This window comes from Streptomyces sp. AK08-02, assembly GCF_033795085.1.
GTDB classification, from domain to species: domain Bacteria; phylum Actinomycetota; class Actinomycetes; order Streptomycetales; family Streptomycetaceae; genus Streptomyces; species Streptomyces echiniscabiei.
The window spans coordinates 337,517-395,187 of the sequence record NZ_JARAZV010000006.1; the positions used below are offsets into that span (position 1 = coordinate 337,517).

Here is a 57,671-nt window from a genome sequence, read left to right on the forward strand (position 1 = left end):
CCCCACAGCACCTGGCCCTCGCGCAGCTCGCCGATGTCCTCGTGCATCGGCTTGGGCAGCAGCAGGACGTCGCACTCGGCGATGAGCTCCTCGCGCGAGCGCAGGCCCGCCACGAGTGGGCGGAGCGCGTCGTCGGCGATGCCGAAGCGGCTGCCGTAGCCCTGTTCGAGGAAGATCTTCTGGCGCAGGTCCGGGGCGATGCGGTCGAGGTGGCTGGGGTGCAGCGGCAGACGAAACTCGTTCTCCTTGTGCGAGGAGGCGAGTACTCCGAGAGTCAACAGGCTCATGGTGGGGCGGCTCATTTCCGACCGGACGCGAGGCGATCCGGCATTGCCGTTCCCCGAGGGCGACGCCGAAACGGATGACGGCGTGCGAAGTGCGCTCGGTACTCTCACCGTACTCCGATCCAGGCCAGCAGGGCGCCCGCCCGCTCGTTTGAGCTCGAACGAGCGGGATCCACCAGGATCCCGTTTCAGCGGCCCAGCGTCGCCTCCACGTCCTCCCATGCCCGCCCGCTCAGCAGTGGCCGGAAGCCGGTGAACAGGGCGAGCAGATCCGGGCCCCACTGGTCTCGGAACACCGGGCTCACGCGGGCCAGGTCGAGTTCGTTCGCGGCCGTCAGTTCGGCGAGGTCCTCGCGCCGGCTCCGGTTCACGGGCCGGGCGCCGCCGGTGAAACGGTCGTAGAACGGTGTGTTCGGGGCGGCCAGGCCCGGATAGGTGGCCCTGCGGTCCATGGCGGCGTAGACGTGGACGATCTCCTCCGCCTCCGGGCCGATCACCCTCGCCAGCTCGACGCGGCGGTCGAGGGAGAGCAGGGCGGTGGGGAAGCCGTCGGTGCCGTAGGCGGCGTGGCAGAGGCCCGCCAGGCGGAGGGCCGGCCGGGCCTCCCAGGCGGCGAGCAGTCGGTAGACCCGACAGAGGTGGGCGAGCAGGGTGCCGCCGGGGTGCCCGATCTGTTCCGCGCCCAACTGCCTTAGAAAGCCCACGGTTTGGGCTGCTGTCGACGAGACGAGAGCAGGAGCGGACGGTGCGGGAGAGGGTGCGGGAGGGGGAGAAGGGTGGGGAGAGGGAAGGGAAGCGGACATGGGGGTGGCGTCCTCTCGGTGCGCGAAAGGTCGGCACCCGTCCGCTCCCCACCCCTTGGTCCGGACCCCGGCGGGGGCGCGGGACGGGTTGCCGCCTGGGCCCTGTCCTGAGCGTGACGTACTCGCCCGCAACCAGTCAATCCTAAGGTTCTGTCACCAACTCCAAGTGTTAGCTTGGGTGTTGTGACCCTGGATGACCTACGTGTGTTCGTCGCCGTGTGCCGGGCCGGGAGCCTGAGCGCGGTCGCCCGTGACCTCGCGTGTACGCAGTCGGCGGTGAGTCAGCATGTGAAGCGGCTGGAGCGGGAGACGGGCGTCGCCCTGCTGGAGCGGCATGCCCGGGGAGTCCTGCCGACCGAGGCCGGACGGGTGTTGCAGACCGCCGCCTCGCAGGGCATAGCCGGGCTGGACCTCGCTCTGCGCCAGCTCAAGGAGCTCGTCGACGGCGAGAGCGGCTCCGTACGGGTCGCCACCGGTGCCACCACCGTGCGGCACTTCATGGCGGACGCGGTGGTGGCCTTTCGGCGCCAACACCCCAAGGTGAGCCTGGAGTTCCGTACGGAGAACTCCAGCCGGGGGTGTTTCGCCGCGCTGGCCGACAGCGAGTTGGACCTCGCGTGGATCACCGTCGGGGCGCCCGTGCGGGGTATCGAGCAGCGGATGGTGATGGAGTTGCCGTGGGTGCTCGCCGTGGGTGCCGGTGACGCTCTCGCGCGGCGGCCGTATGCCGAGCCAGACGATCTGCGCGACCTTCGGTTGATCCGGCTGCCGCCCAACTCCACTTCCGCCGCCCAACTGGACGCGGCGTTCGCGGAGGTGGGGGTGCGGCCGGTGTTCGACACGAGTGTCGCCGACTGGGATACGGCTTTGTTGTTGGCGGAGTTGGGGCTCGGTGCCGCCATCGTCCCTGCTGTGCCTGATCTGGCGGTGCCGCGTTCCGACGGGCCGGTGCGGCTTGTTCCGTTGCCCTCGCTTCGGCCGTTGGCGGTGGGGTGGGCTGTGCGGAGGTGGGATGCGCTCAGTCCGACTGCGCGGGCTTTTGCGGATACCGTCACTGAGAGTTGCGGTGGTCAGGTTGTCGGTCGAGGGCCGGCCCGTGGGGGCTTGTCGCGCAGTTCCCCGCGCCCCTGAGGGGGGCGCCGGCGCCTGTCACTGGTCGTACAACCCCTCCACCTCCGCCGCGAAGTCCCGCATGACCTCGAAGCGGCGGAGTTTCATCGACGGTGTGAGGTGGCCGGCCTCCTCCGTGAAGTCGACGGGGAGGATGGTGAAGCGGCGGATCGACTCCGGGCGGGAGACGAGTTTGTTGGCCTCCTCCACCGCCCGTTGGATGACGGCCCTCAAGTCGGCGTCGTCCATGAGGAGTTCAGCCGGAACCGGGTGCTTGCCCTGCATCAGGCGCCAGTGGGTGAGGCCGGGGGAATCGAGGGTGATCAGGGCCGAGATGTAGGGGCGGCCGTCACCCAGGACCATCGCCTGGGAGATCAGGGGGTGGGCGCGCAGCCAGTTCTCCATGGGCGCCGGGGCCACGCTCTTGCCGCCGGCCGTGATCAGGATCTCCTTCTTGCGGCCGGTGATCGTCAGATAGCCCTCTTCGTCGAGGGAGCCGATGTCGCCCGTCGCGAGCCAGCCCTCCGGTGCCGCCGGGACGACGCCGCCCGCGCTCGGGTCCCAGTAGCCGCGCAGGATCTGCTCACCGGCCAGCTCCACCTCGCCGTCGGCGGCGATCCGGACGCGGGTGCCGGGGAGGGGCCAGCCCACGGTGCCCACCCGGGGTTTGAGCGGTGGCGTGACCGTGGCCGCGCCCGTGGACTCGGTCAGGCCGTATCCCTCGTAGATCTCGATGCCCGACCCGGCGAAGAAGCCGGCCAGGGGGCGGCCGAGCGGGGAGCCGCCGCAGATCATGTAACGGACCCTGCCGCCCATGGCGTTGCGGATGCGGCGGTAGACGAGCGGGTCGTAGAAGGCGCGCGCGGTGCGCAGTGAGCGGCTCGGGCCGTTGCCGATGCCGTGCCGCTGCTCCTCCACCGCCTCGCTGTAGCGGCGGGCCACGCTCACCGCGCGGTCGAAGGACGAGACCCGTTTGCCCGTCTCGGCCTTCGCGCGGGCCGTGTTGAAGACCTTCTCCAGCATGTACGGGATGGCGAGCAGACAGGTGGGCTGGAAGGCCGCCAGGTCCCCGAGCAGGTCTTCCGACCTGAGGCTCGGGGCGTGACCGAGGCGCACCCCGGCCCGGATGCAGGCGATGGCCACCATCCGGCCGAAGACGTGCGACATCGGCAGGAACAGCAGCACCGACGCCTCGTCCTTCGTCCGTTCCCGGAAGACGGGATAGAGGAGTTCGATGGCGTTGTCGACCTCGGCGAAGAAGTTGCCGTGGGTGAGCGCGCAGCCCTTCGGGCGGCCGGTCGTGCCCGAGGTGTAGATGAGTGTGGCGAGGGTGTCCGGCCCCAACACCCCACGGCGTACGGCGACTTCCTGGTCCGGTACGTCCTTGCCGAGCTCCGAGAGCCGCTCCACATGACCCTTCTCGAAGACCCACATGTGCTTGAGGTCGGGGATGCGGTCGCGTTCCGGGCCGAGCGCGGCGGCCTGCGTCATCGTCTCCGTCGCGAGGGCCACCGCGCCGGAGTCCTGGAGGATCCAGCGGGTCTGGAAGGCGGACGACGTCGGGTAGATGGGTACGGTCACCAGTCCCGCCGCCCACGCGGCGAAGTCCATGAGCGTCCACTCGTATGTCGTGCGCGCCATGATGGCCAGCCGGTCGCCCGGCAGCAGGCCCTCGGCGATCAGCCCCTTGGCCAGCGCGAGGACCTGCTCGGCGAACTCGGCCGCCGTGACATCCTCCCAGCTGCCGTCCGCCGTACGACGGCTGAGGGCCTTCGCCTCGGGTTCCTCGTTCGCGTTGTCGAAGGGAAGGTCCGCGAGCGAGCCGTACGTCACGGGCGCGACGAACGCCGGTACGGACACCTCCCGCACGGATCCGTCCAGTCGCCGGATCTCGGGCTCCACCAGCAGGGGCTCGCCGTCGTAGCCGACGGCGGTCACGATCTGCGGCGAGGTCGGGGAGGACGGGAACGACGAGGACACGAGCGGCTCCTGTGACGTGCGGCGGCCTTCCGGCGTGTACACCTCTGACGGTGTTCACCACAGATGTACGACTTCGGCGGTGCCGCTGTTCAGAAACCGGATCGTACGGCTCGCACGTGTGGGGGTCGTGCGGGTTCCGGGGCGGTGGAGCGGCGGGGATGTGGAAGCTCAGGTGTCACACAGGTTACCGATGGGTCGTCTTGCCCTGTCCTGAGCGTTTTTCACGTTAGCACCGGCCCCATACGCCTTCCCAGCCCTTCTTCACACTTTCATCCAGGGGCGATCCGGGACTTACCTCCGGTAACCTGACTCTGGAGTAAGTATGGTATCGAGGTGGGAGTTGACCATGACCGACCGCTCGCTTCGCACCCTCGACCGGTCCCCGGCCCTGACACCCCTGCTCGCCCGGGGCGCCTTCGCGTCCCCTTTCAAGAAGGCCGCGCTCAACCGGCCCCGCCCAGTCCCCACCGCCCCGGACCCCACCGCCCCTGACGCCGCCCTCCTGGGCACCCGCCTCGTCCTGCCCGGCGTACGCATCGATCTCGCCCGCCTCGCCGCCTACGAACGGGTCTGCGGCTTCCCCGTCGGCGACGACGCCCTCCCCCTCACCTATCCGCACGTCCTCGGCTTCCCGCTGGCCATGCTCCTGATGACCGAGCGCGACTTCCCGCTCCCGCTGCTCGGGCTGGTCCACACCTCGGTGGAGATCGTCCGCCGACGCCCGCTCGCCGCCACCGGCACCTACGAACTCACCGTGTACGTCGATGAGTTGACGCCCCACCGACGCGGCACCGAAGCCTCCGTGCGGACGGAGGTACGGGAGGGCGAGAGTACGGGTGAGGTGGAGGGCAGGGGTGAGGTGGAGGGCGAGGGTGCGGGCGCGGAGCCGGTGTGGGAGTCGCGGAGCACCTATCTGGCCCGGCATCCGGTACCGCACCGGGCTGAGGCGCCCACCGCCGGTACGCGGGGCGCGCGGGGTCCCGGCGACGAACCCGAGGCGCTGCCTCTGGTCACCCGGTGGCGGCTCGGCGAGGACATCGGCCGGCGGTACGCCGCCACCTCCGGCGACCGCAACCCCATCCACCTGCACGCCCTCACCGCCCGCCTCTTCGGCTTCCGGCGCGCGATAGCCCACGGCATGTGGACCGCCGCCCGCTGCCTCGCCGCCCACGGCACCCCCGAATCGGCCCTGGTCCGCACCGACTTCAGGGCGCCGGTACTGCTGCCGGGCACGGTGGAGTACGGGGCCGACGGCTACGGGAACTTCGAACTGCGGGGCGGGGGACGCGTACACCTACGGGGCGAGGTGCGGAGCGCTCCGCGCAGGGGGCCGTGAAGGGGGTGGGGTGTTGGGGTTGTCGGGTCGCTGCTGCGCCGTTGTGGCTGGTCGCGCAGTTCCCCGCGCCCCTGAAGGGGGCCTGCGGCCGCCTTCAGGCTTCGGGGTCCGGTGGGGGTGACCAAGGGTGGCCTGCCATCAGGTTGTCCAGGCCTGCCCAGGCGAAGTTCATCAGGGTTGTCGCCGCCTGTTTGGCGGTGACTCCTGGGGTGGTGTTCGCCCAGGCCGCCAGGGACTCGGCGGCGCCGACCAGGGCCACGGCCAGGCCGGCGACCTCCCGCTCGGGCAGCGAGGGGTCACGGTGGGCCTCTCGGGCGGCGACCACGATCAGCTGTGTGACGAACGCGACGAGTTCCTCGCGCATCGCCGCGACCTCGGTCGCGAACGGCTCGCCGTGCGTACGGGCCTGGAGATGCAGCACCGACCAGCCGTCCGGGTTCTGGGCGGTGTGCGTGAAGAACGCGCGCAGGCCGTCCCAGAGCTGGCGGTCGGCGGGCAGAGCCGGTTCGACACCGGCGCGGACCGCCGCGGTGAGCGTCCTGGCCTCGCGCCGGATACAGGCGGTGAAGAGGTCTTCCTTCGAGTTCAGGTACAGATAGACCAACGGCTTGGAGACACCGGCGAGTTCGGCGATCTCGTCCATCGACGCGGCCATGTAGCCACGCTGGCCGAAGGTCCGTACGGCGGCGTCCAGCATCTGCTGCTCACGGACGGCGCGCGGCATCCGCTTGTTCTTCACAGCACCCATGGAGGCAAGGGTAGTTGCGCGGGCCGGTGTGCGAGCCCGCGTGTCGTCAGGTCAGGAGGGCTGGCTCTGGGCCTGGACCTGCGCCTGGGTCTGTGCCTGCGCGCGGGCCGCCTCGTCGACGGCCTCGTCCTCCTGGCTGCGGTTCGCCTCCAGGTTGGCCTTGGCGCGGTCCACCCGCTCGACGATCTGGATCGACGCCCGGTCCCGCTCCTTGCGGAGCACCACGAAACTGATCGGGGCGGAGATCACCAGGGAGAGCAGGATGACCCACATGCCGTTGGAGCCGCCCAGGCCGCGCGGGGCGATACCGGAGTAGACGGCGCCCCAGACGACCAGCAGGCAGGCCACCAAGATCCCGAGGCGCATCAGCGTGTAGCGGAGCATCTCAATCCACTCTTCCGGTTCCAAAAAGGGGCGCCGTCCAGTGAAGCACGGCGAGGTCCCGATCTTGCACGGGGGTCCACGGGCCGACGGACGGGGTCCACAGGCTCACGGACGGGGTCCACGGGCTCACAGCAGGGGCAGCAGCATGATGACGTCGTCGCGGTCGTCGCCGGGCGCGACCCGTATCGCGCCGGGTATGCGGCCGACCTCCTTGTAGCCGCAGGAGCCGTAGAAACGCTCCAGACCGAGGCCACCGCGGCAGGTGAGGCGGATCGCCTCCATGCCCTCGAAGGTGCGGGCCGCGTCGGCCGCCGCCGACAGCAGACCGCGGCCGTAGCCCCTGCCCTGGTGGCGGGGGTGGACCATCACCGTGTACAGCCACACCCAGTGGGTCATGAGGCGGTGGGTGTTGAAGGCGAGGAAGGCGCTCGCGGCGACCCGCCCGTCCTCGTCGTGCCCGACCAGCAGCCGGGTACGCCCGCCCGCCATCGCCGCGAAGTGCTTCACCAACTCGGGCCGGACCGTCTCCCGCTCCACCGGGGCGACGAACCCGACGGCACCGCCCGCGTTGGAGACGTCCGTCCACAGGTCGAGGAGCCCGTCGCGGAGATCGGGCGTGACTGCGGGATCAAGGGTGAAGGTAAGGGTCACCCGAGCATCGTAAGTCTTACGTTCGAGTGCAGGGGTCGGACCTTCACACCCGCATCGGCTGCGGCGACTCGCGACGCGCCGGGTCCGGGCCGTCGTACTCGCGGATGATCTCGTACCGCGTGTTGCGCTCCACCGGGCGGAAGCCTGCGTCCCGGATCAGGTCGAGGAGGTCCTCGCGGGTGAGCTTGTTGGGGGTGCCGTAGTTGTCGGCGTCGTGGGTGATCTTGTACTCGACGACCGAGCCGTCCATGTCGTCGGCGCCGTGCTGGAGGGCCAGCTGGGCGGTCTGGACGCCGTGCATGACCCAGAAGACCTTGACGTGCGGGACGTTGTCGAAGAGCAGCCGGGAGACCGCGAAGGTCTTCAGGGCCTCGGCGCCGGTCGCCATCTGCGTGCGCGCCTGGAGGCGGTTCCTGACCTTGCCGTCCTTCATGTCGACGAAGTCGTGCTGGTAGCGCAGCGGGATGAAGACCTGGAAGCCGTTCGTCTCGTCCTGGAGTTCACGCAGGCGCAGCACGTGGTCCACCCGGTGCCGCGGCTCCTCGATGTGGCCGTACAGCATCGTGCACGGGGTCTTGAGACCCTTCTCGTGCGCGAGACGGTGGATGCGCGACCAGTCCTCCCAGTGCGTCCGGTGGTCGACGATGTGCTCGCGGACCTCCCAGTCGAAGATCTCCGCGCCACCGCCGGTCAGGGACTCGAGACCCGCGTCGATCAGCTCGTCGAGGATCTCGGACGCCGACAGACCGCTGATCGTCTCGAAGTGGTGGATCTCCGTCGCCGTGAACGCCTTGAGGGAGACGTCCGGGAGGGCGGCCTTCAACTCCCGCAGGGAGCGCGGGTAGTAGCGCCACGGGAGGCTCGGGTGCAGACCGTTGACGATGTGCAGCTCGGTGAGGTTCTCGCCCTCCATCGCCTTGGCGAGCTTCACCGCCTCCTCGATGCGCATCGTGTACGCGTCCTTCTCGCCCGGCTTGCGCTGGAACGAGCAGTAGGCACAGGAGGCCGTGCAGACGTTCGTCATGTTGAGGTGCCGGTTGACGTTGAAGTGCACGACGTCACCGTTCTTACGGGTCCGCACCTCGTGCGCCAGCCCGCCCAGCCACGCCAGGTCGTCCGACTCGTACAGCGCGATGCCGTCCTCACGGGTCAGCCGCTCACCGGCCCTGACCTTCTCCTCCAGCTCGCGCTTGAGCCCGACGTCCATGCCCACACCTTTCTCCGACAACTCGACCCACCGTACGCCCATGCCCCTACTGCTCCTCCGGCAGCTCACCCACCCTGTTCTCCCACTTCGTGGAGAGCACGATGGTCGTACGGGTCCTGGAGACGCCCTGGGTTCCGCTGAGCCGCCGGATGGTCTTCTCCAGCCCGTCGACGTCGCTCGCCCGCACCTTGAGCATGAACGAGTCGTCGCCGGCGATGAACCAGCAGTCCTCGATCTCGCTGAGGTCCCGCATCCGGCGTGCCACGTCCTCGTGGTCGGCCGCGTCGGAGAGTGAGATGCCGATCAGCGCGATGACCCCCAGGCCGAGCGAGGCGGAGTCGACGGTGGCGCGGTAACCGGTGATGACACCGGCCGCCTCCAGCCGGTTGATGCGGTCGGTGACACTGGGTCCCGACAGACCGACGAGGCGCCCCAGCTCGGCGTAGGAGGCCCGGCCGTTCTCCCTCAGGGCCTGGATGAGCTGCCTGTCCACGGCGTCCATGCGATCGAGCCTTCCGATGAAGAGTCCTGAAAACTGCTGAAGATGAAGACTGCAGCGGGTGACGGTTGCTGCGCGTACTGGAGGTTCCTGGAAGTCATGAGTGGTACTGCCACTTGCTGATACGTACGCCAGGTCAGTCGTTATCAGTACGGGACGTACGGGATGCCCCGGCCCCGCCGCCGAGTTCACCCTCCCAGCGGCGGTACAGCCCGTGCGGGACGCCCGCCGCGTCGAGCACGCGCCCGGCGACGAAGTCCACGAGATCCTGGATGTGGGTGGCGCCGGCGTAGAAGGCGGGCGACGCCGGTACGACGCTCGCGCCTGCGTCGTCCAGGGTCACCAGGTGGCGGAGGGTCTGCCCGTTCAGCGGGGACTCCCGTACGGCGACGACGAGTGCGCGCCGTTCCTTGAGGGTCACACTGGCCGCCCGCTGCAGCAGGTCCTTCGACAGGCCGAGCGCGACCCCGGCCACACAGGCCGTGGAGGCGGGCACGATCAGCATCCCCTTGGTGGCGTACGACCCGGAGGAGGGCCCGGCCGCCAGATCCCCGGCACTCCAGTGCCGTACGCCGCTGATGTCCACGTCGAAGGTGCCGGGCTTGCCGTCGGCGCCCCGGGCCAGCCATTCCCGCAGGTCGTCCTGCCAGTGGGCGTCCCTGAAGGAGATCCCCGTCTCGTCGAGCAGCGTGAGCCGGGAGGCCCGGCTGACGATCAGATCGACGGCCTGACCCGCCCCGAGCAGCGCGCGCAGCACAGCAGCCGCATACGGCGTCCCCGATGCTCCGGACACCCCCACGATCCAAGGCGTGCGCTGCGTTTCTCCTGCGTTCACACCCTGAGCCTACCGGCGGGCGGGGCCGTATTCAGGACTGGGCACTCGCCTTGGGGTCGACGGGGAGACCAGCGGTAGCCACCGTGAACTTGCCGAGCGGGGAGTCGAGGGCCAGATCGCCTCCGTACGGGACGGTGTCGCGGCCCCGGTATCCGTCGGGTCCGGGATTCCACATCGTGACGGCGTGGCCCTTCAGGGGGTCCAGGATCAGGTAGTTGGCGATGCCCCTGGAGGCGTACCAGCGAGGTTTGACCTCGTAGTCGCGGCGGATGCTCTCGGGTGACACCACTTCGGCGACGAACTCGATCAGGTCGTGCGGGTACGCGCTGCGGTTCTCCGCCTCGGCCTCGGCCGGGATGACCGCGAGGTCCGGGCAGAACTCGTTGGCGTCGTCGAACGGGAACGCCACGTCGGTGACCAGGGCCCACCCGGGAGGCAGTTGGTGTTCAAGCTCGGTCCACAGACGCGTGATCGTCTTCCCGTGGAACGGCCTGACCGGATTCATCACGATGCTGCCCTCGACAATCTCCGTCAGATAGCCGGGGAACATGTCCTCCAGCTTGCTGAGCTGCGAGTGCAGGCGATCGATGCCCGAGACGGTCACGGCGGCCTCCCTGGGGTCCTGCCCTCGATAGTAAGCCGCACCGTACTTACAGGGTCAGGCCCCGAACCAGAAGATCCAGCAGCGCACACCCGAACAGGGCAATACCGATGAACCCGTTGACCGAGAAGAACGCCCGGTTCAGCCGCGACAGGTCATCGGGCCGCACGATCGTGTGCTCGTACAGGAAGGCCCCCGCGACGACCAGCAGCCCCAGCCAGAAGAACGCTCCCGCGTCCGTGGCCAGCGCGTACCAGACCAGCAGTGCCGTCGTCAGGGCGTGGCAGACGCGGGCGCTCCACACCGCCGCCGGGACACCGAAGCGGGCCGGTACCGACAGCACGCCGGTCTCACGGTCCGTCTCGATGTCCTGGCAGGCGTAGATCAGGTCGAAGCCGCCGATCCAGATGCCGACCGCCAGCCCCAGGATCACCGCGTCCCAGGACCACTCCCCCGTGATCGCCAGCCAGCCGCCGACCGGGCCCATGGCCTGGGCGAGACCCAGGATGGCCTGGGGGAAGTTCGTGAACCGCTTGCCGTACGGATAGACCACCATCGGGATCACCGCGACGGGGGCGAGGGCCAGGCACAGGGGGTTCAGAAGGGCCGCCGAGCCGAGGAAGACGACGACGGCGATCAGGGCGCCGGTCCAGGCGTGCTTCACCGACATCGCGCCGGTGACCAGTTCGCGGTGGGACGTGCGCGGGTTACGGGCGTCGATCTCGCGGTCGATGATCCGGTTGACGGCCATCGCGAAGGTCCGCAGACCGACCATGCAGACGGTGACCAGGAGCAGGCGGCTCCAGTGGATGTTCCTGTCCAGCTGGAACATCGCCGTCAGCGCGGCGATGTAGGCGAAGGGCAGCGCGAAGATCGAGTGCTCGATCATGACCAGGCGCAGGAACGCCTTGGTGCGGCCCGGCTGGGGCAGCGCGGCGGACGCGGATGCTGAACTCACAGGCCGTACTCCTTCCAGCGTCTGTCGACCTTCGCCGCCGTGTCCGGGTCGGACACCACCATCTCCGGCCACCCCCCGTCCCGCGTGTACCCCTCCTCGGGCCACTTCTTCGTCGCGTCGATGCCCGCCTTGCCGCCCCAGAACTGCTGGTAGGAGGCGTGGTCCAGGTGGTCGACGGGGCCTTCGACGATGCTGAGGTCGCGGGAGTAGTCCGTGTTGCCGAGGGCCCGCCAGGCGACCTCGTGCAGGTCGTGGACGTCGCAGTCCGAGTCGACGACGATGATCAGCTTGGTCAGGGACATCATGTGGGCGCCCCAGACGGCGTGCATGACCTTCTGCGCGTGCTTGGGGTACTTCTTGTCGATCGAGACGATCGCGCAGTTGTGGAAGCCGCCGGCCTCGGGGAGGTGGTAGTCCACGATGTCCGGGACGATGATCTTGAGGAGCGGCAGGAAGAACCTCTCCGTCGCGCGGCCCAGCGGGCCGTCCTCCGTGGGTGGCCTCCCCACGACGATCGACTGGAGCAGCGGGCGCCGCCGCATCGTCACACAGTCGATCGTGAGCGCCGGGAACGGCTCCTGCGGGGTGTAGAAGCCCGTGTGGTCGCCGAAGGGCCCCTCGGGGAGCATCTCGCCGGGCTCCAGCCAGCCCTCCAGCACCACTTCCGCCTGCGCGGGCACCTGCAACGGCACCGTCTCGCAGTCGACCATCTCGATCCGCTTGCCCGCGATGAACCCGGCGAACAGGTATTCGTCGATGTCACCGGGGAGCGGTGCCGTCGAGGCGTAGGTGACCGCGGGCGGGCACCCGAAGGCGATGGCGACCGGGAGGCGTTCGCCCTTCCTGGCCGCCACCTGGTAGTGGTTCCGGCTGTCCTTGTGGATCTGCCAGTGCATCCCGATCGTGCGCTTGTCGTGCCGCTGGAGCCGGTAGAGACCAAGGTTGCGTACGCCGGACTCCGGGTCCTTGGTGTGGGTCAGCCCCAGATTGAAGAAGGAGCCGCCGTCCTCCGGCCAGGTGAAGAGCGCCGGGAGAGCGTCGAGGTCCACCTCGTCACCCTTGAGGACGACCTCCTGGACCGGCGCGTTGTCCGACTTCACCTTCTTCGGCGGTACGTGGACCATCGATCCGAGCTTGCCGAAGGCCTCGCGCACGCCCACGAACCCCTGGGGCAGCTCGGGCTTCAGCAGCCCGCCGATCCGGTCGCTGATGTCCGCGTACGACTTCAGCCCGAGCGACTTGAGCAGCCGCCGGTCGGTGCCGAACACGTTCATGGCCAGCGGCATCGCCGACCCGCGCACGTTCTCGAAGAGCAGCGCGGGCCCGCCTGCCTTCTGTACACGGTCGACGATCTCCCCGACCTCCAGGTACGGGTCCACCTCGGCCTTGATGCGCTTGAGGTCACCCTCGCGCTCCAGCGCCCTGAGCAGGGAGCGAAGATCGTCGTAAGCCATGCGTTCCAGTATCCGTCACGCACTACCCTGGACAGGTCAGCGGGGGCCGGACGCGACCGTCAGTGCGCCCGGACAGCGACTCAAGGGGACCGAATACATGCTCCGGGTGCTGATGATCCTGGTGCCTCTCGCACTGAGCATCTACGCGTTCATCGACTGCGTCACCACGCGGGAGACGGATGTCCGCTTCATGCCCAAGCCCGTGTGGGCCATCCTCATTCTTCTGTTCCCGCTGGTCGGCTCCGTCTCCTGGCTGATCATCGGCCGTGACCGTGCCACCTCCCAGCGCCTGGGCACCGCAGGCGGCCAGTGGATCGCCCCGGACGACAACCCGGAGTTCCTCAAGTCCCTCAAGGACGAGAAGAAGGGCGGGGAGCAGGGCGAGGACTCCGAGGACGAGGTCAAGGACGACGACGCCCATCTGCGGGACTGGGAGGCCGACCTGCGTCGCCGCGAGGAGGAGCTGAAGCGCCGGGAGGCCGGCGAGGACCCCAAGGACTAGGACTGGAAGACCCCGGAAGCACCCGGAAGGCCCAGAAGCACCAGTGTGCGTAGGGGGTCGCGGCCGCCCCGTACAAGGTGCGGGTCCCCTACAAGGTGTACGTCGGCGAGCCCCCGGAAGCGGACATCGCGCCCCTGGGCGGAATCCGTCGCGGACCGGACACTTCCTCGCATGACGACTGCTCCGGCGAACGCCACCGTGACCCCGGCCCCCGCGTACGGCGACAAGGTCATCGCCGTGGAGACCGCGGGCTCGGAACCCATTCCGGATGCCGAACGGCACGGCGGCCCGCTCCAGTTGCTGTGGACCTGGGCCTCCCCGAACATCGAGTTCGCGACCGTCTACATCGGCGTGATCTCGGTCCTCTTCTTCGGCCTCGACTTCTGGCAGGCGTCCGCCGCCCTGTTGCTGGGCACCGCGCTCGGTTCGCTGACGCACGGGATCCTCTCCCTGGACGGTCCCCGGTTCGGCGTACCGCAGATGGCGATCGGGCGGTTCGCCTTCGGGTTCCGGGGAAATCTGCTGCCCGCCGGTGTGAACGCCCTTGTCTGCGGCGTCGGCTGGTTCGCGGTCAACAGTGTGAGCGCCGCCTTCGCGCTGAACACACTGACCGGTCTGCGTCCGCTCCCGTCCCTGTTGCTCGTGGTGGCGGCGGAGATCGTGATCGGCTTCGTCGGACACAACTTCGTGCACGCCTTCGAGAAGTACGCGTTCCCGGCGCTGGCCGTCGTCTTCCTGCTGGCCGGCGTCTGGACGTTCAAGGAGGCGCACCTGGGCGCGCCCGGCGGCGACGGCGGTATCGGCGGCTTCCTGCTCGCCTTCAGCGCGGCCTGGGGATACACGGCCGGCTGGAACCCCGGCGCCTCGGACTACTCCCGCTACCTTCCCCGTACGGCGAACCGCTTCCGCACCGTGCTCTACCCGGCCGTCGGCCTGTTCGTGTCCGTGTCCGTCGTGGCGCTGATCGGCGCGGCCTCGGCGACGATCGTCGCTCCCGAGGGCGCCACTCCGACGGCGGCCTTCACGGGTCATCTCCCGGGCCGGCTGGGCGACCTGGTGCTGCTGGCGATCATCCTGGGCGCGGTCTCGGCGAACGCCCTGAACGTCTACTCGTCCGCGATGTCGGTCACGTCCCTGGGCCTCCGGTTGCCCGTGTGGCTGGGGCGCGGCGCGATCGTGGTGCTGTGCGGGCTCGCGGGTACGGCGGCGGCCTGGTCGTCGCTGGCGGACGCGGGGCAGGCGTACGAGGCGTTTCTGCTGGTGATCGCGTACTGGGTGGGACCGTGGCTGGGGGTGGTGCTGGTGGAGCGGTGGCTTCGGGCACGGACGCCGGTCGAGGCGCTGAGCGCGCGGCTGTCCGACCGGGCTTTCACCAACTGGCCCGGAGTGGCTGCCCTGTTGGCGGGCATCGCGGTGTCGGTGCCGCTCTTCTCGAACCAGGAGAAGTACGTGGGGTGGGTACCGCAGCAGTGGCCGGCCTTCGGCGACATCACATGCCTGGTGGGGTTCGCGGTGAGCGCGGGGCTGTACCGGGTGTTGCGGCGGGCCGACTGACCGGATCCCGGACCGGCTGGGGGACCGGTTCGCAGATCGGCTCAAGTGACCGGCACGGGTACCGGTTCGCGGATCGGCCGGGCGTACATCCCCTACACGCCCGGCACTTGTCGCTTGTGCCGCTTACCGGTTACGCCAGTCGGGGCACACCAGCTGCACGTCATGTGCACGTCACTTTTAGGCCAAGAATTGCCTCTCCCGACTCACCGGACACATCGGTCAGACGCCGGAGAGCATCGGCAGCGACGACAGAAGCTCCTCCGGGAGGTCGAAAGCCTGCGTCAGGGTGCCGAGGTGCGGGGCGAGCCGGGTGGTGAGGGTGTGCAGGGTCTCCGGCAGGGCGCGTACCTGGTCGGCGGTGAGGGCCTGTTCGGCGAGCAGCAGACCACTGCGGGCACTGACCTGACGGAGGAGGAAGAGCGCGGCCAGATCCTCCAGGACAGCGCGCGTGATCGGGTCGGAGACCTGGGCGCAGGCAGTGAGTAAAGCGTCGGCCGCCTGACCCACCGTGTACACCTCTACGAGGGCGAGGGCGGCGTCGGAGGCGTTGTTCCAGCGGCCGAGGGCGTCGCCGCTGTCACCGCGCCGCAGGTCGCGACGGGCGGCGGTGTGCCAGTAGCGCTCGGCGGTGGTGAGGGCGCGGCGCGGCAGTCCCGGGTCGGTCAACGGCTCGTCGCCGGTGGGCCGGAGGGGTTCCGGCGCCAGATCGTGCCCGAAGATCATCTCGGCGCCGGCCTTGCACCAGATCGCCAGGTTGTCGCCCTCGGCGGTGATCGCGCCGTCGATGTCGCCGGCCAGGGCGGCGAGTCCGTTCACGGCGAACAGTCCCCGGGCTCCGCACCGTTCCCGGCACTCGGTCGCGATCTCGCGGGCCCGCCAGGTGACCCATCCCTTGGTGACGGCGACCAGCCGCTCGGCGTCGGCGCGTTCCTCGGGCGTGTGGGTGACCCAGCGCTCGGTGGCCGCGCGATGCAGGAAGGTCATGGCGTAGGCGGTGGCGGTGTGGTCGAGGAGGCGGCTGTGGTGGCTGCGGTGCGCGGCGAGCGGGACACGCTGCCCGGCCACGGGTCCTGAGATGTGCCGGGTGTACGAGTACCGGACGGCGATGGCGAGCGCCGTACGGGCCACCCCGAGCCCGCTCGCGCTCATGCACAGCTTGCCTGCCGTGACCCGGCTGATCGCGTGCAGGAACCGCTTGCGCGGACTGCCGACCGAGCTCACGAGGCTTCCGTCGGGCAGGAGTTGACCGTGGGCGCCCTGGAGGAGGGCGGTGCGGGGCAGCCGTACGTTGTCGAAGTTCGTGGCGCAGTGGTCCACCGAGGCGCCGACGCGTTCCGGCAGCAGGGTGACGGTGATGCCGGGCAGGGTGCCGTAGTCGTCGCTCAGCGGGGTGAGGAAGAGGAAGGCGCCCAGATCCTTGTCGTCGACGATCAGCCGGGCGCCGACGACCGCGGTCTTGGGCCCACCGGCGGAGCTGGTGTTGGGCATGTACTTCTGCGCGCCGGGGTGGGGAGTGTGCAGGACGAACTCGTCGCGCTCCCTGTCGTACCGGGCGACGGTCTCCAGCGCCGCCACGTCGTTTCCGTGCGCGCGCTCGGTGCACAGGAAGGTACCCATACGGGACATGGTGGCGAATTCCGTCAACTCGCGCGGCTGGGAGACCTGGTCGTCGACGACGCTGCCGAGAAAGAGGTTGTAGTGGATCCCCGCCACGGTGACCGTGGCGCCGTCCACCGGGCAGGTCCACTCGTGCAACGCCGCGAGTCCGCGCGGGTCGTTGGCGAAGAGTTCGGGCGACGGGACTTCCTTGTTCAGCGCTCGGAGTCTCTCGTAGGCGAGCCGCCATCGTTGTGGGGCGCTCAGTCCGGGTCGATACCGGAACAGATCATTCGAGACCGCCTTCCGCCACCGGCCGTGGAGCTCGATTCCCTCCTTGCCGTCCTGAAAGAGGAGGCCCGTGACGGCTGCTTGATCAAGGACTGGATGGGGCGTGCGCGTCTCCGTGGTCATGGGGTTCGAGATGCCCACTGTTATTCGGGGATCAACCAATAGTGACCAGGAGCACTTAAGAAATTGGCCAATATGCGGCATTAATAGACAGGAATCAGCCGAAGTGCGACAGCGAGGATTTGGGCGACTTCGAACACTCAATCGACACCGGCGGTGTGGGCGGAGACCGCCAACCGGAATCCGGAGAGAGCGAATCGGAACGCGGGATTCCAGAGTTGCGGGTGAGGTCGTCCACAGGGTTGATCGAGGGGCCGAACGCGCCGCGCCGAGGGGGAGCCCGTAACGCTTTTCGTGTCTCCGTCCAAGAACAGGTGACAGCGGGCAACTGAAGGGACAAGTGTGTCCTGCGCGCGGCCCGGAGGGTAGGACGAGTTGGCCTTGAGCCTCGTGAACTAACCTCGTCCGAACGTCAGTTGACCGACAGGAGTGCAGGGTGACGCAGGACCAGGTCCGTATCGAAGGTATCGACACCAGTAGGCCGCACCCTGCCCGGATCTACGACTACCTGCTGGGCGGCAAGGACAACTACGAGGTCGACCAGCGGGCCGGCGACGCGCTCGCCGTCGCGGCGCCCGAGGTGCGAATAGGCCTGCGGGCCAACCGCGCCTTCATGCGCCGGGCTGTGCGGCACGTGATCGACAGCGGCGTACGACAGATCCTCGACATCGGCACCGGGCTGCCCACCTCGCCCAATGTGCACGAGGTCGCCCAGGAGCTGGTGCCGGAGACGCGGGTCGCGTACGTCGACAACGACCCGATCGTGAAGGCGCACGCCGACGCACTGCTGAGCCGGACCGGGGGCGGGACCAGCACCGTGCTCGCCGATCTGCGTGACCCGCGGGCCGTCCTGGATCACCCGGACGTCCGTCGGGTCATCGACTTCGACGAGCCGGTCGCCCTGCTCCTGGTCGCCGTCGTCCACTTCCTGGCCGAGTCGGAGAAGCCCGGGGAGACCGTCGCCACCCTGCGCGACGCACTGCCCGCCGGAAGTTTCCTGGTCCTCTCGCACGCCACGGGCGACTTCGCGGACCGCACCGACGCCCAGGCCGAGTACAGCAGGAAGGCGACCGCCAGTCTGAACCTGCGCCCCCGCGCCGAGGTGGAGCGGTTCTTCGACGGCTTCGAGCTGCTCGAACCGGGCCTGATCCAGGTCCCGTTCTGGCGCCCGGACGCCCCGCCGCCGGAGCGGTCCGAGCAGATCGGTATCTACGGGGGTGTGGCCCGCAAGGCGGGTTGAACATCCGCCCCGCGTGGACGGAGACATCCGTGAGGCCGCTACGGCCGTCCGGTGAACGGGTTGCCGTGGCCGGGGAGTCGGCCGTCCGGCGGAACGTAGCGCAGCCGCCCGTTCGGGTCGGTCACCGGGGTGAACCCGGCGGCCCGCAGCTGGGCCGTGTACCTGGCTGTGTACCGCCGGTTGTAGGCGAGCAGTACCGGCAGCAGAGCCATGAGCGCGGCCCATACGATGCCGACGATGACGATGCCGTTGGTGTACGCGCGGAACCTGAAGCAGGCCGCCGCCGCGGTCGCGGTGAGCAGGACCATCGCGATCGCCACCCGCTGCTTGTCCGTGAACTGACTGCCGAGGTCGACCACCATGCGGGCCTTGAGGAGATCGACCGCCTCGGGTTCGACCGGCGGCAGCGAGACCCCGTCGGCCGCATCGGGATACCGCGCCCGGTTCAGCGCGGCGAGCTCCCCGGCCTGCGGGCGGGGATCAGGCACGATGAGCAGCTCCAGCCTCTGGCCGCCGTTCTGCCGCAGATCCGCGTACTCGTACCCGAACTGCTGCGCGACGAGGGCGAGTTGGGCGACTCCCTTCATCGTCGTCATGGAGATGGGGATCCGAGCGGGCTCCCCGCTCCCCATCTTCCGCAGCATTTTCCGCACGTCCTTCTTACGCACTGGCCCCCCCGCCATCGACAGTCCAGGCAGTCTAGGGGCCGCCCTCGGTGATCCCTGAGAAGCGGCGGGGAAACGGCCCCCGGGAGGGCGCCCGTACCCCCTCTCGCAGGAACCCGGCCGTCAGGGAACCGGACGTTCCCGCCGCCCGCGCGACCATCTCCGGCGTCCCCTCCGCCACCACGCGTCCTCCTCCCGCGCCGCCCTCCGGGCCGAGGTCGATGAGCCGGTCGGAGGCGCGCATGACGTCGAGGTTGTGCTCGATCGTCACGACCGAGTGGCCCGCGTCGACGAGGCGTTGGAGTACGTCGAGCAGGCGCGCGGTGTCGGCGGCGTGCAGGCCGGTGGTCGGCTCGTCGAGGAGGTAGAGGGTGCGGCCGGTCACCCGGCGCCCCAACTCCTTGGCCAGCTTGAGGCGTTGGGCCTCGCCTCCGGAGATGGTGGTGGCCGGCTGCCCCAGGGGGAGGTAACCGAGCCCCACGTCCGAGAGCCGTCGCAGACGCGCGGCGATCTGCCGTACGCCCCGGAAGACGGTGAGCGCCTCGTCCACCGTGGCGGCCAGCACCTCGGCGATGTCGTGGCCGTCGTAGCGCACCGCCAGCACCTCGCTCCGGAACCGGCGGCCACGGCAGCCCGGGCACCGCACCTCCACCGCGGGCAGGAAGTGCATGTGCACGGCGAGCACACCGGCGCCCTCGCACCGCTCGCAGCGCCCGCCGGGCACGTTGAAGGAGAAGGCGGCGGGAGTCAGCCCTCTGGACCGCGCCGACTCCTGCGCGGCGAAGAGCTCCCTGACCGGGGTGAAGACATCCGCGTACGTCGCCGCGTTGGAACGCGGGAGGCGGCTGATCGGTTCCTGGTCGATCGTCACGACCCTGTCGAGGTGCTCCCAGCCGTCGATGCCGTCGTGCTCCCCCGGCGACACCGAGGACGCCGACAACGCCCGTGCCGGGTCCAGGCGTTGATGTGCCGCCCGGCCCAGCACATCCAGTATCAGCGTCGACTTGCCGGAGCCGGAGGGCCCGGTGACCGTGACCAGCCGCCCGAGCGGAATCCGTACGGTGACGTCCCGGAGGTTGTGGGCGCGGGCCCCGCGAATCACCAACTCCGCGCCCGGCTCGGGGCGTTCCTTCCGTACGGGATGCTGGAGGCGGCCCGACAGACAGGCGCCGGTGACGGACCCCTCCGTCGCCGCCACCTCGTCCGGTGTGCCCTCGGCGACGACCCGGCCGCCGTCCCGGCCCGCGCCCGGACCGATGTCGACCACATGGTCGGCGGCCCACAGCACGTCCAGGTCGTGCTCGATGACGAGGACCGTGTTGCCCAGGTCCCGCAGGCGGCGCAGTACGTCGACGAGACGGGCCGTGTCGGCGGGGTGCAGTCCGATGGTCGGCTCGTCGAGGACGTACAGCATGCCGGTGAGGCCGGAGCCGAGCAGCGCGGCCAGGCGCAGCCGCTGGGACTCGCCCGCGGAGAGGCTGGTGCTCGACTGGGCGAGGGTCAGATAGCCCACGCCGGTGTCGACGAGCCGCCGTAGCCGCTCCTCCAGGTCGGCGACGACCGGTTCGGCGAACCGCCACTCGTCCCCGGTGGAGAAGGCTCTCAACTCCGCTGTCCAGTCGGCGAGTTCGCTGAGCGGCAGCCGGGAGGCGTCCGTGATGCCGAGCCCGTGCACGGTGACGGCCCGGCTCTCGGCGCGCAGCCGGGTCCCCGCGCACGCTCCGCAGACCTCCTTCAGCATCGAGCGTTCGGCCTTCTGCCGGTAGTCGGTGTCGTCGATACGGTCGGCGTAGCGCCGCATGAAGGCGGTGACGACGCCCTCGAAACGGCCCGCGGAGACGGTGGCCGGGGGCGCGAGGGTCGCACCGGCGGGCAAGTGGCTCCGGAACTCGGGCGACTCGACTCCGTGGAGAAGCAGGTCCCTTGTCTCTGCCGCGAGTTCGGACACCGGCTTGTCGGTGTCGAAGGTGAGGTCGTAGTGGTGGGCGGCGGCTCGCAGCAGGGGCAGGTTGCGGTCGACGAGCTGCTTGGGCCAGCCGCGCACCGCACCGGCGGCGACGCTCAACTCCTCGTCCACCAGGGTCCGTACGTCCACCCGGATCACCTCGCCGAGTCCGGTGCAGGACGGGCAGGCACCCGCGGGCTTGTTGAAGGAGAAGGAGCCCATGACGAGTTCGGGCACGGGGGCGGAGCAGTGCGGGCAGGCGGTGTACTCGCCGTCCACCGCCCCCTCCCCTCCCGCCGGCTCCCCTCCCACGGGATCCTCGTCTCCTCCCTGGGCGCCTTCCGGGGTGCCGGCGTACGACGGGGGGATCTCCTGGCCGCAGGCGGGGCATGGGCGTACGCCGATCCGGGACCACAGCAGCCGCAGGTAGGTGAAGACCTCGGTCGCCGTGCCGACCGTCGAACGCGGGCCTCGCCCCGCCGGACGCTGGTCGACGCTGACGGACGGGGACAGACCGGTGATCGAGTCGACGGAAGGCCGGCTGACACCGGCGGTCGCCGCGCCCCACGCCTCCATGTACTGGCGATGGCTCTCCCGGTGGAGGGTGTCGAGAGCGAGCGTGGACTTGCCCGAGCCGGAGAGACCGGTCACGACGACCAGTTTCTGTTTCGGGATCGTGAGCGAGATGTTCTTCAGGTTGTGGAGACGGGCGCCTTTGATGTGCATCACGGGTGTTCGGTCATCCATACCTTCAATTTTTTCATTGAAGTTCCTGTTGAGGCTTTGGGCCGCAGCCCTCGACGTCCACTGCCCCTAAGCTTCAAATCCGTGACGAACCACGAGGTACGGCTGCGGCCCGTCGATCTGGCCCGGCTGTCGGGCCTGTCGACGCAGCAGATCCGCAACTACGAGGACGCGGGTGTCCTGCCCCCGGCGGCCCGGACGGAGTCGGGGTACCGCGTCTTCGGGGACGTGCACCGGCGCGCGCTGCTCACCTACCGGGCCCTGCAGCCCGGGTACGGGCCACTGGCGGCGACCGCCGTCATGCGCACCCTGCACGACGGCGACGTCCCGGGGGCCCTCGCGCTCGTCGACGCGGCGCACGCCGGTCTGCACGAGCAGCGGACGGCGCTACGGGCGACACGTGAGGCCCTGGAGGCGCTGGCCGGCCGACGGGCCCCGGCGGCGACGCCCCCCGCGACCGACCTCCGTATCGGCGAGGTGGCCGCGCTGCTCGGCGTACGGACGTCCGCGCTACGGGTGTGGGAGGCGGCGGGGCTGCTCACTCCGGCCCGCGAACGCGGTACGCGCTACCGGCGGTTCGGGCCGGACGACGTCCGCGACGCCCGCCTGATCCAGACCCTCCGGCGCAGCCACTACCCGCTGGACCAGATCCGCCCGGTGCTGGAGGAACTGCGCCGGGAGGGTGGCACGGAGGCCCTGCGAGCGGCGGTCGCGGCACGCGGGGAGGCGTTGGCGGGGCGTACGCGGGCGATGCTGGCGGGGGCGGGGCGGCTGGCGGAGTACATCACGTACAGCGAGGGTCACGGGCGCGACGGTCGTCCGTCTGGACAATGTGCGGGGAATTTTGACACGGTGGTGCCCGCCGGCCGGCATTCGAACGTATGACCGATCCCCTGTCCGGGTCATGAGCCCTACCCCCGAGCCCCGAGCCCCTAGGGAGCCCCGCCGTGCCGTCCGCCCACCCCAGCCTCACCCCCGAAGCCGCCGCCTTCTACCGCGCCCAGAGCACGTTCTCCGACCCCGGCGACCTTGCCCGTCTGTACGCCGGCCTCCCCGCCGACCCCGCCCGACTCGCCCGTACAGCACGTGACCTGATGATCCACCGGGTCGAGGGAGACCTGTTCCGGCACACCCATCCCGCCGACCGGCTCCACCACGACGCCGACACCCGGTACGTCGACGACATCCTCCGGATCGTCATCGCGCGCGACGGCTCACCGCTGACCCGGCGGCGCGCGGCCGGGGACCGGTTCGTCGGCGTGTGCCGGGACTTCGCGCTGCTGCACTGCTCGTTGCTGCGGCACAGCGGCGTTCCCGCCCGGGTGCGGTCCGGGTTCGCCGACTACTTCGAGGCGGACAGCTTCCACTACGACCACGTCGTCACCGAGTACTGGGACGAGACGCGCGGCTGGCTCCTCGCCGACGCGCAGCTCGCCGATCCCGAGGTCACCGCCGCCTGGTACGTCGACTTCGACCCGATGGACGTACCGCGTGACCGCTTCCTGGTCGCGGGCCGGGCCTGGCGGGACATCCGGGCCGGGGACGCCGACCCCGACACGTTCGGGCTGTACCCGCCGGAGGACGGGCCGCTGAACGGCGAGTGGTTCGTGGCCGGCAACGTGCGGCTCGACCTCGCCGCGCTGAACAAGGTCGAGACCCTGCTGTGGGACATCTGGGGGACGGAGGGCGAGGACGACGGCCGGAGCATGACCGAGCCCGTCCGAGAGCTGTACGACCGGGTGGCGGCTCTCGTCGCCCCGGACTCCCCCGGTGACGTCTCCTTCGACGCTGTCCGGCGGATCTTCGCCGAGGAGGACGGGGTGCGGACGCCGGAGACGGTGCTGCGGCTGTCCGAGTACAACCCGCCGCGTCACGTCACCCTCCGGCCCTTCTGACGCCTACGCGACCGTCCGCAGCGCCGCCATTCCCACCCTCGCGCCCGCCGTCCCCCGCACCACCCGCCACGCGCAGGTCGCCGTGAGCAGTTCGCCCAGCAGGTCCGGGTCGTCGATCTCCAGGCCCAGGAGGGACTCGATGCGTTCGAGGCGCTGGTAGAGGGACTGGCGGCCGATGTGCAGGAGGCTCGCTGTGCGCGTGGGTGAGCAGCCGTTGCGCAGGTGGACCTCCAGGGTGCGGACCAGGTCACTGGGGTGGGCCGCCTCCCAGGCCAGGAGGGGGCCCAGGGCGTGCTGGACCAGGCGGGTCAGGCGGTCGTGGTTGGCGTCGACGCCGCCTCGGGTCAGTTCCCGTTCGAGGGCGAGGGCCCGGGAGGACGTGACCAGGGGGCCCTGCGGGGCGTCGGGCTCCGCCGGCGGCACTGTCAGTGCCAGTTCCAGGGTCGTACGGGCCGCGCGCAGCGTCTCGCTCCAGCGCAGCCAGCCGCTGCCGACGTCGACGGCGTGGCCCACGGCCACGGTGAGGCCCGGGGCGGCGGCTGCCGCGCGGAAGGCGTCCTGCACCGCCCGTACCGGGTCCCGCAGCGGCTTCGCCCCCGGCCCCGGCAGGACCGCGACCAGGGCGAGTACGTCCCCCGGGAAGGCGGCCCGCAGCACCGCCCCGCCGAGGGTGCGTGCCGCCCGGTCCACCGCGCCGACGTCGCGCGTGCCGTGCACGGAGACGCCGATCAGCCGGGCGCCGGGGCCGGGGTGGAAGCCGGACAGGGCGGCGCGGGCCTCGACCTCGGGCTGGTTGAGGGCCTGGCCGTCGGCGAGGTCGGCGAGCAGGGCGGCGGTGTGGTCGTCACCCCAGGGGCGGACCACCGTACGGCCGGACAGGCTCCGGGCGACGATCGCACGGTTGGCGGCCTCCGTGATGCGTACGAAGGGGACGACCCGGCGCAGGGCGAGCAGGGGCAGGCCCAGGCGGCGGGCCTCGTCCGTCACCTCGGGCGGCATCGCGGGGAGCGAGCGGCCGATCTCCACGGCCAGGCCCGCCGCGCCCCGGGCGGTCAGTTCGCGGACGTACCGGCGCCGTACCTCCTCGTCGGCGTCGACGAGACCGAAGCCGTTGGTCAGCAGCAGCTCGCCGCCGTCGAGGAAGTTCGCGCCCTCGTAGACCTCGCTGGAGTGCACCCAGCGCACCGGGCGGTCCAGCGCGGCCTCGCCGGTGAGGAGTTCGGGCTCGGCGGCTCGGACCGGGTCAAGGGCCATGACTTCACGGAGGGTGAGTGCGGACACGGGTGCCTCCCAGGGCGCTGACACTTCGTCCTGCTGCGGGATGCCCGGAGAGTACTTTCCGCACGTTGCCCCGGTGTTTCCGTCGAAGGAGAGTGAACCCATGGATCAGGCAGACCAGACACTCGCGCAGGCAGGCTCGTGGCTCGCCGTCGCCGTCGAGGAGGCCCGCGCCGGGCTCGCCGAGGGCGGTATCCCGATCGGTGCCGCGCTCTACGGGGCCGACGGCACGCTGCTCGGGCGGGGGCACAACCGGCGCGTCCAGGACGGTGACCCCTCGGCGCACGGCGAGACGGCCGCGTTCCGGGACGCGGGACGGCAGCGCTCGTACCGTGGGACGACCATGGTCACCACGCTCTCGCCCTGCTGGTACTGCTCCGGTCTGGTGCGGCAGTTCGGTATCTCCCGGGTGATCGTGGGAGAGGCCGTCACCTTTCACGGCGGCCACGACTGGCTCGCCGAGCACGGCGTCGAGATCGTGCTGCTCGACGATCCCGAGTGCGTCGGTCTGATGCGCGACTTCATCAACAACAATCCCGAACTGTGGAACGAGGACATCGGTGAGTGAACCCCGAATTCCGACGGTCGACCTGCGGCCCTGGCTGTCCGGCGACCCGGAGACACGCGAGGAGATCGCCCGTACCGTCGACGAGGCCCTGCAGACCGCCGGTTTCCTGCTGGTCACCGGGCACGGCGTCGACCCCGCCCTGCGCGCCGGTATCCGGGAGGCCGCCCGCGCCTTCTTCGCGCTGCCCGCCAAGGTGAAGGAGCGGTACGCGGCGAAGGTCGGTGGGAGAGGGTGGCTGGGGCCGGGGGCCGAGGCCAACGGGTACTCGGAGGGAACCGAGACCCCGCCCGACCTGAAGGAGTCGCTGACCTTCGCGACGCACGAGCCGTTCGACGACCCGGCCGTCAACGCCGAGTGGTACGCGCCCAACGTCTGGCCCGCCGAGGCGCCCGAGCTGCGGAGGCTGTGCGAGGAGTATCTGAGCCGGATGGGCGAGCTGGAGAAGGAGCTGCTGACCCTCCTCGGGTCCGCTCTCGGGCTCGAACCCGACTTCTTCTCCCGGCACATGGACCATCCGACGTACGGCTTCAACATCAACTGGTATCCGGGGGTCGAGGTCGTCGGCGAGCCGGAGCCCGGGCAGTTCCGGATCGGGCCGCACACCGACTTCGGGACCGTCACCATCCTCGACCGGCAGGCCGGGAAGGGCGGGCTGCAGGTCTACACGGACGAGGGCGGCTGGGAGGACGCGCCCTTCGATCCCGAGGCGTTCACCATCAACATCGGTGACCTGATGGCCCGTTGGACCGGCGACCGCTGGCGTTCGGGCCGGCACCGGGTGCTGCCGCCGCCGGCCGACTCGCCCGCCGAGGAGCTGATGTCCCTCGTCTACTTCGGCGAGTGCACCCCGGGCACGATCGTCGAGTCGGTCCCCGCACCGGTGGGACGGGTCGCGTACGAGGCCTTCGACTCGCACGTCTATCTGCGGGGGCAGCTGGACTCGATCACGGTCGACTGAGCCGACCTCACGGCAGATCAAAGTCGGGCATCGGGGCGATAATTTCGTAACACAACGGACATCACGCGCTCTGGTCCGATCCAACTTCCTCTTCCTACACTGGTGTTGCAGTACCGCACAGCAGACTGGTCAGTCCACTGAACCGCGCCAGGGGGAGGGATGCGGTGCTCAGACGGCTGCACGGACGCGGGGCGCTCTTCGACACGGAACCGCCGGGGCTCGCGCCCCGGCTCGTCGGACTGCGACCGCACCATCACATCGCCGCGCCCCTGGAACACCCGCGTGAGCTGCCGTTCGTGGTGCTCACCGCGGGGCGCGGGCTCGGCAAGAGCGCGGTCCTCGGTGAGTTGCGCGCCGCCTACCAGCGGCACACCCCGGTCGCGCTGATCGACTGCGAGGACCCGCAGTTCACCCCGTCGCCCGAGCGGCACCCCGCGCAGGCCTGGTCGCCGCTCGCGCAGGCGCTCCTGGTGATCGCCGAACAGCTCGCCGAACCGGTCACCGGCGCCCGGCGGATCGCCTTCCCCCGGCTGATGTCGGGCCTGATCGCGGTGGCCGCCGGCGGCTGGGGCGACGCCGACACCGAGCGCATCCGGTGGGAGGTCCAGCGGATGCTGCTGCTCAACGAGAGCGCCTCGTGGTTCACCGGGTTCGCCGCGCGCTGGGCGGGCCGGGTGGCCTCGAAGGCGGTCGCGGCCGCGATCAGCGACGACCCGCTGGTCTCGGCGGTCATCGAGGCGACGCTGGAGGCGATGACGGAACGTTCCGCGGGCACGCGCCAGCGCAGGGCGTCCACCTGGTACCGGACGTACCCGAACGCCGGTGACCGGGCCGAGCTCGGCCTGCGCCTGCTCTCCGACCACTTCAGAGCCGGCGGCACCTCCCGCGAGCACGCCGAGCGTTATCTCGTCCGGGCCCTGCTGGCCGACCTCACCGACGCCTACGCCGGGATGCGGGCGCATCTGCAGCGGCTGGGCCGCCCGCTCGTCCTGGTCGACAACGCGCAGGGTTCACCGGGGCGCGAACTGACCGAGCAGGTGCTGCGCGACCGCGCCGAGGGCATCCTCGACCAGGTCGCCTTCGTCGTCGCCGTGCGCGGCGGCAACGGCCAGCCCTCGCTGCGCAACGCGGTACGCCGGAACCTGCGCGAGACGGCCCAGCGCACCCCCTGGACACCGGGCGACACGGTCGCCTCCCGGGCCCTGCTGGTGTCGCTGCCGCCCCTGTCCTCCGACGACACACTGCACATCGTCGACGCGGTCTGTACGGGTACGGCGGTCCCCGTCCCGGCCGAACTCCCGCCCGCCACACACCGGTTGACGTGCGGGAACCCGCTGGGCATCGCGCTGGTCGCCGAGTCGGCCCGGCAGAACCTGACCCGGCTGCCGTCCACCGCGCCCTTCGGCGCCCTGCTCACCGCCGAACTCGCCCTGCACGAGGACCGTGAGAGTCGGCCCGCCTATCGCGAACTCCTCGACCGGCTCGTCCCCGCCGACCGGCTCGACGAGCTGACCGTGCTGGCCGCCGCCCACGACCACGACTCGGCGTGCGCGCTCGCCGCCGCCCAACTCCCGGACGACTTCGGCCCGTCGAGCGTCCGCGCGCTGGAGACCCGGCTGCTGACGGAGGGACTGCCCGCCGTGCCGGGGCAGTTCGTCGGCGACGCCTTCGTCCGCACCCTGCTTCTGCTGCGCCTGCACCACCGGCACGCCGACCACGGCAAGTGGCGGGACGTCCACGAAACCCTCATCCAGCACTACGGCGGACCCGAACCGTCGGCCGCCCGCTACCGCCTCCACCACGAACTCGCCCTCGGTGACACCGGACCGGCCGTCGCCCATCTGCGCGACACCTTCCACACCCTCGACACCCGCACCTGGCTCGACACGCTCCTGTTCATCGCCTCGGCGCCCTACTTCCACGCCCACGACGCCGAGGGCCACGACTTCGTCGGCGGGGACCACCAGCGCGCCCGGATCGCCTTCGGCCACACCGACGCCGAGCAACGGCCGCCGGACGCCGTGGACGCCGTACTGCATCTGCGGGTACGCCGACTCCTGCACGCCGTCTGGCAGTTGACCGATCCGCTGGTGCTGCCCGACCGGAAGCTGTGCGACCGGCTGCGCTACGAGCTGGTGCAGCTGTCCGACGACCCGCGCGCCAGCAACGCGCTGCTGTGGCAGGCCTCGCAGGAGTGGCCCGAGGCGGCGCTGACCGGCCACCCGCTGCGCCCGCCGGGCGACGACGCCGACGACGCGGCCGACGGCCGCAACCGGAACGACGGAGGCGCGTGATGGCTCGTACGGGGTTCAGAGGCGCCGGGGCGTGGCTGCGCGAGGGGGTGTGGGCGATCCCGCTGCGCCGCTATCTGGCGCTGCTGGTCGTGGCGGCGCTGGTCGCCGGAACCGGGTTCGCGGTCAGGTCGCTCACGCGCGACGACCGGGCCTGCGCGCCCGGGGTCGTACGTCCGGCGGACAGTGACGAGTGCGTGGGCGTCTCGGCGACCGACTTCTCCTTCGGCCGTGCGCAACTCGCCGACACCATCAGGGCGATCGACCGCGAGAACGACTCGCTCAGGAGTGGCTATGTCACCGTCGCCCTGTTCGAGCCGTTCACCGCGACCGACGCGGACAACCTCGGGGATGTGCTGCACGAGCTGCAGGGCGCGTACCTCGCGCAGTGGAAGGTGAACCACGACGCGAACGGCGAGGGTCCGCCGATCCGGCTGGTGCTGGCCAACCCGGGCCGTACGGGCGCCCACTGGGAGCACACGGTCGACCAGCTGGAGCGGATGACGACGACCTCGGACCGGCTGCGCGCGGTCACCGGGATAGGGCTGAGCACCGAGGAGAACACCGCGGCCGTCAGGGAACTGACGAAGCGCGGCATCCCCGTCGTCGGCACGTCCATCACCGCCGACAGCCTCGCCAACGGCCGGGACGGCAGCCCACACGGCCTGAAGCCCTTCCCGGGGCTCGCCCGCACCGCCCCCACCAACACCGACGAGGCCCGCGCGCTCGCCTCCTTCGCCAAGGTGGCGGCCGACCGGGCGGTGCTGGTGTACGACGATCCGGGCGACCCGTACACGCTCACGCTCCAGGCGTCGTTCGAGAAGCTGCTGACCGGCTCCCGTTACCAGCCGTGGCCCTTCACCCCGCTCGCCGACCGCACCAAGGAGGGCACCACCGCCAACGACTTCCGCCAGATCAGGGAGCTGGTGTGCGACACCGCGCCCGGCGTGACCACCATCCTGTTCGCCGGACGTCACACACAGCTGCGCCAGTTCATCAACGCGCTCGGCGAACGAGGCTGCCAGCAGCGGGAGTTCACCATCCTCACCGGGGACGACGCCTCGTACCTCACCGGCGACAGGAAGCTCGACCCCGAAGCCCTCAAACACGGCATCTCGGTGCGCTACAGCGCGCTCGCCCATCCGGACGCCTGGCTCAGGAACCCCCCGAAGACCGGAGGTTCGGCGGCGGACGCCCGTGAGCTGAACGAACTGCTGAGCGCCGCCAGGGCGAACAAGGAGGCCAAGAGCGACAGGCCCTCGCCGATCGGCGCCATCGACCTGGAGGACGGCCAGCTGATCATCGCGTACGACGCTATGCGGCTCACCGTGGAGGGCATCCGCGAGGCCACCCCGCGCGGCCGGTCGGCGCCGACACTCGCCGACGTGGGCGACGAGTGGACGCTCATCAAGGGCTCGTCGGGCCGGGTGAACGGCGCGAGCGGCTGGATCTGCCTGGACAACTACGGCAACCCGTACGACAAGGCCGTACCGATCGTGGAACTGACCCCCGACCGGCACGCCCGCTTCGTCGAGATCGCCTGGCCGACGGGCAGGCCGCCGGAGAAGGACTGCCTGCCCCCGTCGTGACCGCCGTGCGCTACGGGACCTACACGCCCGCGTAGGAGTGCTTGCCGCTGACGAAGATGTTGACGCCGTAGTAGTTGAAGAGGAAGCACGCGAAGGCGATCAGCGCGATGTAGGCGGCCTTGCGGCCCTTCCAGCCGGCCGTGGCGCGGGCGTGCAGGTAGGTGGCGTAGGCGACCCAGGTGATGAACGCCCAGGTCTCCTTGGGGTCCCAGCCCCAGTAGCGGCCCCACGCGTCGCCCGCCCAGATCGCGCCCGCGATGATCGTGAACGTCCACAGCGGGAAGACGGCGGCGTTGACGCGGTACGAGAACTTGTCGAGGGACGCCGAGGCGGGCAGGCGCTCCATGACCGAGGTCGCGAAGGTGCCGGGCTTGCCGCCGGACGCGAGCTTGTTCTCGTACGAGTCCTTGAAGAGGTACAGGATCGTGGCGACCGCGCCCACGTAGAAGACGGCGCCGCAGAGGATCGCCGTGGAGACGTGGATGTACAGCCAGTACGAGTGGAGGGCCGGAACCAGCTGGTCACTGGCCGTGTAGAGGACGGTGACGGCGAGCCCGAGGTCGAGCAGGACGCTCGTGACCAGGGGCAGGCCGAGCCAGCGGATGTCCTTCTTCAGCGCGAGGAAGACGAGGTACACGCCCACGGCGGTGGTGGAGAAGGTGAGGTTGAACTCGTACATGTTGCCCCACGGCGCCCGCTGCACGGACAGCGCGCGGGCCAGCACCCCGGCGAACTCCACGAGGAACGCGACCACGGTGAGGGACACGGCGATACGGCCGTACAGGTCGCCCTGCTCGTCCCCGCCGTGGGCGCCGGGCCCGTCAGGCACGTCCCGGGCGCCGGCGGCGGCCCGCACGACGACCTTCGGCCGCTCCATGACGGCGGTCCCGCCGGCGTTCTTGACGGTCACCTCCGGCGCCTTCGCCCCGGCCGGCTTCGCGGTGAGCGCGGCGGCCGTCCGGCTGACCTTGCTGCGGCTGCCGAAGATCCACTCGGCGATGTAGGTGAAGAAGGCCAGGGTGTAGACGGCCATCGACGAGTAGATCAGCGTGTTGCTGATGTTCGCGAGGTGCTCGTTGGTCGCGGTGGCGAGGGTCGTCACGTGGGCGAGGTCGGGCACGGTGGCGAGAGCGGACATTTACTTCTCAGCCCCTTCAGCAGGTACGGCAGAAGTATCGGGGTCGGGGGTTCGGTGACCGGCATCCGGGTCGGCGGTTTCGGGATCGGCATCAGGCACACCGGGCGACGCCTGGTCGTACAGGGTTCCGGCGAGGTCGCCGAGTTCCTCGGGCACCTTGGCGGACTCGCTGCGGCCGAGGCCGCCCATCTCGACGACGGTGACGCCGTCGGCGCCCCGCACCGCCCGCACCCACACCCGGCGGCGCTGGATGAACAGGGAGCCGGCGAGGCCGAAGATGGCGACGATCGCGCCGCCGAGCGCCCAGCCGGCGGCGGGCTGCCGGGTGACCTGGAAGTTGGCCCACTCCTTGGTGCCCGCGTAGGTGATCGAGCCGGCGCCGCCCGGGAGCCGCATGGTCTCGCCGGGCTTCAGGTTCTCGCGGACCTGCTTGCCCTTGGCGTCCTTGTAGGCCTTCATATGGGTCTTGTCGAGCTGGTACACGCTCTGCGGGATACCCGCGTTGACCCCGAGGTCGCCGTGGTACGGCGCCAGGTTCAGCACCGGGTTCTCCAGTGCGGGGAACTGCGAGGCGATCTCGTTGCCCGGCACGTACGTGGGCAGGAAGAAGGCCTGGATGCCGAGCTGTTCCTCGACGCCCTCGGGGTTGCGGTAGCCGTCCATGATCTTGACCGCACCGGAGGAGGTGACGTTGGAGTCGAGGGGAAGGAGCGCCACGGGCTGGTTGAAGACGACCTCGCCCTTGCCGTCGCGGACGGTGATGACGGGTGCGTAACCGTGGGCGGTGAGGTAGACCTTCGAGTCGCCGATCACCAGCGGTTCGTTGACCTTGATGGTGCGCTTCCTGGGCTTGCCGTACGCGCCGACGCTGTAGTCGATGGCGGCCTGGTAGGTGCGCGGGGTGCCGCGGTTGGGCCCCGACTCCTCGTACGTGCCCTCGAAGTCCTTCAGGTCGAAGCTGAAGGGGTCGAGGTCGTCGGTGTCGAAGAGGGTGCCGGACTTGAAGTCGTCGTACTGGGTGAGGACGTTGGAGAAGCCGTCACCTTCGAGGATCAGCTTGTTGCCCTCGGACTTGTACAGCTGCCCCCAGGCGAAGGAGGTCAGCATCACGATCAGCGCGATGTGGAAGGCGAGGTTGCCGACCTCACGGAGATAACCCTTCTCGGCGGCGACGGCGTCCCCGGCGAGATGGGCCCGGAAGCGGCGCTTTCTGAGGAGTACGAGGGCTGCCTCGCGCACCTGCTCGGGCTCGGCCTCCGTACGCCATGTCGTGTAGGCGGGCAGCCGGGTCAGCCGGCGGGGGGCGCCCGGCGGGCGGCTGCGCAGCTGGCCCACGAACTGCCAGGTGCGGGGCACGATGCAGCCGATGAGGGAGATGAACAGCAGGATGTAGATCGCCGAGAACCACACCGAGCTGTAGACGTGGAACAGGCCGAGCTTCTCGTAGACCGGCCCGAGGAAGCTGTGCCGCCGCGTGAAGTCGGCGACCTTGGTCGCGTCCGTCCCGGACTGCGGGATCAGCGAGCCGGGGATGGCTCCGAGCGACAGCAGGAACAGCAGCAACAGGGCGACCCGCATGGAGGTGAGCTGCCGCCAGAACCAGCGGGCCCAGCCGATGACACCCAGGCCCGGCAGGCCCGGCGCGTCCTCCTGGGGGGCGGTGGACAGTTGGGAGGCGGCGGCGCCGAGGTCCTGGTCGTCACCGCTCTCGGAGGCGGGGGCAGACGTGCTGCCGGTGGTGGTGTTGTTGCTCATCGGTCAGATCCCCACAGTGAAGCCGTTGGACCAGGTCTGCATCTCCTGCACCAGACGGTCCCACGCGCCGGTAAGGAGCAGCACACCGGTAAGGATCATCATCGTGCCGCCGATGCGCATGACCCAGACATAGTGGCGCTTGACCCAGCCGAAGGTGCCGAGTGCCTTGCGGAAGGCGACCGCGGCGAGCACGAAGGGGATGCCCAGGCCCAGGCAGTAGGCGACCGTGAGTGTGGCCCCACGGCCGGCGCTCGCCTGCTGGGAGGAGAGGGCGATCACGGAGGCGAGGGTCGGGCCGATGCAGGGCGTCCAGCCGATGCCGAACAGCGCGCCGAGCAGGGGGGCGCCGACCAGTCCGGTGGCGGGCTTCTTGTGGAAGCGGAACTCGCGCTGGGTGAGCCAGGGCATCATGCCCATGTAGAAGACGCCCATGAGGATCATGAGGACGCCGAGCACCTTGGACAGCGTGCTCTGGTGCTCCTGCAGGGTCTGCCCGAAGTATCCGAACAGGGCCCCCGTGGACACGAACACCGCGGTGAACCCGAGCACGAAGAGCGAGGCCCCGGCGACCAGCCGCCCCCTGCGGGCCTCGCCGAGGTCGGTGCCGGTGACGCCGGTGACGTACGACAGATAGCCGGGTACGAGGGGCAGCACGCACGGCGAGAAGAAGGAGACGAGGCCGCCGAGCAGGGCGATCGGCAGGGCCAGTATCAGGGCTCCGCTCATCACGGTCTCGTTGGGATCGGTGACTGCGGCGAGTAGCACGTCAGCTCACTTCTCGGCGAGGACCGGGGCGAGCATCTCGCGCAGCCTGTCCTCGCTGAGGGCCTGCAGGGTGCGTGCCGCGATCTTCCCGGTCCGGTCGATGACGACCGTGGAGGGGATGGCCTGCGGGTTGAGGGTGCCCTTCTTGAAGCGGAGCATCAGCCTGCCCGTGGGGTCGTACAGACTCGGATACGTGACCCCGTACTGCTTTTCGAACGCCTTCGCCGGTGCTGTGTCCGTGTCCCGGGTGTTGATACCGACGAACTGCACACCCTGGTCGGCGGTGTCCTTGGAGACCTTGACGAAGTTGGGGGCTTCGGCGCGACACGGGGGGCACCAGGAGCCCCACAGGTTGATGACGACGACCTTGCCCTTGTAGTCGGCGACATCGAGCTGTTTGCCGTCGACAGTCGGGCCCGAGAGATCGGGGGCGTCCACCCGCTCGCCCGCCTTGACGGTGGCGATGCCGTCCTTGCCCATGATGAAGCCGACGTCACCCGATCCCCCCGAGGTGCCGCCGGACCCGCAAGCAGCCAGGGCGAGGGCCAGGGCGGCGGTCCCGGCGATGCCCGGGACGATGCGGCTTCGGGTGCGATTCAGGCGCTTGAAGGCGGGGGCGGCACTCATGTGAAAAGTTTCGCATGTCCGGTCCGGGATTCTTTTGGGCCCCCCGGTTAGTGCGGATTGCGCAGTTCAGGGCAGACGGAGACGACCGGGACAGCGAACCCGGCGCGGGCTCAGGCCTGCTTGCCCGCTCCGAGGAAACCCTTCCAGCCGCCCGCCGGCGCCTGTCCGACATCGAGGGTCCGCAGCTTCTCCAGCACCTCGGGCTTCTGTACGTCCAGCCAGTCGACGAACTGCCGGAAGGAGACGAGCCGGACGTCCTCGCCCTTCTCCTTCTCCTGGGCGATGTACTTGAGGGCGTTCTCGACGGCGTCCATGTAGATGCCGCCGTTCCAGTGCTCGAAGTGGTTGCCGACGAAGAAGGGGGCGCGGTTCGTCTCGTACGCCCGCCGGAAACCGGAGATGTAGGCCTTGGTGGCCTGGGTTCGCCAGGCCGGGTAGTTGTAGGCCGGGGCGTTGGTCGAGTTGATCGACTGGTTGGCGAGGATGTTGTAGTCCATGGACAGGACCTCGAACGTGTGGCCGGGGAAAGGTATCGCCTGGAGGGGCAGGTCCCAGACGGCGTTCGTCTTCGTGGGCCACACCTGCCGGCCGCCGGGCGACGAGGCGTCGTAGCGCCAGCCGAGGTCGCGGGCGGTGGGGAGCAGGTTGTCCTGGCCGAGGAGACAGGGCGTACGGCCGCCGACGAGCTCCTTGTCGTAGTCGAAGGGGAGCGCGGGGAGGTCGGTCCACCCGGTGTTGGTGCGCCACTCCTTCACGAAGCCCTTGGCCTGGTCTATCTCGCTGCGCCACTGCTGGGGCGTCCAGTTGGCGACCGTGCCGTGGCCGGAGCAGAAGTGGCCGTTGAAGTGGGTGCCTATCTCGTGCCCGTCGAGCCAGGCCTGCCGGACGTTGGTGAGGGTCGCCTTGACGTGCTCGTCGGTGAGGTAGCCGATGTCGGACGCGCCGGGGGCGTTGTTCGGCGGGAGGTACTTGCGCTTCTGCGACTCGGGGAGGAGGTAGAGCCCGGAGAGGAAGAAGGTCATGTGGGCGCCGTGCGTCTTCGCCAGCTCCAGGAAGCGGGGGAAGAGGCCGTTGCCGACCTCTCCCGCCCCGTCCCAGGAGAAGATCACGAACTGCGGCGGGGTCTGGCCCGGCTCCAGCGGCACGGGCCTGGCGGGCTGGTGGGGCTGCCTGCCGGTGAAGGAGGTTGAGCCGTCGCCTATGGGCCTGGCGGTGGCGGTGGGCGACGGCTTGGCGGAAGGTCGGCTCCTCCCGCCGGAACCTCCGGAACCCTTCGACCCGTCTTGCAGAACGGTTCCGCATCCGGCGGTACCGAGAACGGCGGCGGCTCCGAGGCCGAGACCGAGCGCCCCTCGTCGACTGAAGCCGCCGACGCCGTCACCGTTCTTGTCGTGCATGGGGTCCCCATTCGTCGTACTCGCTGATGGTCACCCAGTCAGAGGGCAAGACGAACAGGGAGGTTCCCCGCATTGTCACGCACTTCGACACAATTGCAACAACTGTGTCACTAATCACTCAACGGCATCCCGGAGTGGCTACGCCCCGAATGCCTTGTCCTTCCCCTTCACCGGCTTGGCGCCCGCGAGCAGATGGGCCGGGACGAGGTCACGGGCCGGCTCGGCGTAACCGACGGACACGATCCGGTCGCCACGGTAGGTGAAGGTGGTGAGGGAGGCGAGCGTGCACTGCCGCTTGCGCGGGTCGTGCCAGAGCCGCCGCCGCTCCGCATAGCTGCGCACGATCCAGATCGGCAGCTGATGACTGACGAGCACGGCCTCGTGCCCACGGGCGGCGTCCTTGGCGGCGTCCAGCGCCCCCATCATCCGTACGACCTGGTCGACGTACGGCTCGCCCCAGGACGGCTTGAACGGGTTGACCAGGTGCTTCCAGTTCTCGGGCCGCTTGAGCGCCCCGTCCCCGACACCGAAGGTCTTCCCCTGGAAGACGTTCTCCGCCTCGATGAGCCGCGCGTCGGTGGCGATGTCGAGCCCGTGCGCCTTGGCGATGGGCGTCGCGGTCTCCTGCGCCCGCTCCAGCGGTGAGGCACCGACGTACGTCACATCGCGCGAGGTGAGGTGCTCGGCGACCCGGTCGGCCATCCGCCGGCCCAGCTCGGAGAGGTGGTAGCCGTCCAGCCGCCCGTACAACACCCCGTCGGGGTTGGCGACTTCACCGTGCCGCATGAGATGTACGACGGTGATGTCGGTACCGGACTCGGAATCGGAATCGTTCGTCCCACTGTTGCTGCTGTTGATGTCGCTCATGCCGCTGTGGCCTCCGCCGCCGCACGGGCCGCCGCCGGAAGGGCGTCGGCGATTTTCTGGATGGCCCGCTCGTCGTGCGCCGTGGAGACGAACCAGGACTCGAAGGACGACGGCGGGAGATAGACGCCGTTCGCCAGCAGGGAATGGAAGAACGCGGTGAAACGGAACGACTCCTGCGCCTTGGCGCCCTCGTAGTCGCGCACCGGCCGGTCGGTGAAGAAGACGGAGAACATGTTGGAGGCGTTCTGCACGGTGTGCGCGACACCCTCCTTGCTCAGTGCCTCGCCGACCAGCCCCCGGAGCTGCGCGGAGACGGCGTCGACGGTGACGTACGCGGCCTCGTCGAGCAGCCGCAGCTGGGCGAGCCCGGCGGCGGTCGCGATCGGGTTACCGGAGAGGGTGCCGGCCTGGTAGACGGGCCCGGCGGGAGCGAGGTGGGCCATGACGTCGGCGCGCCCCCCGAACGCGGCGGCGGGGAACCCCCCGCCCATGACCTTCCCGAAGGTCATCAGGTCGGGCCGGACACCGTCGATCCCGAACCAGCCGCTCCGACTGGTCCGGAACCCGGTCATGACCTCGTCGGACACATAGAGCGCGCCGTTCGCGGCGCAGGCGTCCTTGAGCCCCTGGTTGAACCCCGGCAGCGGCGGTACGACGCCCATGTTGCCCGGCGAGGCCTCGGTGATCAGGCAGGCGATCTCACCGGGGTGCGCGGCGAAGGCCGCGTGCACGGCGTCGAGGTCGTTGTACGGGAGCACGATGGTGTCGCCGGCCTGGGCACCGGTGACGCCGGGGGTGTCGGGCAGCGCGAAGGTCGCCACCCCGCTCCCTGCGGCGGCGAGCAGCGAATCGACGTGACCGTGGTAGCACCCGGCGAACTTGATCACCTTGGAGCGCCGGGTGAACCCCCGGGCGAGGCGGATCGCCGACATGGTGGCCTCGGTCCCGCTGGACACGAGCCGCACCTGCTCAAGGGGGTCGATACGGGCGACCATCTCCTCGGCGAGAGCGACCTCGCCCTCCCCCGGCGTACCGAAGGACGTACCGCGCGACACGGCGTCCTGGACGGCGGCGACGACCTCCGGGCGGGAGTGCCCGAGGATCATCGGACCCCAGGAGCAGACCAGGTCGACGTACTCGCGCCCGTCGGCGTCGGTGAGATACGGGCCACGCCCCGACACCATGAACCGGGGCGTACCGCCCACGGCACGGAAGGCACGCACCGGCGAGTTGACCCCGCCGGGTGTGACTCCCGTCGCACGGTCGAAGAGGCCCTGGGAGACGGGCGCTTCATAGGGATAGGGCAACCCGCTCGCCGTTCCGCCTGCCCCGCTGGTTGACCCGCTTGACGTTTCGCTCATGACCTGCGACTTCTCCGACTTCTCGGACTCCTGTTGCCAGTGACCCCCTCAGGGTAGGCGGCCGGACAGCGGGGCGTCGGCCCCACCCGTCTGCGAAACTGGGACCGGACACACACGAGGTACACAGAGACACGCAGCTCATCGAGCCGTACATACGGACGATGGGCGGACGATGGTGTTCAGAGGCTGCGAAGATCCTGCGGACAGGTGTTTCAACGCACGTTTCGGCGGGCGGCCGTGGGGGAGGTCACTGACACGATGATCGGGTTGCGCGACAGGGCTCGCGCGTCCTAGAACAGCAGTCGGGTGGAGATATGCATCGCGGTGGCGGACTGGGCGAGGGGACTGACGACCTGGGTCCTCGACGTGCCCGGCGGGGAAGGCACCGACGCGACGTGGAGGAAGCGGCAGCGGCAGAAGCGGCACGACAGGCGCAGGCCCCGGGCATGGGCCCTGCGCAGGCGATCGGTCCTGGGCAGAGCCCTGGGTCGACGGTTTCGAACGGAGTGCCCGAGAGCATCGACCGGAGGGTCGAGCGACTCCGGGCAGCGAGCGGGAATGGTGGTCGGGTGGGGGTGACGTACAAATACTTCGGCGCGCCGGACGGCGCCACGGCAGCCCGCGTCCCGATCTCGATGCGCCCCGAGGAACTCGGCGGCGACGAACTCGGCATGAACGGCATGTTCACCAAGATCAAGCCCGAGACGATGGCCGCGATGGTCCTCACGGGCATCGAGGGCGTCCCCCTCAACAAGGTGCCCCCACTGGAACTCGTCGTCCTGCACCCGGACTACGCGGTCGTGAAACTCCCGATGACGGTGGTCGACCCCCTACGGGGCATAGGCGAGGAGGCAGTGGGCGCGGCGGCGTTCATCTGGTCGACGGTGCCGGACCGGGGCGGACCCCGGGACGCGTTCAATGTCTACCAACTGCTCCACGAGTGGCAGGACTTCAGCCACCGCCTGCATGAGGCGGGGCATCAGCCTTATTGCTTGGTGTGGCCCTGACCTGGGGTTTCACTGGTGGCGGGCGAGGTCTTCGGACCTCGCCTTCTTCATGTCCCCGGAGGGGCCGTCAGGCGGCCAGGGCACATTGAGGGCAGATGGGTTTCGGCGGGAGCACTGATGTGCCCTGGACTGCGAGCGGGTCGCCGTCGTCTTCCGCCTCGGCGCCGAGATCGAGGAGACCTCCCCACCGAGTGACAAAAGTGGTGGTCTCAACCTGGTCAGAGGTCGGTGTCGTGCACGAGGCCGCCTGGTAGCGGGACGCGGTCAGCCGCGTCATCGCGCGCGACAAACCCGGCGACGTCGGCGATCACCCCCGGGATACTGGTCGCCCATGGATGAGGTCAAAGTCGTCGTCGCCCATTCCGAGCGCGCGACCCTGCGCGTCGGTGACGTGTTCCTGAAGGTGGACGCCGATCAGGCGCGCATCGACGTCGAGGTCGAGGCGATGTCCCTCGCTCCGGTCCCGACCCCAGAGGTCCTGTGGCGCAGGCCGCCCGTGCTCGCGCTCGCCGCACTCCCGGGGACGACGCTCGGGCGTCTCGGCGGACCGTCGACCGGGTCGCCGGCGGCGTGGGCCGCGGCGGGCACCGCCATCCGGAAGCTGCACGACGCGCCACTGCCGCCCCGGCCCGGCGGGGCCGGCCGGAGCATCGTCGCGCTGACGGCGCAGCTCGACGACGAGTGCGAGCTGCTCGTGACGAACGGTGTCCTGCCCGCCGACCTGGTCACCCGCAACCGCCAGGTCGCCGAGGCCGCGCTCCGGCCGTGGACTGCGGCGTTCACGCACGGCGACCTGCAGATCGCGCACGTCTTCGTCGACGGCGACGAGGTCACGGGCATCATCGACTGGTCCGAGGCGGGCCAGGGTGATGCCCTGTACGACCTCGCCACCTTCACGCTCGGACACGAGGAGCACCTCGACGACGTCATCGCCGGCTATGAGTGGCCGGTTGAGTTTCCCCACTGGCGGCCAGCCGGCGGGGAGTTGTCTGGCCGCCAGTGACCACTCCGTGTGAGGGTGCCGCGTCGGCTTGCCGCGGTGGAGCCCTGGCCTCACCGGGCCGGGATGTGCGCTGCTCCGAACCGACGCTTGGCCATGCCGAGGCGTTCATACGTGGCGACGGCCGGCGCGTTACTGGTGAGCACCATGAGCGCGGCGCGGCCGTAGCGGTTGACGAGGGCGTCCAGGACGAAGCCGGACACGGCCCGGGCAAGACCACGGCTGCGGGCGGAGGGGTGGGTGACCACCCCACCCATGAACCCGCACCCCGCCGCGGACCACGCGTCCGCCGCGACCGCCAGCGGCTCCACCCCGACGCTGCCGTCCACCTCACCGACGACCCCAGCCCAGCGGCACACGCCCGCGCGCCCCGGCTGCGCATAGGAATCGGGGAAAAAGCGATCGAACAGCGACGTCGCCTCCTTCTCCTCGCGGGCGTCCAGCCACCGCACGCCTGCGGTGGCGACACCGGAAGGGGACGTGGTCTCCATCCAGAAGAAGTCGTGGACAGGCACCAGGCCGGGCAGCTGCCGCACCAGCGCATCGATCAAGGCAGCCTCCCCCAAGAGCCGGTAGGACGCGCCGACCTCCTCCAGGACCCGCCGCACCAATACGACCGCGTCGACGCTGTCACCCTCGACTGCAAGCCGGTCCTGTTGCCGGTTCGGGCTGGCCACCGCCAACGCCGCGCCGTGGCGCCAGGCCCGCACCCCCGGCCCCAGGCTCTCACCGCCCTGTCCCTGAGCCGCCCAGATCAACTGCCCGTGGCCGGCCGCGGCCTGCTCGACATCGCTGAGTCGTGCAAGTTCCTCCATACGTCTTGCTTACCAGGCGTTCCTGGAACCCCGCCGCGTATCAACACTCATCGATCACCGACTGTGATCACGTATCTGGCCGTACTTGCGGAATGTGAAGTGGCCGCCGACATTGGCTCCTGCTTCGCCGAATGCCGTGCGCCGGAAGCCGCTACTGGCCGACCGGCGCACGGACCCGCTGCTCGTCACCGCCAGATGGACCTCAGCTGCCACGTCCGCATCTGGTCGAGGGTGGCGGTGCCGCCTTCGGCGAAGACCTCGACGCCGGTGCTGGAGGGGTCGGGGAAGATCTGGTCGGTGATCACGGCTTCGCCGTTGCCGCCGAAGACCTCGACGGACGACCAGTCGACGAGGATACGCAGCTTGACCTTGCCGTTCTTGGGCTTCAGCGGTGCGGTCTGGACGCCGGGGAAGGTGCTGTTGAAGTCCCCGGTGCCGGAGCGGGTGCGGTCGACGTACAGCTCCTGTGTCGTGGTGTCGTAGCCGATGACGGTCTCCTCGCCGTTCGTGCCCGTGCGGACCTTGAGGCCGAAGCGGTCGGCGTCCTTGAGGGAGAAGGTCGCCTCGATGTCGAGTGCCTTGCCCTTGGCCGCGCGGCTGGTCAGCGGCTTGGAGGTGCTCCTGACGGTGACGTCTGACGCTGTCGCCGGGCGCTGCTGGCGGAGGGACTCCAGGCTGCCCACCGGCTTGCTGGTCAGCCGGGTCCGGCCGTTGATCGTGCGCAGGGCCATTTCCCGGGGAACGCTCTGCGCGCTGCGCCAGGGGGAGGTGGGGATGGACTGGCCGTAGTCCCAGTTGTTCATCCAGCCGATCATGTAGCGCTTGCCGCCCGGGGCGTTCTCCCAGGACACCGCCGCGTAGTAGTCCTTGCCGTAGTCGGTCCAGTCGGCGCGCTGTACGACGGACTTGGCGGGTTTGTCAGCGGCGGTGAACCGGTCGGCCATGACGTGGCCCCAGCCGGCGGTGTTCATGTCGAGGATCTGGATCTGCGCCTTCTTGCCGGCGTACGGGCGCATGTCGAAGGAGGCCCAGTCCAGGGTCTCGCTGTCGGTGCCGGTCGCGCTGCGGACGACCTTGCCGTCGACGAGCAGGTTGACGGACGTTTCCTGGGAGACAGGCTGGGCCTTGGTGTCGGAGAGCATGATGTGGTCGACGTTGAGGTGGCCCCAGCCGCCGCTGTTGTTGTCGACGATCTTGATCTGCGCCTTCTTGCCGGCGAGTTCGCCGACGTCCCACGAGGCCCAGTTGAGTGCCTCGCCGTCCTTTCCGGTGGAGCTGCGGACGACCTGGCCGTCCACGAGGAGCTCGACGGCGGTGGGGTTGTCGGAGTCGGCCGGGTGGTTGCCGCCGCCGATGAGGAAGTTGATGTGCTTCTTGTCGATGGTGAACTCGGGCGAGGTGAGGGTGCCGGTACTGGCGTCGCCGTTCAGGAAGGTGTTGGCCAGCCCATTGCCCAGGAAGCCGGAGACCTGCCCCTGGTCGGGGAGGGTGCCGGTGGCCGGTGCCGGGCCGAAGGCGTCCCCGGTCTTCGTCCAGTCGCCGTAGGTGCCGCCTTCGAAGTCGGCGAGGACCGTGCCCTCGGGCGGAGTCCTGTCCATGACGGTTCCGGCCTCGTGCGGATGCCGACCGCCGCCGACCTTGAAGTTCAGGTAGGGGCTGTCCACGGTGAATTCGGGTGAGGTGAGTGTGCCGGTGGCGCCGTCACCGCCGTGGAAGCTGTTGGCGAGGCCCTTGCCGTCGAAGCCGGTGACCGCCCCCTGCCAGTCCACCGCACCGGTCGAAGGTCCCTGACCGAACGCGGTGCCGGTGGTCGTCCAGGAACCGAAGTCGGTGCCCTCGAAGTCCTGCACCACCGTGCCGGTGGGCGGGGTGTAGGTGCCCTTGTCGTCGGCGGTGAACTTCTTGCCGTCGAAGTCGCCGACGAAGTACTGCGAGCCCGAACCACCCGCGATACCACCGGGATTGATGTTGACGACCAGGACCCACTTGATGTTCTTCTTGTCGCCGTCGACCGCGAGGGGGAACAGGTCGGGGCATTCCCACACGCCGCCCGTCGCCCCGGCCGGCCCGAACTCGCTCTGGAGCTTCCAGTCCTTGAGGTTCTTGGACGAGTAGAACCGCACCTTGTGCTCGGCGGACAATGACACCGTCATCAGCCAGCTCTTGGTCGGCGCATACCACTGGACCTTGGGGTCGCGGAAGTTGGTGGAGCCGATGTCGATGACGGGATTGCCCTGGTACTTGGTCCAGGTGCGGCCGCGGTCGGTGCTGTAGGCGAGCGACTGGGCCTGCTTGCCGCCGTTCTTGTAGGCGCTGGTGTAGATCGCCACCATGGGCGGGTTCTTCTTCGTACCGAACCCGGTGGTGTTGTTCCAGTCGACGACCGCACTGCCGGAGAACACCATCTCCTCGTCGTCGTGCGACAGGGCGAGGGGCAACTCCTCCCAGTGCACGAGGTCCTTGCTCACCGCGTGCCCCCAGGACATGTCGCCCCAGGAGTTGCCGCCCGGGTTGTACTGGTAGAAGAGGTGGTACTCGCCCTTGTAGTACACGAGGCCGTTGGGGTCGTTCATCCAGTTCTTCTCCGGAGTGAAGTGGAACTGGGGTCGGTAGGTCTCGGTGTACGGCGGGGTGTCGGCGGCTACCGCCGAAGGAGCCAGCGGGGCTGCGGACAGGGCGCAGACGGTCGCCACCGCCGCCATCATCCGTATGCGGGCATGCCGGGATACGCGTGCAGAACTCATGGTGTCTCCTAGTCCCGCGGCTCGTCGGCGCAGCACTGACTGCGGCCCCGGCGCGGACGGACCGAAAAGTGGCATCCCAGCGGCGTCGACGTCCACGCAGCCGACTGGGTGTCAGCGACGACGAATGTCATCGATGACAGCGAGTGCCCGATTATGAAGGGCAATCCGGCCGGCGCGTCAACGGTGCGGGCGCGATTGCTCCGGGACGGGTCTGAGATCCGTCGGGCGTCGTCGGCGCCGGCAGCCGCGCCGATGAGCTCGGCCATGGCGGGTTGGACTCGGCAACCGTGCAGGTCAGAGCGGTGGCCTGGGCGGCTACCGGCAGGCTTCCGCGGCCTCGCGCGAGACCGAGATCGGCTGCGTTAACGAGTTGTTTCCGGGGTGTTGACCGGTGGGGCCTCTCGGTGCTTCACTTCCGGAACCGGTACCGAAACCGGTTCCGGGACTGCTTCCGGTACCGGTTGCACGGGTCTCTGTACGATCGTCCCTTCGGTGCGGGAGGGAAGTCTTCCGCCTCTGCGGAAAGGGAGGGGAGGTGACATGGGAGTCACTATCGCCGACGTGGCCACGCGGGCCGGCGTCAGCAAGACGACGGTCTCGCGGGTGCTGAACGCCAAGGGCGAGATCAGCGAGGACACCGTCTCGAAGGTCCGCAAGGCGATCTCGGAGCTCGGTTATGTGCCGAGCGCGGGGGCCGTGGGGCTGGCACGCGGCACGACACAGATGATCGGCATGCTGGTCCCTGACCTGGCATGGGTCTGGGCCGGCATCGTGCAGGCGGTCGTCGAGACCCTGGAGACCGAGGGCTTCGGACTGCGCATGCTGACCGTGAACGGCGGTGAGGAGTCACTGCGCAGGCTGGGCCTGCAGGTCGCCGCCAAGTCGTTCGACGGCCTGCTGGTGATAGAGCCCGAGGGGGCCCTGGCGGCCATCACGGAACTGCACGAGGCCGGACTGCCGGTGGTGCTGATAGACGACCGCTTCCAGCGGCCGGGATTCCCCTACGTGGCCACCACCAACCGGGAGGGCGGTGAGCAGGCGGCGCGCCACCTGCTGGACCTCGGTCGCCGTCGCCCTCTGGTGGTGACCGGTCCTGACGAGTACGGCTGCACCCAGGAACGGCTGGGCGGCTTCGTCGACGTCTATGCGCAGGCCGGGATCGAGCTCGACCCGCGCAGCATCATCGGCGGTGACTTCTTGTTCGACACGGCCCGGAGCGCGGTCGCGGGGGCTCTCGCGGACGGCGTGGAGTTCGACGCGGTCTTCGGGCACAACGACCCCTCGGCGGCCGGCGTGCTCGCGGCCCTGCACGAGGCCGGCCTCAAGATTCCGCGGGATGTCGCCGTGGTGGGGTTCGACGACGTCGAGGTGGCTTCGTACACCTATCCGGCCTTGACCACCATCCGCCAGCCGATGCGGGAGATGGGTGAGGCAGCGGCGCGTCTGCTGCTCGACCACGTGCGCAGATCGCCCGAGGCCGCCCCCTCGCGCATCATTCCCACCAGCCTCGTGATCCGTGGCTCGACGTTAGAGCCGAGCTCGAACTGACGCGACGTCATCACGATGCGTACGTGATGGCACCTCGCAGCCGGGCGGTGCGTCGCCGGTGACGCACCGCCCCCCGTCTCCTTGAAACCTCGGCGACCCACTTCGGCCTCGCCCTCCTCGCGACCATGGCGGCTGCACACGCGTTCATGCGGCACCGCCCACCTGCACCCTTCCGCTCGCGCGTTCCCGAATCCGGGACACCGAACGGCGCGCCTGGCCCACCCCGCCCGGGCCCTACCCAATCCGCGTCGGATGCTCCAGCCGCGCCCTGCGGCTGACCGCCGATGCCGCTGTCACCGCAGTCGGTCCCCACCTGTGCGCCGGCCCATCCGGGCGTCAGCCCGCTCTCACCCTTAGCCCCCCGCGCCCGCATCGCCCAACGGCAAGGAGCCGCATCATGCGTATCACCACCCGTCACGCTGTCAGAACCGTCCAGCTCTTGTGCGTCACCGTCACGGCCGCCCTGGTGGCCACCGGTTGCGGCCGGAGCGAGGATTCCGGCCCCGGCAAGGACGCACCCGCCGAGATTGCCGCGGGCAAGGCCAAGGGGACGGTGGTCATGTGGTCCATGGGCGACCCCGACGAGGACCTGAAGGCGCTGGCGAAGAAGTTCGAGCAGGAGAACCCGGACGCGACCGTCAAGATCACAGCGATCCCGTGGAGCGCCGCCCACGACAAACTGACCACCGCGGTCGCCGGTGGCAACACCCCGGACATGTCGGTGGTGGGAACCACCTGGATGGCCGAGATGGCCGCCATGAACGCCTTCCAGGCCACCCCGGCGTCGATCAAGTCGTCGGACTTCTACCCCGGCCAGTGGGACACCACCAAGTACAAGGACACCTCCTACGGCGTCCCGTTCATCGCCGACACCCAGGCGATCTACTACCGGACCGACATCACCTCGAAGGCCGGCATCAAGGGCGCCCTGGCCGGCGACCGGGCCGGATACCTGAAGGACCTGGAGGCCATCCAGGCCACCGCCGGCAAGGAGAACCCCAAGCTGCTCCATGCCAGCGGGCTGGTGATGGGCTTCAACTCCTGGATCTTCTGGGTGCCGATGGTGTGGCAGCAGGGCGGTGACATCTACGACGCCAAGACCGGGAAGTTCACCTTCGACTCGCCCGAGGTCGCCAAGGCGCTGGAGTACTACGCGAGCGTCCCGAGGAAGGGCCTGGCGCCGACCGACAGGTCGGACAACGTCCAGGGCTTCCGGGACGGGCTGATCGCCGTCTACCAGGAGGGTGCGTGGGCCGGCGGCAGCTTCCACAAGGACGCCCCGGAGCTGGACGGCAAGTGGAAGACCATGCCGGTGCCGTACTCCGAGCAGCCCGCCGGGTTCGCCGGCGGTAGCGACCTGGCGGTGTTCAAGGGGGCCAAGAACCCCGACGCGGCATGGAAGTTCGCCCAGTTCCTGACCGAGCCCGCCAATCTCGCGGCCTATTCCAAGGCCACCGGCAGCCTGCCCCCCGCGCCCCAGGCGTGGACGGAGGGCAAGCTGACCGAGGACGAGAACATGAAGGCGTTCGCCGAGCAGCTCAAGGTCAGCAAGGCGCCGCCGGCCATCACGACCTGGCAGCAGATCGCCGACGCCATCGACTCCGAACTGGAGAAGCTGATCCTCGGCAAGGCCACCGTCGCCGAGGTGCAGAAGACGCTGCAGTCCAAGGCCACCAGCATCGGCACCGGCCGATGAGCACCGCCGCGATGAGCACCCCTCGTAGGGAGGGATGACATCCATGTCCACGAATACGCTCCCCGGGCGGGGCGGCACCGGCAAGCAGAACACCGGGCAGCCGGAGCGGGGTGCCGATCGCCGACGCCTCCCGTTCCGGAGCCCGGCGCGCGGCAGGCAGGCCCGGGCCGCCTGGATCCTCGCCGGGCCCTTCCTCGCGCTGTTCGCGGCCTTCATGCTGCTGCCGGTGGTGTGGTCGCTGCTGATGAGTTTGACCGACACTCAGAGCGCCGATCTGCGCACCCCTTTCAACGTGTCGTTCGTCGGCTTCGACAACTACGTGCGGCTCTTCCAGGACGATCAGTTCTTCACGGCCCTGCGCAACACCGCCGTGTTCGTCCTGGTGGCCCTGCCCCTCACCCTGGCCGCCGGGCTCGCCGCGGCGGTCGCCCTCGACCGGGGCATCCGCCGCTTCCGGGCCGTCTTCCGGATCGGCTTCTATCTCCCGGTGATCACCAGCATCGTGGCCGTCGCCGTGGTGTGGAAGACGCTCCTCGAACCCCGCGCGGGACTGGTGAACCTCGTCCTGGGCTGGTTCGGGATCGACGGCCCGGCCTGGCTGGCGGACACCCGCTTCGCACTGCCCGTCATGATCCTGATGGCCGTCTGGCGCAACCTGGGCACCGTCATGATCATCATGCTGGCCGGGCTGCAGTCCGTGCCCCTGTCCCTGATGGAGGCGGCAGAACTCGACGGCGCCGGGCCCTGGCAGCGGTTCTGGCGCGTCACCTTCCCGCTCCTGCGTCCGGCCCTGCTGCTCACCGCCGTCACGACCGGCATCGGCTACCTGCAGTTCTTCGACGAACCGTTCGTCATGACCGACGGCGGACCGCTGGACTCCACCCTCTCGGCCACGTTGTACGCCTACAAACAGTTCGGCAACGGCAACTACGAGATGGCGTCGGCCGCCAGCTACGTCATCTTCGTCCTCATCGTGGCGCTGACCGTGCTGCAGTTCCGCGTGCTGCGAGACAAGGACTGACGCCCCATGAGCACCCTCTCCACACTCCCCACGGCACAGCCGGGCACGGACCGCGTCCTCAGGCGCCGCCGCATCCGCCGGACCTGGGGCCAGCCCTGGCTGTATCTGCCGCTCGCGGGCGCCCTGCTGCTGATGATCGCGCCATTCCTGTGGATGCTGTCCGGGTCGTTCAAACCCGAGGCCGACATCCGCAGCGTCCCGCCCGTCCTGCTCCCCACGGCGCCCACGATCGCCAACTACGGTGAGCTGTTCAGCACGCTCGACTTCACGAGCATGTTCGCCAACTCCGTGATCGTGGCCCTCGCCGTCACCGCCGGGAACCTCATCTTCTGCTCGATGCTCGGATACGCCCTGGCCAAGCTGGAGTTCCGCGGACAGCGCGCCGTCTTCCTGCTGGTCCTGGGGACGCTCATGATCCCCGGCCTGGTCACCTTCGTACCCCTGTACGTGCTGGTGTCCAACATGCAACTGACCGGGTCCATGCTCGGGCTGATCCTGCCGTTCCTGGCCGGCCCCTTCGGGGTGTTCCTGATGCGGCAGTTCATCTCCACCCTGCCCGACGAGCTGATCGACGCCGCCCGCGTCGACGGCTGCCGCGAACTGGCCATCTTCGCGAAGATCATCCTGCCGCTGACCAAGCCGGCCCTCGCCACCCTCGGGATCATCACCTTCCTCGGCTCCTGGAACAACTTCCTGTGGCCGCTGGTCGTGGCCCAGAACGAGAGCCAGTACACCCTCCCCGTCGGCCTCGCCCTGGCCAGCAGCGGGCAGTCCTTCACCCGCTTCGGCATCCTGCTCGCCGGCGCCGTGATCGTCCTGCTGCCGGTGATGATCGTCTTCCTCCTCTTCCAGCGCCAGTTCATCGCCGGCATCGCCACCACCGGCCTGAAGTGACACCCCGGCTCCCACCGCGCCGCCCCCTGCCGCACCGGTCCCGCCCGGGACGGCGGGCAGACAGCGAGCGAGCCCCGCCGCGCAGGGCGGCAGCGTGCGCGCGAGGAGGCACTCGCGTCGCCCATCAACTCTCTGATCTGTGACGACTCATCTCTTGGAGAACACCGTGGGACAGCCGGTCCACTCTGCCGTGTACCTGGATCCGGAAGCGGCCGTGGAAGCGAGAACCGAGGACTTGCTGTCCCGGATGACCCTGCCGGAGAAGGTCGGGCAGTTGCTGATGCTCGACGCGCAACACGGGGACCTCGTGGACATCCTGTCGGCCAAGCTGGCCGGGTCCGTTCTGCATGTGACTCCCGAACGGATGCCCGAGGCCATGAAAATGGCCCAGCGGACACGGCTGGGCATTCCGCTGCTGACAGCCGACGACGCCATCCACGGCCACTCGTTCTGGCCCGGCGCGACCATCTTCCCGACACAGCTGGCCATGGCCTGCACCTGGGATCCCGACCTGCTCCACCGGGTGGCCCGCGCGTCCGCGACCGAAATCGCGACGACCGGAATCCACGGGACCTTCTCCCCGGTCCTGTGCATCACCCGGGACCTGCGCTGGGGCCGGATCAACGAGACGTTCGGCGAGGACCCGTTCCTGATCGGTGAACTCGGCGCGGCGATGGTGCGCGGCTATCAGGGCGAAGGCCTCAGCGACCCGACAGCCGTGCTGGCATACGCCAAGCACTTCGCGGGCTACTCCGAAACCATGGGCGGGCGCGACGCCAGCGAAGCCGATCTCAGCCCACGCAAGCTGCGCTCATGGTTCCTGCCCCCGTTCGAGCAAGCCGTTCGGGCCGGCTGCCGCGGCTTCATGCTCGGCTACCAGTCGATCGACGGCGTGCCCATCACCGCGAACCAGTGGCTGATCAACGATGTGCTCAAGGGCGAGTGGGGCTTCACCGGCACGCTGGTGACCGACTGGGACAACGTCGGCCGGATGGTCTACGACCAGCGGACCTGCGCCGACTACGCCGAGGCGGCGGCGGTCGCCGTCAACTCCGGGAACGACCTCATCATGGCCACGCCGCAGTTCTTCGAGGGCGCACAGGAGGCGGTCGCCCGCGGCCTGGTCGACGAGAAACAGATCGATGACGCGGTACGGCGGGTTCTGCGGCTGAAGTTCGAGCTCGGGCTCTTCGAGGACCCCCGCACCCCCGACCCCGAGCGGCAGGCGCAGGTGATCGGCTGCCGCGAACACGCCGACCTCAACCTCGAAACAGCCCGGCGCTCCCTGGTGTTGCTGCGCAACGAGGGGATCCTGCCCCTCGAAGGCGGGCTGACCTCGGACGGAACCGGCCGCGCCACGAGCCAGGACGCACCGCGGACGATCGCGGTCATCGGCCCCAACGCGGACAGCCCGGAAGCCATGCTCGGCGACTGGGCAGGCGCTACCGGCCAGGTCCCGTGGATGCCCGAAGGCCATCCCCGCGAGATGGTGGAGACGGTGCTCGACGGCCTGCGCGCCGTGACACCCGCCGACTGGACCGTCACGCACGCCCGCGGAGCCGACATAGCCAGCCCCGTCGCCGACCCCGGGTGGTCCCTCGGGCCCGACGGCCAGCCACAGCCGCACGCATTCACCCCCGCCCCGGTCGACCAGGCACAGCTTCGAGAGGCCACCGCCGCCGCGCAGGCCGCCGACTACGCCGTCGTGGTCGTGGGAGACACCATCGCCCTCACCGGCGAGGTGCGCTCGACGGCCACGCTCGACCTCCAAGGAGGCCAGATCGCCTTGCTGGACGCGGTCGCCGCCACCGGCACACCCATGATCGTCGTACTCGCCCAGTCCAAGCCGAGCACGCTCCCGGAGTCGGCGCTGAACGCGGCAGCCCTCATCGAGGCGTTCAACCCGGGCATGCGCGGTGGCCGCGCCATCGCCGAACTCCTCCTCGGACTCATCGAACCCGGCGGCCGGCTCCCGCTGTCCTTCGCACGCCACGTCGGACAGCAACCGGTCTTCTACAACCAGGTTCGCGGCCAGCACGGCAACCGCTACGCGGACCTCACGCAGGACCCCCTGTTCGCGTTCGGCGAGGGCCTCACCTACACCACCGTCACCTACTCCGACCTCGTCGTGCACGACCCGGACGTCTCGGCCGACGGCACCGTCGACGCCACGGTGCGCCTCACCAACAGCGGCAGCCGTCCGGCCCTGGAAACGGTCCAGGCGTACGTCAGCGACCTGACCACCAGCGTCACCTGGGCCGAGCAGGAGCTGAAGGGGTTCACCCAGGCCGAGGTCCCTGCCGGCGAAAGCCTGGACGTCACCATCAGCATCCCGGCCACTCACTGCTCACTCGTCACCGCGGACAACCGCCGAGTGGTCGAACCGGGTGAGTTCATGCTCCGCGTCGGCCCCAGCTCACGGCGGGAGCAGCAGCTGAGCGCGGGATTCCGCATCGGGACCTGAAGCCCGTATCCGGACCCGTAGCCCGCATACGGGCTCGAAGACCCCCGCCCCGCCGGCCTGCCGCCCCGCCAAATCGAGGGCCGGCGGGGCGGGTTCCATCTGAAACACCGAAAGGCACGCGTGTGTCCACCACACCCCGCGATCCGCACCGCCCCGTGGCGCACCTGCGGCCGCCCCGCAACTGGATCAACGACCCCAACGGACTGGTCTTCCACGACGGCCACTACCACGTCTTCTACCAGTACAACCCGTCCGGAGCGACCCACGCGAACATGCACTGGGGCCACTTCCGCAGCCCCGACCTGCTGACCTGGGAGCCGTTGCCGATCGCCCTGTCCCCGAACCCCGATGGCGTGGACGCCGACGGCTGCTTCTCCGGCAACGCCGTCTCCGACGGCGACCGGCTGATCGCCTTCTACTCCGCGCACCGCGAGGACCGCTCGTTCCAGCACCAGCCGGTCACCTGCGCCGTTTCCCACGACGGCGGCAACAGCTTCCGCCCGCGCGGCGAACTGCTCATCCCCGAGGTGCCCGAGGGCTGCACCATGTACCGCGACCCGTACGTCTGGCAGGACGGCGACGGCTGGCGGATGCTGGTCGGCGCCGCCCTCGCGGACGGCCGTGCCGCCGTCCTTCTCTACGACTCACCCGACCTGGAGAACTGGACCTACCGGGGGCCCTTCGCCACCCGTCACCCAGAGCCCGTCGGCGGCACCGAGGAGCTCACCGGCGATGGCTGGGAGTGCCCCCAGTACCTCCCGGCGGTCGGCGGACCCGGCGCCCTCATGTTCAGCACCTGGACCGAACCCACCGGCCCGATGCGCGTCGCAGCCCTGATCGGTGAAGAGCACGACGGTCGGTTCAAGGGCGGCTCACCGGTGTGGGTGGACCACGGCCCCGACTGCTACGCGCCCGCCCTGCTGCGGGCACCGGGCGACCGGTGGCTGCTGTGGGGCTGGTCGTGGGAAGCCCGCGACGAAGCCTGGGCCGTCGCGGACGGATGGGCCGGGGTCCTCACCCTGCCCCGCGAGATCCACGTCCACGACGACGGCACACTGCGCCAGCGGCCCGCCACCGAACTGCTCGCCCTGCGCGGCGAGCACACCATCCACGCCGAAGGCGCGACGCACGGCCCGCAGCCGGTGGACCTCGGCAGCGTGGGCCGCGCCTTCGACCTGACGGCCCGTCTGGAGCCGGCCGGAAACGCCGGTCTGCGGCTGCTCACCACCCCGGACGGCTCCGAGTACCTCGACATCCGCCTTGATGCCGATGCGGGCGAACTGGTCGTCGACCGCGACCACGCCTCACTGGACCCCCGGGCCCGCGGCGGCTCCTACCGGATGCCCTGCCCCTCTGGTCAGCCGGTCGACCTGCGCGTGGTCGTCGACCACTCCATCGCCGAAATCTTCCTGACCACCACCGGCCAGGTCCTCACCCTGCGCTTCTACCCCACAGGGCAGAGCCCGTGGCGCCTTCAGGCCCGCAGCGCACCGGGTACGCGCCTCGGCTTCGCGGTCGACGCGTGGGAGCTGCACCCGCTCGTGATCAAGGAGCCGAGCACCGGCACCGCATAGCTGGCACCGCAGAGCCGGCGCCGGCGTCGCCGTAGAACCGATTCCAACCGGTCGATCCCCCACTTCGGCAATGTGTCCCTCCCCCTCTCCCAAGTACTGACCACGCAGGTCCGAAGGAGGATCTTCCATGAGCTCATACGGTCTCGGCCGACGCCAGTTCCTGGCCACCGCCGTCGGTGTCGCCGCCGCCTGGACCTCGGTTTCCGGGAACGCCATCGCCTCCCCGCAACCGAAGCAGGCCGCACGTGGCAATTCCGTCCGTGTGTGGCTGACGGACGTATCGGCCGACAAGTGGGTCGCCGGCCAGGACGATGTGCTGTTCAAGGCGAAGAGAACGGCCAACCCGCTCACGATCAAGATCGACGACAGCGTCAAATACCAGAAGGTCCAAGGCTTCGGTGCGGCCATGACCGACTCCTCCGCCTGGCTCATCGACAAGCTGTCCACCGCCGAGCGGACCAAGCTGATGAAGAAGCTGTTCGATCCCTCGAAGGGAATCGGCCTCAGCCTGCTCCGCTCCCCGATGGGCGCCACGGATTTCAACGCGTCCGGGAACTACTCCTACGACGACATGCCCGCCGGCCAATCGGACCCGACGCTGTCCGACTTCTCCATCCAGCACGACGTGCCGTACATCATTCCGGCCTTGCGGCAGGCCCTCTCACTCAACCCGTCCATCAAGATCATGGCCAACCCGTGGAGCCCGCCAGGCTGGATGAAGACCTCCGACTCCATGATCGGAGGCACCCTCAAGAGCGAGTACACGTCCGCGCTGGCCACCTACTTCGTCAAGTTCATACAGGCCTGTGGTGAAGCCGGCGTGCCCATCTCCTACATCTCCCCGCAGAACGAACCCATGGGTACGCCCACCTGGCCCGGGATGTTCCTGTCCGCGTACCAGGAAGCCGAGTTGATCCAGGAGATCGGCAAGGCGTTCGAAGCCAACGGAATCTCCACGAAGATCCTGGCCTGGGACCACAACTGGGACGTGCCCTCGTATCCGGAGACGATCTTCAGCGACCCCGCGGCCTCCAAGTACACCGCGGGAACCGGATGGCACATCTACAGCGGCGACCCGAAGTACCAGTCAGTGGTCCACAACGACTACCCGAGCAAGGAAACGTTCATCACAGAGGCCACTGGAGGCGTTTGGCAGGACAGCGACCAGACGGCGTTCAGTGAAGCGCTGGGTACGTGGATCATCAACGGCACACGCAACTGGGCGAACGGGGTGATGCTGTGGAACATCGCACTCGACCCCGATCGGGGCCCGCTCAACAGTGACACCGCCGGTATACCCATGCTGCGTGGCTTGCTCACGATCGACCCGGCCGACGGGCAGGTGACCTACAACGTGGACTACCACGCCCTCGCTCACGCCAGCAGGTTCGTCAGGCCCGGAGCACGCCGGATCTACTCGAACACCTTCGGCGAAGGCAGCATAGAGAACGTCGCGTTCCAGAACCCGGACGGATCGAAGGTCCTGATCGCGCACAACACGGGAAGCGCGGCGAAGACCTTCAGCGTCGCGGACGGGACACACTCGTTCGACTACACCCTGAACGCCGGCGACGCCGTCACCTTCACGTACTCCGGGCCTGCGCAGAGCGGGCGTACCCCCGCTGCGACCAAGGTCTCGGACCCGACACACGACTTCACCTTCAAGTCGGCATCCGGCCCGGTCACCGTCACGTACGACCCGGCACTGCTGCCCTACCAGAACTCCATCCGCACCGGAAACAAGCTGCTCACGTACTCCCTGCCGATCGGAGCTTCCGTCGGGACGACGGGAAGGGCGCTGAGCCGCAGCAAGTGGACCGCCACGGCTTCGGCGCAGGCGGACTGGGGTGTGGCCGCGAACGCGATCGACGGCGACATCGACACGCGGTGGAATCTCGGGCACGGGCCCACGAGCGGCGACTGGTTCCAGATCGACCTGGGGAGCCCTACGAGCTTCAACAAAATCGTCATCGACACCGGCGTGAACAACTCGTTCGACTACGTCACCAAGTATCAGATCTACGTTTCGGACGACGGTGCCGACTGGGGCAGCGCGATTGCGAGCGGCAGCGGAGGCATCGGCAAGATAGCCGTCACATTGCCGACCCGAACGGCACAGCACATTCGCGTCGTCAGTACTGCGGCCTCCGGCTTCTGGTGGGGCGTCGCCGACATCGAGGTGTACGGGTCCGCACGTGGAACCGGCTCGATCACAGCTCCGGCAGCGGTATCGAACGGCCTCCAGCTGAAGAACTGGACCAGCAAGGAAGGGGAGCAGGTCACCGCGGTATTCAACGGGACCACCGACAGCAAGAGCTTCAAGATATCCACCGACGGGTCGTACACCTATACGCTGCCGGGCGGCACCTCGGCGATGTTCACGACCAAGAAACTGTCGAGCTTCCCATCGCCGACGTTCAGCGATCTGAAGCCGCAACAAGGCATGCCGCGCTCCAAGTTCACGATTCGCGGCTCTGGTTTCGGCGATGCGCAGGGGCTGGGCACGGTGTATTTCGGATCGAGCTATGCCGAAATAGACACCTGGTCGGACACCAGCATCAGCGCCTACGTTCCGAAGGGACTTCCGGCGGGGAAGGTCACGGTTTCCGTGAAGGGAACCAGCGGAGCAGACGCTGGTGGATCATCGTTCGACATCATCGATCCAGGTCCTGCCCTGCCCCGGACGAGCTGGACCGCAAAGGCTTCGGACGCAAGCCAGTGGGATGCGCCCGGAAACATGCTCGACGGCAATTCCGACACCCGGTACAGCTCCGGAACAGGGCAGTACAACGGCCTCTGGATCCAGGTGGACATGGGGCAGACGCAGACCTTCGACAAGATCGTGCTGGATGTCGGCGGCAGTGTCAGCGACTACGCGCGGAGTGCAGACGTGTACGTGTCCACGGATGGAACCGACTGGACCAAGGTCACGTCCGTAGCGGACGGCCAACGAGTCCACCTGATCTCCTTCCCGACGCAGACAGCTCGCTACATCAAGGTCGTCAACACCGGCAACGTTGCGCGTAGCTGGTGGTCAGTCGCGGAATTCAACGTCTACAACTAACCTCGGGCTTTCATGCAGGGCGACCGTTGGCCCTGCCCCCGGCGTAGAGGAAGTGCCTCTGGTCGGCGGGAACAGGGAGTGTCGATGTCCTTGTTCCCGCCGACGAGGCACTTCCAGGGCACATGAGCCTGGGAAACGGCACTGAACCGTGAGAACTACGGAGCGGTGTTTTCCCAATTCAGCGCACGTTTCCCTGCAAAACCCCAGGTCAGTCCGACGCCGCTCCCATTCGCTGCACGAGTGGCAGGACTTCAGCCATCGGTTGCATGAGGCGGGGCATCAGCCTTATTGCCTTGTGTGGCCGTGAGCTGAGGTCTCGATGATGTTGCTGCCGAAGGTGAGACGGCCGACGTTGGCCGCGCAGAGTCGTGGATCCCTCCGGAGTCCTCGAAGGGACGGCGGCGCTGATTACGCCCGCGTGGACAGCCGGGGAGCGAGAAGTTCCAGCACCTCCTCCCAGCGGAAGCGGTCTGCCCCACCGCCGGCCTTCGGTCGGTGAGGTTCGTACGAGCCGATCAGGACTCCCATCTCGCGCAGTCGTTCCAGGCTCTGCCGGTACGCTGGGTGGGCGGCCTGGGCCGAGTTCAGGTACGGCAGCACGGCGACCGGTACACCCATGGCGGGTGCTTCGCACAGGATGCCCAGTGCGAGATTGTCGGAGATCCCGGCGGCCCATTTGTTGACGGTGTTGAAGCTGGCCGGGGCGACCGCGATCGCATCCGCGGGCCGAATCGGGCGCGGTTCTCCCGGTGATCGCCAGGCCGAGCGGATGAGGCGGCCGGTCTGCGCCTCGACCGCCTCCACGTCGAGGAAACCGAGCCCTTGCGGGGTGGCGACGACGCCGACGTCCCAGTGCCGCTCGTGCGCTGCAGTGATCAGCTTGCCGACGTCGGTGGCAACACCGGCCGCGCAGGCCACGATCTGGAGAAACGGCTTGTCGGGCTGATCACTCACGCGTTGTCTCCAAGGTGGCGATCTGCTCGTTCGGCAGTCAGTCTGATCGCCAGTTCACTCGGGCCGGTCGCGCTCAACGCCCAGAGGCTGCTGACCCGTCGGGCCCACTGCCAGACCGGGTCGCCTGCATCCACAGGGGTGTGGAAAGGCACAACGGTGATGCCATGGGCGGCGAACGGCTGGTAGTCGAGATAGCGCAGGCCGCCGGTGCCACACAGGTAGTAGTTGCTGCCGGTGGCCACGGCGAGGTCGGCCAGTCGCTCGGACCGGCCCTGACGGGTCGGGATGTCGCTGCTTTCCAGCACTTCACCATTCCAGCCGAGAACGGTGAGCAGGGCGAGGGTCGATGTCCTCGCGAGGTCCGCCACACGGTCCGTGTTCTCGAACCGATCGAGGACCACGTCCAGGACCTCACTCACCGCAGGCCAGTAGCGGCTACGACCGTAGTACTGGCGAATGAGCAGGCTGACTGTTCGGCGAGACCGGCGCGGCTCGACGAGCAACGCCTGGTTGACGAGCGTCGGGCGTCCGTTGGACAGGTGCGTGGGGAGCGTGAGCCACTGCTGCCTGCTCGGGTCGTCGAGAGCCGCGAGCCGGGCGCGGTGCTGGTAGTCCCGGCGAACGAACTGAACATCGTCGAGGACGATCCACCGGTCCGCGGCGAACAGCTTGGCCAGCGTGGACAGCCGAGGAAACAGGTTCGGCTGGTGGATCGCGCACACCCCGCCGCTCGCCTCGAGTCGACGTATGTCAGCTGTTGATGAGTCGGCTGTCGAAGCCGGCGCCCAGGAGGCGCTCGTAAGCGTCATGCACATCCCCCGGTACGTTCTGCTCGACGGCGAAGCCGAGCTTCGGGTACTCGATCACCCGTTGCAGGTCCCCGACGAGCATGTC

Annotated in this window: 47 protein-coding genes and 1 pseudogene (2 of these 48 running past the window's edge); 20 read left to right on the forward strand and 28 right to left on the reverse strand. The window is 69.3% G+C overall.

Features of this window, described 5'->3' with window-relative positions:
• Positions 1–287, reverse strand: the start of a protein-coding gene (locus tag PV734_RS14980) for a N(5)-(carboxyethyl)ornithine synthase (RefSeq protein WP_319090550.1). Its footprint begins 871 nt before the window's first position; only the first 287 of its 1,158 coding nucleotides appear in the window; it begins with the start codon at positions 285–287; its stop codon lies off the left edge, out of view.
• Between the two features lie 185 nt (positions 288–472).
• Positions 473–988 (reverse strand): DUF6817 domain-containing protein, encoded by a 516-nt coding sequence (locus tag PV734_RS14985; RefSeq protein ID WP_319090551.1) that lies wholly within the window; start codon positions 986–988, stop codon positions 473–475.
• A 282-nt stretch (positions 989–1,270) separates the two neighbouring features.
• On the opposite strand from PV734_RS14985, the gene PV734_RS14990 reads away from it, so the two are divergent.
• Positions 1,271–2,218 carry a LysR family transcriptional regulator gene (locus PV734_RS14990; RefSeq protein ID WP_319289799.1) on the forward strand — a complete coding sequence of 316 codons (948 nt, stop codon included), beginning with the start codon at positions 1,271–1,273 and terminating at the stop codon, positions 2,216–2,218.
• 18 nt (positions 2,219–2,236) lie between these two features.
• Here PV734_RS14990 and PV734_RS14995 read toward each other — a convergent pair whose 3' ends face one another.
• The gene (locus PV734_RS14995) at positions 2,237–4,177 is read right to left on the reverse strand and encodes an AMP-dependent synthetase/ligase (protein ID WP_415924207.1); all 1,941 of its coding nucleotides are present in this window, start codon (positions 4,175–4,177) and stop codon (positions 2,237–2,239) included.
• A 346-nt stretch (positions 4,178–4,523) separates the two neighbouring features.
• Between PV734_RS14995 and PV734_RS15000 the strand changes: the two genes are divergently transcribed.
• A complete protein-coding gene (locus PV734_RS15000) occupies positions 4,524–5,513 on the forward strand; it encodes a MaoC family dehydratase (protein WP_319289801.1) in 990 nt (329 codons plus the stop codon).
• Positions 5,514–5,607: 94 nt separating this feature from the next.
• On the opposite strand, the gene PV734_RS15005 is transcribed toward PV734_RS15000, so the two are convergent.
• The 9 genes from PV734_RS15005 to PV734_RS15045 all read right to left on the reverse strand — a co-directional run bounded on the left by PV734_RS15005 (position 5,608) and on the right by PV734_RS15045 (position 12,850).
• Positions 5,608–6,261 carry a TetR/AcrR family transcriptional regulator gene (locus tag PV734_RS15005; RefSeq protein ID WP_319090554.1) on the reverse strand — a complete coding sequence of 218 codons (654 nt, stop codon included), beginning with the start codon at positions 6,259–6,261 and terminating at the stop codon, positions 5,608–5,610.
• Between the two features lie 51 nt (positions 6,262–6,312).
• Positions 6,313–6,645, reverse strand: a complete 333-nt coding sequence (locus PV734_RS15010; protein ID WP_319289803.1) for a DUF4229 domain-containing protein — start codon at positions 6,643–6,645, stop codon at positions 6,313–6,315.
• Positions 6,646–6,771: 126 nt separating this feature from the next.
• Positions 6,772–7,296, reverse strand: coding sequence for a GNAT family N-acetyltransferase (locus PV734_RS15015; RefSeq protein ID WP_319090556.1), 525 nt, complete (start codon positions 7,294–7,296; stop codon positions 6,772–6,774).
• Between the two features lie 43 nt (positions 7,297–7,339).
• Positions 7,340–8,503 carry an aminofutalosine synthase MqnE gene (gene mqnE, locus PV734_RS15020; RefSeq protein ID WP_319090709.1) on the reverse strand — a complete coding sequence of 388 codons (1,164 nt, stop codon included), beginning with the start codon at positions 8,501–8,503 and terminating at the stop codon, positions 7,340–7,342.
• Positions 8,504–8,549: 46 nt separating this feature from the next.
• Positions 8,550–9,005, reverse strand: coding sequence for an Lrp/AsnC family transcriptional regulator (locus tag PV734_RS15025; protein WP_319090557.1), 456 nt, complete (start codon positions 9,003–9,005; stop codon positions 8,550–8,552).
• Between the two features lie 133 nt (positions 9,006–9,138).
• Positions 9,139–9,837, reverse strand: coding sequence for a UbiX family flavin prenyltransferase (locus tag PV734_RS15030; RefSeq protein WP_319090558.1), 699 nt, complete (start codon positions 9,835–9,837; stop codon positions 9,139–9,141).
• A 31-nt stretch (positions 9,838–9,868) separates the two neighbouring features.
• A complete protein-coding gene (locus PV734_RS15035; RefSeq protein ID WP_319289807.1) occupies positions 9,869–10,441 on the reverse strand; it encodes a Uma2 family endonuclease in 573 nt (190 codons plus the stop codon).
• A 46-nt stretch (positions 10,442–10,487) separates the two neighbouring features.
• The gene (gene mqnP, locus PV734_RS15040; RefSeq protein WP_319289809.1) at positions 10,488–11,396 is read right to left on the reverse strand and encodes a menaquinone biosynthesis prenyltransferase MqnP; all 909 of its coding nucleotides are present in this window, start codon (positions 11,394–11,396) and stop codon (positions 10,488–10,490) included.
• Positions 11,393–12,850: a menaquinone biosynthesis decarboxylase gene (locus PV734_RS15045; protein WP_319090561.1), complete on the reverse strand. Its 1,458-nt coding sequence runs from the start codon at positions 12,848–12,850 to the stop codon at positions 11,393–11,395. The genes mqnP and PV734_RS15045 overlap by 4 nt, the downstream gene beginning before the upstream one ends.
• A 97-nt stretch (positions 12,851–12,947) precedes the next feature.
• Here PV734_RS15045 and PV734_RS15050 point away from each other — a divergent pair, with 97 nt between their 5' ends.
• Both PV734_RS15050 and PV734_RS15055 read left to right on the forward strand, forming a co-directional pair.
• Positions 12,948–13,352 carry a PLD nuclease N-terminal domain-containing protein gene (locus PV734_RS15050; protein ID WP_319090562.1) on the forward strand — a complete coding sequence of 135 codons (405 nt, stop codon included), beginning with the start codon at positions 12,948–12,950 and terminating at the stop codon, positions 13,350–13,352.
• 171 nt (positions 13,353–13,523) lie between these two features.
• Positions 13,524–14,906 carry a purine-cytosine permease family protein gene (locus tag PV734_RS15055; RefSeq protein WP_319090563.1) on the forward strand — a complete coding sequence of 461 codons (1,383 nt, stop codon included), beginning with the start codon at positions 13,524–13,526 and terminating at the stop codon, positions 14,904–14,906.
• 219 nt (positions 14,907–15,125) lie between these two features.
• On the opposite strand, the gene PV734_RS15060 is transcribed toward PV734_RS15055, so the two are convergent.
• Complete coding sequence (locus tag PV734_RS15060) at positions 15,126–16,916, reverse strand: acyl-CoA dehydrogenase (protein WP_319289811.1); 1,791 nt, start codon at positions 16,914–16,916, stop codon at positions 15,126–15,128.
• A 433-nt stretch (positions 16,917–17,349) separates the two neighbouring features.
• On the opposite strand from PV734_RS15060, the gene PV734_RS15065 reads away from it, so the two are divergent.
• Positions 17,350–18,153: an SAM-dependent methyltransferase gene (locus tag PV734_RS15065; RefSeq protein ID WP_319289813.1), complete on the forward strand. Its 804-nt coding sequence runs from the start codon at positions 17,350–17,352 to the stop codon at positions 18,151–18,153.
• A 38-nt stretch (positions 18,154–18,191) separates the two neighbouring features.
• Here the strand turns inward: PV734_RS15065 and PV734_RS15070 are convergent, their stop codons facing one another.
• Together PV734_RS15070 and uvrA are read right to left on the reverse strand one after the other, a co-directional pair.
• Complete coding sequence (locus PV734_RS15070) at positions 18,192–18,749, reverse strand: hypothetical protein (RefSeq protein WP_319090567.1); 558 nt, start codon at positions 18,747–18,749, stop codon at positions 18,192–18,194.
• Positions 18,750–18,852: 103 nt separating this feature from the next.
• Complete coding sequence (uvrA, locus tag PV734_RS15075; RefSeq protein WP_319289815.1) at positions 18,853–21,510, reverse strand: excinuclease ABC subunit UvrA; 2,658 nt, start codon at positions 21,508–21,510, stop codon at positions 18,853–18,855.
• 81 nt (positions 21,511–21,591) lie between these two features.
• On the opposite strand from uvrA, the gene PV734_RS15080 reads away from it, so the two are divergent.
• The gene (locus PV734_RS15080) at positions 21,592–22,392 is read left to right on the forward strand and encodes a MerR family transcriptional regulator (protein ID WP_319289817.1); all 801 of its coding nucleotides are present in this window, start codon (positions 21,592–21,594) and stop codon (positions 22,390–22,392) included.
• 62 nt (positions 22,393–22,454) lie between these two features.
• Positions 22,455–23,402: a transglutaminase-like domain-containing protein gene (locus tag PV734_RS15085; protein WP_319289819.1), complete on the forward strand. Its 948-nt coding sequence runs from the start codon at positions 22,455–22,457 to the stop codon at positions 23,400–23,402.
• Between the two features lie 3 nt (positions 23,403–23,405).
• On the opposite strand, the gene PV734_RS15090 is transcribed toward PV734_RS15085, so the two are convergent.
• Entirely contained in the window at positions 23,406–24,683 is a 1,278-nt protein-coding gene (locus PV734_RS15090) for a PucR family transcriptional regulator (RefSeq protein WP_319090571.1), read from the reverse strand.
• 100 nt (positions 24,684–24,783) lie between these two features.
• On the opposite strand from PV734_RS15090, the gene PV734_RS15095 reads away from it, so the two are divergent.
• The 4 genes from PV734_RS15095 (at position 24,784) to PV734_RS15110 (ending at position 30,086) form a co-directional block, all read left to right on the forward strand.
• Positions 24,784–25,248: a nucleoside deaminase gene (locus PV734_RS15095; protein ID WP_319289821.1), complete on the forward strand. Its 465-nt coding sequence runs from the start codon at positions 24,784–24,786 to the stop codon at positions 25,246–25,248.
• Positions 25,241–26,206, forward strand: a complete 966-nt coding sequence (locus PV734_RS15100) for an isopenicillin N synthase family dioxygenase (RefSeq protein WP_319289823.1) — start codon at positions 25,241–25,243, stop codon at positions 26,204–26,206. Before PV734_RS15095 ends, PV734_RS15100 begins: the two co-directional genes overlap by 8 nt.
• Positions 26,207–26,370: 164 nt before the next feature.
• Positions 26,371–28,500: a hypothetical protein gene (locus PV734_RS15105; protein ID WP_319289824.1), complete on the forward strand. Its 2,130-nt coding sequence runs from the start codon at positions 26,371–26,373 to the stop codon at positions 28,498–28,500.
• Entirely contained in the window at positions 28,500–30,086 is a 1,587-nt protein-coding gene (locus tag PV734_RS15110) for an ABC transporter substrate-binding protein (RefSeq protein WP_319289826.1), read from the forward strand. The genes PV734_RS15105 and PV734_RS15110 overlap by 1 nt, the downstream gene beginning before the upstream one ends.
• A 19-nt stretch (positions 30,087–30,105) precedes the next feature.
• On the opposite strand, the gene ccsB is transcribed toward PV734_RS15110, so the two are convergent.
• From ccsB to hemL, 7 genes are all read right to left on the reverse strand, one after another.
• Positions 30,106–31,224, reverse strand: a complete 1,119-nt coding sequence (ccsB, locus tag PV734_RS15115) for a c-type cytochrome biogenesis protein CcsB (RefSeq protein ID WP_319090576.1) — start codon at positions 31,222–31,224, stop codon at positions 30,106–30,108.
• Positions 31,225–32,979: a cytochrome c biogenesis protein ResB gene (locus tag PV734_RS15120; RefSeq protein ID WP_319289828.1), complete on the reverse strand. Its 1,755-nt coding sequence runs from the start codon at positions 32,977–32,979 to the stop codon at positions 31,225–31,227.
• 3 nt (positions 32,980–32,982) lie between these two features.
• Positions 32,983–33,705 carry a cytochrome c biogenesis CcdA family protein gene (locus tag PV734_RS15125; RefSeq protein WP_319090710.1) on the reverse strand — a complete coding sequence of 241 codons (723 nt, stop codon included), beginning with the start codon at positions 33,703–33,705 and terminating at the stop codon, positions 32,983–32,985.
• Positions 33,706–33,750: 45 nt separating this feature from the next.
• Positions 33,751–34,371, reverse strand: a complete 621-nt coding sequence (locus PV734_RS15130) for a TlpA disulfide reductase family protein (RefSeq protein ID WP_319289830.1) — start codon at positions 34,369–34,371, stop codon at positions 33,751–33,753.
• A 110-nt stretch (positions 34,372–34,481) separates the two neighbouring features.
• A complete protein-coding gene (locus PV734_RS15135) occupies positions 34,482–35,768 on the reverse strand; it encodes a hypothetical protein (protein ID WP_319090579.1) in 1,287 nt (428 codons plus the stop codon).
• A gap of 138 nt (positions 35,769–35,906) precedes the next feature.
• Positions 35,907–36,635 carry a histidine phosphatase family protein gene (locus PV734_RS15140; protein WP_319090580.1) on the reverse strand — a complete coding sequence of 243 codons (729 nt, stop codon included), beginning with the start codon at positions 36,633–36,635 and terminating at the stop codon, positions 35,907–35,909.
• Entirely contained in the window at positions 36,632–37,996 is a 1,365-nt protein-coding gene (gene hemL / locus PV734_RS15145) for a glutamate-1-semialdehyde 2,1-aminomutase (RefSeq protein ID WP_319090581.1), read from the reverse strand. Before hemL ends, PV734_RS15140 begins: the two co-directional genes overlap by 4 nt.
• A 569-nt stretch (positions 37,997–38,565) precedes the next feature.
• Between hemL and PV734_RS15150 the strand changes: the two genes are divergently transcribed.
• Both PV734_RS15150 and PV734_RS15155 read left to right on the forward strand, forming a co-directional pair.
• Complete coding sequence (locus PV734_RS15150) at positions 38,566–39,003, forward strand: hypothetical protein (RefSeq protein WP_019061278.1); 438 nt, start codon at positions 38,566–38,568, stop codon at positions 39,001–39,003.
• Positions 39,004–39,334: 331 nt separating this feature from the next.
• A pseudogene (locus PV734_RS15155) lies at positions 39,335–39,943 on the forward strand (phosphotransferase family protein); the annotation flags it as partial.
• Between the two features lie 113 nt (positions 39,944–40,056).
• On the opposite strand, the gene PV734_RS15160 reads toward PV734_RS15155, so the two are convergent.
• Together PV734_RS15160 and PV734_RS15165 are read right to left on the reverse strand one after the other, a co-directional pair.
• Positions 40,057–40,818 (reverse strand): GNAT family N-acetyltransferase, encoded by a 762-nt coding sequence (locus PV734_RS15160; RefSeq protein ID WP_319090583.1) that lies wholly within the window; start codon positions 40,816–40,818, stop codon positions 40,057–40,059.
• 185 nt (positions 40,819–41,003) lie between these two features.
• Positions 41,004–43,562 (reverse strand): GH32 C-terminal domain-containing protein, encoded by a 2,559-nt coding sequence (locus PV734_RS15165; protein ID WP_319289832.1) that lies wholly within the window; start codon positions 43,560–43,562, stop codon positions 41,004–41,006.
• A 540-nt stretch (positions 43,563–44,102) separates the two neighbouring features.
• Between PV734_RS15165 and PV734_RS15170 the strand changes: the two genes are divergently transcribed.
• The 7 genes from PV734_RS15170 to PV734_RS15200 all read left to right on the forward strand — a co-directional run bounded on the left by PV734_RS15170 (position 44,103) and on the right by PV734_RS15200 (position 55,823).
• Complete coding sequence (locus PV734_RS15170) at positions 44,103–45,110, forward strand: LacI family DNA-binding transcriptional regulator (RefSeq protein WP_319090585.1); 1,008 nt, start codon at positions 44,103–44,105, stop codon at positions 45,108–45,110.
• 397 nt (positions 45,111–45,507) lie between these two features.
• Positions 45,508–46,806, forward strand: a complete 1,299-nt coding sequence (locus PV734_RS15175; RefSeq protein ID WP_319090586.1) for an extracellular solute-binding protein — start codon at positions 45,508–45,510, stop codon at positions 46,804–46,806.
• Positions 46,807–46,840: 34 nt separating this feature from the next.
• The gene (locus PV734_RS15180; protein ID WP_415924208.1) at positions 46,841–47,827 is read left to right on the forward strand and encodes a carbohydrate ABC transporter permease; all 987 of its coding nucleotides are present in this window, start codon (positions 46,841–46,843) and stop codon (positions 47,825–47,827) included.
• 6 nt (positions 47,828–47,833) lie between these two features.
• Positions 47,834–48,721 (forward strand): carbohydrate ABC transporter permease, encoded by an 888-nt coding sequence (locus tag PV734_RS15185; RefSeq protein ID WP_319090588.1) that lies wholly within the window; start codon positions 47,834–47,836, stop codon positions 48,719–48,721.
• Between the two features lie 166 nt (positions 48,722–48,887).
• Positions 48,888–51,185 carry a glycoside hydrolase family 3 N-terminal domain-containing protein gene (locus PV734_RS15190; protein ID WP_319289913.1) on the forward strand — a complete coding sequence of 766 codons (2,298 nt, stop codon included), beginning with the start codon at positions 48,888–48,890 and terminating at the stop codon, positions 51,183–51,185.
• 122 nt (positions 51,186–51,307) lie between these two features.
• Positions 51,308–52,759, forward strand: a complete 1,452-nt coding sequence (locus PV734_RS15195; RefSeq protein ID WP_319289834.1) for a glycoside hydrolase family 32 protein — start codon at positions 51,308–51,310, stop codon at positions 52,757–52,759.
• 262 nt (positions 52,760–53,021) lie between these two features.
• On the forward strand, positions 53,022–55,823 hold the full coding sequence (locus PV734_RS15200) for a discoidin domain-containing protein (protein WP_319289836.1): 2,802 nt from the start codon (positions 53,022–53,024) through the stop codon (positions 55,821–55,823).
• 408 nt (positions 55,824–56,231) lie between these two features.
• Here the strand turns inward: PV734_RS15200 and PV734_RS15205 are convergent, their stop codons facing one another.
• The 3 genes in view from PV734_RS15205 to PV734_RS15215 are tightly spaced (at most 28 nt apart) and all read right to left on the reverse strand, a layout consistent with a single transcriptional unit that may run on beyond the window.
• Positions 56,232–56,777, reverse strand: a complete 546-nt coding sequence (locus PV734_RS15205; RefSeq protein ID WP_319090591.1) for a flavoprotein — start codon at positions 56,775–56,777, stop codon at positions 56,232–56,234.
• Positions 56,774–57,499: a WbqC family protein gene (locus PV734_RS15210; RefSeq protein WP_319090592.1), complete on the reverse strand. Its 726-nt coding sequence runs from the start codon at positions 57,497–57,499 to the stop codon at positions 56,774–56,776. Before PV734_RS15210 ends, PV734_RS15205 begins: the two co-directional genes overlap by 4 nt.
• 28 nt (positions 57,500–57,527) lie before the next feature.
• Positions 57,528–57,671 carry the end of a YdcF family protein gene (locus tag PV734_RS15215; protein WP_319090593.1) on the reverse strand. The gene runs 546 nt beyond the window's last position, so 144 of the gene's 690 nt are visible here — the last part of the coding sequence; its start codon lies off the right edge, out of view; it ends in the stop codon at positions 57,528–57,530.

Coding starts and splice junctions, on each gene's coding strand:
- hemL (WP_319090581.1), bottom strand. CDS start 37,996: ATGAGCGAAACGTCAAGCGGGTCAACCAGCGGGGCAGGCGGAACGGCG.
- PV734_RS15005 (WP_319090554.1), bottom strand. CDS start 6,261: ATGGGTGCTGTGAAGAACAAGCGGATGCCGCGCGCCGTCCGTGAGCAG.
- PV734_RS15055 (WP_319090563.1), top strand. CDS start 13,524: ATGACGACTGCTCCGGCGAACGCCACCGTGACCCCGGCCCCCGCGTAC.
- PV734_RS15050 (WP_319090562.1), top strand. CDS start 12,948: ATGCTCCGGGTGCTGATGATCCTGGTGCCTCTCGCACTGAGCATCTAC.
- PV734_RS15140 (WP_319090580.1), bottom strand. CDS start 36,635: ATGAGCGACATCAACAGCAGCAACAGTGGGACGAACGATTCCGATTCC.
- PV734_RS15170 (WP_319090585.1), top strand. CDS start 44,103: ATGGGAGTCACTATCGCCGACGTGGCCACGCGGGCCGGCGTCAGCAAG.
- mqnE (WP_319090709.1), bottom strand. CDS start 8,503: ATGGACGTCGGGCTCAAGCGCGAGCTGGAGGAGAAGGTCAGGGCCGGT.
- ccsB (WP_319090576.1), bottom strand. CDS start 31,224: ATGTCCGCTCTCGCCACCGTGCCCGACCTCGCCCACGTGACGACCCTC.
- PV734_RS15125 (WP_319090710.1), bottom strand. CDS start 33,705: ATGAGCGGAGCCCTGATACTGGCCCTGCCGATCGCCCTGCTCGGCGGC.
- PV734_RS15095 (WP_319289821.1), top strand. CDS start 24,784: ATGGATCAGGCAGACCAGACACTCGCGCAGGCAGGCTCGTGGCTCGCC.
- PV734_RS15025 (WP_319090557.1), bottom strand. CDS start 9,005: ATGGACGCCGTGGACAGGCAGCTCATCCAGGCCCTGAGGGAGAACGGC.
- PV734_RS15000 (WP_319289801.1), top strand. CDS start 4,524: ATGACCGACCGCTCGCTTCGCACCCTCGACCGGTCCCCGGCCCTGACA.
- PV734_RS15110 (WP_319289826.1), top strand. CDS start 28,500: ATGGCTCGTACGGGGTTCAGAGGCGCCGGGGCGTGGCTGCGCGAGGGG.
- PV734_RS15070 (WP_319090567.1), bottom strand. CDS start 18,749: ATGACGACGATGAAGGGAGTCGCCCAACTCGCCCTCGTCGCGCAGCAG.
- PV734_RS15120 (WP_319289828.1), bottom strand. CDS start 32,979: ATGAGCAACAACACCACCACCGGCAGCACGTCTGCCCCCGCCTCCGAG.
- PV734_RS15045 (WP_319090561.1), bottom strand. CDS start 12,850: ATGGCTTACGACGATCTTCGCTCCCTGCTCAGGGCGCTGGAGCGCGAG.
- PV734_RS15175 (WP_319090586.1), top strand. CDS start 45,508: ATGCGTATCACCACCCGTCACGCTGTCAGAACCGTCCAGCTCTTGTGC.
- PV734_RS15010 (WP_319289803.1), bottom strand. CDS start 6,645: ATGCTCCGCTACACGCTGATGCGCCTCGGGATCTTGGTGGCCTGCCTG.
- PV734_RS15130 (WP_319289830.1), bottom strand. CDS start 34,371: ATGAGTGCCGCCCCCGCCTTCAAGCGCCTGAATCGCACCCGAAGCCGC.
- PV734_RS15160 (WP_319090583.1), bottom strand. CDS start 40,818: ATGGAGGAACTTGCACGACTCAGCGATGTCGAGCAGGCCGCGGCCGGC.
- PV734_RS15185 (WP_319090588.1), top strand. CDS start 47,834: ATGAGCACCCTCTCCACACTCCCCACGGCACAGCCGGGCACGGACCGC.
- PV734_RS15135 (WP_319090579.1), bottom strand. CDS start 35,768: ATGCACGACAAGAACGGTGACGGCGTCGGCGGCTTCAGTCGACGAGGG.
- PV734_RS15180 (WP_415924208.1), top strand. CDS start 46,841: ATGACATCCATGTCCACGAATACGCTCCCCGGGCGGGGCGGCACCGGC.
- uvrA (WP_319289815.1), bottom strand. CDS start 21,510: ATGGATGACCGAACACCCGTGATGCACATCAAAGGCGCCCGTCTCCAC.
- PV734_RS15060 (WP_319289811.1), bottom strand. CDS start 16,916: ATGACCACGGAGACGCGCACGCCCCATCCAGTCCTTGATCAAGCAGCC.
- PV734_RS15165 (WP_319289832.1), bottom strand. CDS start 43,562: ATGAGTTCTGCACGCGTATCCCGGCATGCCCGCATACGGATGATGGCG.